At 73.2% G+C, this 57,461-nt stretch carries 52 protein-coding genes (1 of these 52 running past the window's edge); 41 read left to right on the forward strand and 11 right to left on the reverse strand.

Features of this window, described 5'->3' with window-relative positions:
* Window positions 1-53 precede the first annotated feature (53 nt).
* On the reverse strand, window positions 54-1,004 hold the full coding sequence (locus tag ABZ497_RS20555; protein ID WP_329486947.1) for a PAC2 family protein: 951 nt from the start codon (window positions 1,002-1,004) through the stop codon (window positions 54-56).
* A gap of 209 nt (window positions 1,005-1,213) precedes the next feature.
* Complete coding sequence (locus ABZ497_RS20560; protein WP_359807188.1) at window positions 1,214-1,588, reverse strand: hypothetical protein; 375 nt, start codon at window positions 1,586-1,588, stop codon at window positions 1,214-1,216.
* Between the two features lie 108 nt (window positions 1,589-1,696).
* Here ABZ497_RS20560 and ABZ497_RS20565 point away from each other — a divergent pair, with 108 nt between their 5' ends.
* Window positions 1,697-2,215, forward strand: a complete 519-nt coding sequence (locus ABZ497_RS20565) for an SRPBCC family protein (RefSeq protein ID WP_329486945.1) — start codon at window positions 1,697-1,699, stop codon at window positions 2,213-2,215.
* Window positions 2,216-2,225: 10 nt separating this feature from the next.
* On the opposite strand, the gene ABZ497_RS20570 is transcribed toward ABZ497_RS20565, so the two are convergent.
* Entirely contained in the window at window positions 2,226-3,203 is a 978-nt protein-coding gene (locus ABZ497_RS20570; RefSeq protein WP_359807189.1) for a hypothetical protein, read from the reverse strand.
* A gap of 254 nt (window positions 3,204-3,457) precedes the next feature.
* On the opposite strand from ABZ497_RS20570, the gene metH reads away from it, so the two are divergent.
* From metH to ABZ497_RS20585, 3 genes are all read left to right on the forward strand, one after another.
* Window positions 3,458-6,961 carry a methionine synthase gene (gene metH, locus ABZ497_RS20575; RefSeq protein WP_329486943.1) on the forward strand — a complete coding sequence of 1,168 codons (3,504 nt, stop codon included), beginning with the start codon at window positions 3,458-3,460 and terminating at the stop codon, window positions 6,959-6,961.
* Between the two features lie 145 nt (window positions 6,962-7,106).
* A complete protein-coding gene (locus ABZ497_RS20580; protein ID WP_359807191.1) occupies window positions 7,107-7,811 on the forward strand; it encodes an HAD family phosphatase in 705 nt (234 codons plus the stop codon).
* Window positions 7,812-8,167: 356 nt separating this feature from the next.
* Window positions 8,168-9,781 carry an ABC transporter substrate-binding protein gene (locus ABZ497_RS20585; protein WP_329486941.1) on the forward strand — a complete coding sequence of 538 codons (1,614 nt, stop codon included), beginning with the start codon at window positions 8,168-8,170 and terminating at the stop codon, window positions 9,779-9,781.
* Between the two features lie 99 nt (window positions 9,782-9,880).
* Here the strand turns inward: ABZ497_RS20585 and ABZ497_RS20590 are convergent, their stop codons facing one another.
* Together ABZ497_RS20590 and ABZ497_RS20595 are read right to left on the reverse strand one after the other, a co-directional pair.
* Complete coding sequence (locus ABZ497_RS20590; protein ID WP_329486940.1) at window positions 9,881-10,552, reverse strand: response regulator transcription factor; 672 nt, start codon at window positions 10,550-10,552, stop codon at window positions 9,881-9,883.
* Window positions 10,553-11,473, reverse strand: coding sequence for a RecB family exonuclease (locus tag ABZ497_RS20595; protein WP_352290948.1), 921 nt, complete (start codon window positions 11,471-11,473; stop codon window positions 10,553-10,555).
* 172 nt (window positions 11,474-11,645) lie between these two features.
* Between ABZ497_RS20595 and ABZ497_RS20600 the strand changes: the two genes are divergently transcribed.
* The 3 genes from ABZ497_RS20600 to ABZ497_RS20610 all read left to right on the forward strand — a co-directional run bounded on the left by ABZ497_RS20600 (window position 11,646) and on the right by ABZ497_RS20610 (window position 14,621).
* Window positions 11,646-12,866 carry a site-2 protease family protein gene (locus ABZ497_RS20600; RefSeq protein WP_352290949.1) on the forward strand — a complete coding sequence of 407 codons (1,221 nt, stop codon included), beginning with the start codon at window positions 11,646-11,648 and terminating at the stop codon, window positions 12,864-12,866.
* Between the two features lie 45 nt (window positions 12,867-12,911).
* Window positions 12,912-13,874, forward strand: coding sequence for a tRNA (adenine-N1)-methyltransferase (locus ABZ497_RS20605; RefSeq protein WP_352290950.1), 963 nt, complete (start codon window positions 12,912-12,914; stop codon window positions 13,872-13,874).
* Window positions 13,875-14,015: 141 nt separating this feature from the next.
* Window positions 14,016-14,621: a hypothetical protein gene (locus ABZ497_RS20610; protein ID WP_359807194.1), complete on the forward strand. Its 606-nt coding sequence runs from the start codon at window positions 14,016-14,018 to the stop codon at window positions 14,619-14,621.
* 214 nt (window positions 14,622-14,835) lie between these two features.
* Here ABZ497_RS20610 and ABZ497_RS20615 read toward each other — a convergent pair whose 3' ends face one another.
* Window positions 14,836-15,138 (reverse strand): ferredoxin, encoded by a 303-nt coding sequence (locus ABZ497_RS20615; protein ID WP_359807195.1) that lies wholly within the window; start codon window positions 15,136-15,138, stop codon window positions 14,836-14,838.
* A 285-nt stretch (window positions 15,139-15,423) separates the two neighbouring features.
* Here ABZ497_RS20615 and arc point away from each other — a divergent pair, with 285 nt between their 5' ends.
* From arc to ABZ497_RS20740, 25 genes are all read left to right on the forward strand, one after another.
* Window positions 15,424-17,190 (forward strand): proteasome ATPase, encoded by a 1,767-nt coding sequence (gene arc, locus ABZ497_RS20620; protein ID WP_329486934.1) that lies wholly within the window; start codon window positions 15,424-15,426, stop codon window positions 17,188-17,190.
* Window positions 17,191-17,419: 229 nt separating this feature from the next.
* Complete coding sequence (gene dop, locus ABZ497_RS20625) at window positions 17,420-18,931, forward strand: depupylase/deamidase Dop (protein ID WP_359807198.1); 1,512 nt, start codon at window positions 17,420-17,422, stop codon at window positions 18,929-18,931.
* Between the two features lie 173 nt (window positions 18,932-19,104).
* A complete protein-coding gene (locus tag ABZ497_RS20630; protein ID WP_329486932.1) occupies window positions 19,105-19,323 on the forward strand; it encodes a ubiquitin-like protein Pup in 219 nt (72 codons plus the stop codon).
* 161 nt (window positions 19,324-19,484) lie between these two features.
* Complete coding sequence (gene prcB / locus ABZ497_RS20635) at window positions 19,485-20,327, forward strand: proteasome subunit beta (RefSeq protein WP_329486931.1); 843 nt, start codon at window positions 19,485-19,487, stop codon at window positions 20,325-20,327.
* A 30-nt stretch (window positions 20,328-20,357) separates the two neighbouring features.
* Window positions 20,358-21,173: a proteasome subunit alpha gene (gene prcA, locus ABZ497_RS20640; protein ID WP_359807203.1), complete on the forward strand. Its 816-nt coding sequence runs from the start codon at window positions 20,358-20,360 to the stop codon at window positions 21,171-21,173.
* Between the two features lie 273 nt (window positions 21,174-21,446).
* Window positions 21,447-22,808, forward strand: coding sequence for a Pup--protein ligase (gene pafA, locus ABZ497_RS20645; RefSeq protein WP_329486929.1), 1,362 nt, complete (start codon window positions 21,447-21,449; stop codon window positions 22,806-22,808).
* Window positions 22,809-22,934: 126 nt separating this feature from the next.
* Complete coding sequence (locus tag ABZ497_RS20650; RefSeq protein WP_329486928.1) at window positions 22,935-23,921, forward strand: FKBP-type peptidyl-prolyl cis-trans isomerase; 987 nt, start codon at window positions 22,935-22,937, stop codon at window positions 23,919-23,921.
* Between the two features lie 241 nt (window positions 23,922-24,162).
* On the forward strand, window positions 24,163-25,482 hold the full coding sequence (locus tag ABZ497_RS20655) for an FKBP-type peptidyl-prolyl cis-trans isomerase (RefSeq protein WP_329486927.1): 1,320 nt from the start codon (window positions 24,163-24,165) through the stop codon (window positions 25,480-25,482).
* 161 nt (window positions 25,483-25,643) lie between these two features.
* Complete coding sequence (locus tag ABZ497_RS20660; RefSeq protein ID WP_329486926.1) at window positions 25,644-26,018, forward strand: FKBP-type peptidyl-prolyl cis-trans isomerase; 375 nt, start codon at window positions 25,644-25,646, stop codon at window positions 26,016-26,018.
* A gap of 169 nt (window positions 26,019-26,187) precedes the next feature.
* Window positions 26,188-27,204, forward strand: a complete 1,017-nt coding sequence (locus ABZ497_RS20665) for a WYL domain-containing protein (RefSeq protein ID WP_329486925.1) — start codon at window positions 26,188-26,190, stop codon at window positions 27,202-27,204.
* Entirely contained in the window at window positions 27,201-28,157 is a 957-nt protein-coding gene (locus ABZ497_RS20670; RefSeq protein ID WP_359807207.1) for a WYL domain-containing protein, read from the forward strand. Before ABZ497_RS20665 ends, ABZ497_RS20670 begins: the two co-directional genes overlap by 4 nt.
* 3 nt (window positions 28,158-28,160) lie before the next feature.
* Window positions 28,161-28,451 carry a hypothetical protein gene (locus tag ABZ497_RS20675; protein WP_329486923.1) on the forward strand — a complete coding sequence of 97 codons (291 nt, stop codon included), beginning with the start codon at window positions 28,161-28,163 and terminating at the stop codon, window positions 28,449-28,451.
* Window positions 28,452-28,461: 10 nt separating this feature from the next.
* Complete coding sequence (locus ABZ497_RS20680) at window positions 28,462-28,638, forward strand: hypothetical protein (RefSeq protein ID WP_329486922.1); 177 nt, start codon at window positions 28,462-28,464, stop codon at window positions 28,636-28,638.
* A 233-nt stretch (window positions 28,639-28,871) separates the two neighbouring features.
* Window positions 28,872-29,171 carry a Sec-independent protein translocase subunit TatA gene (gene tatA, locus ABZ497_RS20685; RefSeq protein WP_359807212.1) on the forward strand — a complete coding sequence of 100 codons (300 nt, stop codon included), beginning with the start codon at window positions 28,872-28,874 and terminating at the stop codon, window positions 29,169-29,171.
* Window positions 29,172-29,261: 90 nt separating this feature from the next.
* Window positions 29,262-30,203: a twin-arginine translocase subunit TatC gene (tatC, locus tag ABZ497_RS20690; RefSeq protein WP_359807215.1), complete on the forward strand. Its 942-nt coding sequence runs from the start codon at window positions 29,262-29,264 to the stop codon at window positions 30,201-30,203.
* A 195-nt stretch (window positions 30,204-30,398) separates the two neighbouring features.
* Complete coding sequence (locus ABZ497_RS20695) at window positions 30,399-31,562, forward strand: FAD-binding oxidoreductase (RefSeq protein WP_359807217.1); 1,164 nt, start codon at window positions 30,399-30,401, stop codon at window positions 31,560-31,562.
* A 102-nt stretch (window positions 31,563-31,664) separates the two neighbouring features.
* Window positions 31,665-32,009 (forward strand): (2Fe-2S)-binding protein, encoded by a 345-nt coding sequence (locus ABZ497_RS20700; RefSeq protein WP_329486918.1) that lies wholly within the window; start codon window positions 31,665-31,667, stop codon window positions 32,007-32,009.
* Between the two features lie 37 nt (window positions 32,010-32,046).
* Window positions 32,047-33,459: an NAD(P)/FAD-dependent oxidoreductase gene (locus tag ABZ497_RS20705; RefSeq protein WP_359807306.1), complete on the forward strand. Its 1,413-nt coding sequence runs from the start codon at window positions 32,047-32,049 to the stop codon at window positions 33,457-33,459.
* A gap of 72 nt (window positions 33,460-33,531) precedes the next feature.
* Entirely contained in the window at window positions 33,532-34,440 is a 909-nt protein-coding gene (locus ABZ497_RS20710) for a dihydrodipicolinate synthase family protein (protein ID WP_329486916.1), read from the forward strand.
* Window positions 34,441-34,530: 90 nt separating this feature from the next.
* Entirely contained in the window at window positions 34,531-35,535 is a 1,005-nt protein-coding gene (locus ABZ497_RS20715) for a proline racemase family protein (RefSeq protein WP_329486915.1), read from the forward strand.
* A gap of 22 nt (window positions 35,536-35,557) precedes the next feature.
* The gene (locus ABZ497_RS20720; protein WP_329492054.1) at window positions 35,558-36,931 is read left to right on the forward strand and encodes an aldehyde dehydrogenase family protein; all 1,374 of its coding nucleotides are present in this window, start codon (window positions 35,558-35,560) and stop codon (window positions 36,929-36,931) included.
* A complete protein-coding gene (locus ABZ497_RS20725; protein WP_359807222.1) occupies window positions 36,931-37,959 on the forward strand; it encodes a proline racemase family protein in 1,029 nt (342 codons plus the stop codon). Before ABZ497_RS20720 ends, ABZ497_RS20725 begins: the two co-directional genes overlap by 1 nt.
* 167 nt (window positions 37,960-38,126) lie before the next feature.
* Window positions 38,127-38,993 carry an ornithine cyclodeaminase family protein gene (locus tag ABZ497_RS20730; RefSeq protein ID WP_359807309.1) on the forward strand — a complete coding sequence of 289 codons (867 nt, stop codon included), beginning with the start codon at window positions 38,127-38,129 and terminating at the stop codon, window positions 38,991-38,993.
* A gap of 183 nt (window positions 38,994-39,176) precedes the next feature.
* A complete protein-coding gene (locus ABZ497_RS20735) occupies window positions 39,177-39,890 on the forward strand; it encodes a GntR family transcriptional regulator (RefSeq protein WP_352290960.1) in 714 nt (237 codons plus the stop codon).
* Window positions 39,891-39,993: 103 nt separating this feature from the next.
* Window positions 39,994-40,590: a Uma2 family endonuclease gene (locus ABZ497_RS20740; protein WP_359807225.1), complete on the forward strand. Its 597-nt coding sequence runs from the start codon at window positions 39,994-39,996 to the stop codon at window positions 40,588-40,590.
* Window position 40,591: 1 nt separating this feature from the next.
* Here the strand turns inward: ABZ497_RS20740 and ABZ497_RS20745 are convergent, their stop codons facing one another.
* Together ABZ497_RS20745 and ABZ497_RS20750 are read right to left on the reverse strand one after the other, a co-directional pair.
* Window positions 40,592-41,272, reverse strand: coding sequence for an ABC transporter ATP-binding protein (locus ABZ497_RS20745; protein WP_359807228.1), 681 nt, complete (start codon window positions 41,270-41,272; stop codon window positions 40,592-40,594).
* A complete protein-coding gene (locus ABZ497_RS20750; RefSeq protein WP_359807231.1) occupies window positions 41,269-42,345 on the reverse strand; it encodes an ABC transporter permease in 1,077 nt (358 codons plus the stop codon). The genes ABZ497_RS20745 and ABZ497_RS20750 overlap by 4 nt, the downstream gene beginning before the upstream one ends.
* A 185-nt stretch (window positions 42,346-42,530) precedes the next feature.
* On the opposite strand from ABZ497_RS20750, the gene ABZ497_RS20755 reads away from it, so the two are divergent.
* The 4 genes from ABZ497_RS20755 (at window position 42,531) to ABZ497_RS20770 (ending at window position 45,955) form a co-directional block, all read left to right on the forward strand.
* The gene (locus ABZ497_RS20755) at window positions 42,531-43,739 is read left to right on the forward strand and encodes a sensor histidine kinase (RefSeq protein WP_359807234.1); all 1,209 of its coding nucleotides are present in this window, start codon (window positions 42,531-42,533) and stop codon (window positions 43,737-43,739) included.
* Window positions 43,736-44,383 (forward strand): response regulator transcription factor, encoded by a 648-nt coding sequence (locus tag ABZ497_RS20760; protein ID WP_359807237.1) that lies wholly within the window; start codon window positions 43,736-43,738, stop codon window positions 44,381-44,383. Before ABZ497_RS20755 ends, ABZ497_RS20760 begins: the two co-directional genes overlap by 4 nt.
* 61 nt (window positions 44,384-44,444) lie before the next feature.
* Window positions 44,445-45,473: a nitronate monooxygenase gene (locus ABZ497_RS20765; RefSeq protein ID WP_359807240.1), complete on the forward strand. Its 1,029-nt coding sequence runs from the start codon at window positions 44,445-44,447 to the stop codon at window positions 45,471-45,473.
* Window positions 45,474-45,706: 233 nt separating this feature from the next.
* The gene (locus tag ABZ497_RS20770; protein ID WP_359807243.1) at window positions 45,707-45,955 is read left to right on the forward strand and encodes a helix-turn-helix transcriptional regulator; all 249 of its coding nucleotides are present in this window, start codon (window positions 45,707-45,709) and stop codon (window positions 45,953-45,955) included.
* 30 nt (window positions 45,956-45,985) lie between these two features.
* On the opposite strand, the gene ABZ497_RS20775 is transcribed toward ABZ497_RS20770, so the two are convergent.
* Window positions 45,986-47,461 (reverse strand): aminopeptidase P family protein, encoded by a 1,476-nt coding sequence (locus tag ABZ497_RS20775; protein WP_359807246.1) that lies wholly within the window; start codon window positions 47,459-47,461, stop codon window positions 45,986-45,988.
* 214 nt (window positions 47,462-47,675) lie between these two features.
* Between ABZ497_RS20775 and ABZ497_RS20780 the strand changes: the two genes are divergently transcribed.
* Genes ABZ497_RS20780 through ABZ497_RS20800 form a run of 5 tightly spaced genes read left to right on the forward strand, consistent with a single transcriptional unit; the run spans window position 47,676 to window position 53,391 of the window.
* The gene (locus ABZ497_RS20780; protein ID WP_359807249.1) at window positions 47,676-49,427 is read left to right on the forward strand and encodes an ABC transporter substrate-binding protein; all 1,752 of its coding nucleotides are present in this window, start codon (window positions 47,676-47,678) and stop codon (window positions 49,425-49,427) included.
* A 13-nt stretch (window positions 49,428-49,440) separates the two neighbouring features.
* Window positions 49,441-50,400, forward strand: a complete 960-nt coding sequence (locus ABZ497_RS20785; protein WP_329486901.1) for an ABC transporter permease — start codon at window positions 49,441-49,443, stop codon at window positions 50,398-50,400.
* A complete protein-coding gene (locus ABZ497_RS20790; RefSeq protein ID WP_329486900.1) occupies window positions 50,397-51,383 on the forward strand; it encodes an ABC transporter permease in 987 nt (328 codons plus the stop codon). Before ABZ497_RS20785 ends, ABZ497_RS20790 begins: the two co-directional genes overlap by 4 nt.
* Entirely contained in the window at window positions 51,383-52,381 is a 999-nt protein-coding gene (locus ABZ497_RS20795) for an ABC transporter ATP-binding protein (protein ID WP_329486899.1), read from the forward strand. The genes ABZ497_RS20790 and ABZ497_RS20795 overlap by 1 nt, the downstream gene beginning before the upstream one ends.
* A complete protein-coding gene (locus tag ABZ497_RS20800) occupies window positions 52,378-53,391 on the forward strand; it encodes an oligopeptide/dipeptide ABC transporter ATP-binding protein (RefSeq protein WP_329486897.1) in 1,014 nt (337 codons plus the stop codon). Before ABZ497_RS20795 ends, ABZ497_RS20800 begins: the two co-directional genes overlap by 4 nt.
* A gap of 435 nt (window positions 53,392-53,826) precedes the next feature.
* Here ABZ497_RS20800 and ABZ497_RS20805 read toward each other — a convergent pair whose 3' ends face one another.
* Both ABZ497_RS20805 and ABZ497_RS20810 read right to left on the reverse strand, forming a co-directional pair.
* Window positions 53,827-56,199 (reverse strand): immune inhibitor A domain-containing protein, encoded by a 2,373-nt coding sequence (locus tag ABZ497_RS20805; RefSeq protein WP_359807254.1) that lies wholly within the window; start codon window positions 56,197-56,199, stop codon window positions 53,827-53,829.
* A 221-nt stretch (window positions 56,200-56,420) separates the two neighbouring features.
* Window positions 56,421-57,461, reverse strand: partial view of a prolyl oligopeptidase family serine peptidase gene (locus ABZ497_RS20810; protein ID WP_359807256.1) — the 3' portion only. Its footprint extends 1,026 nt past the window's final position; 1,041 of the gene's 2,067 nt are visible here — the last part of the coding sequence; its start codon lies off the right edge, out of view — the gene reads right to left on this strand; its stop codon occupies window positions 56,421-56,423.

Genomic DNA, 57,461 nt, shown 5'->3' on the forward strand with positions numbered 1-57,461 from the left:
GGCGCCGGGACCAGCTGGTCCCGGCGCCCTCCGGCGTTCCCGCTGCCGCGGGGTCAGTCCTCCTCGTTGCCGTCCTGGCTCTCCCGCGCGGCCGGCGGCTCGGGCTCGCTCGGCCGCTCCGCCGTGGCGTGCCCGGCGACCGGCTTCTCACCGGCCGGGCCGACGTTCTCCCGCCGCCGCAGGTAACGCTCGAACTCCCGGGCGATCGCGTCGCCCGAGGCCTCCGGCAGCTCGGCGGTGTCCTGCGCCTCCTCCAGCTGCTGGACGTACTCGGCCACCTCGGTGTCCTCGGCGGCCAGCTGGTCCACGCCGAGCTGCCAGGCCCGGGAGTCCTCACCGAGCTCGCCCGGCGGGATCCGCAGGTCCAGCAGGTCCTCCAGCTTGTTGATCAGCGCCAGCGTGGCCTTGGGGTTCGGCGGCTGCGCGACGTAGTGCGGCACCGCCGCCCAGAGCGTCACGGCGGGCACCCCGGCGTGCGTGCAGGCCTCCTGGAGCACCCCGACGATCCCGGTCGGGCCCTCGTAGCGGCTCTCCTCCAGGTCCAGCCGCTGGGCCAGCTCCGGGTCGGAGGTGACCCCGCTGACCGGGACGGGACGGCTGTGCGGGGTGTCCCCGAGCAGCGCGCCGAGGATCACCACCAGCTCGATGCCCAGCTCGTGCGCGAAGCCGAGCAGCTCGTTGCAGAACGAGCGCCAGCGCATGCTGGGCTCGATGCCGCGCACCAGGACGATGTCCCGGGTCGCGGGCTCCGTCACCCGGACCACCGAGAGCCGGGTCGTCGGCCAGGTGATCCGGCGGATGCCGCCGTCCAGCCAGACCGTGGGGCGGTTGACCTGGAAGTCGTAGTAGTCCTCGGCGTCCAGGGCGGCGAACACCTTGCCGCCCCAGGTGTCGTCCAGATGCGCCAGGGCCGCGGAGGCCGCGTCCCCGGCGTCGTTCCAGCCCTCGAAGGCGCAGACCATGACCGGGTCGATCAACTCGGGAACATCTTCCAGCTCGATCACCCAGCGTCTCCCTCCGGTCGGCGGTCGGACGTGCCCGCCCCGGCCGGCCTGCCGAGGCGCCGGCGGTCCGGCTGCCGACTGTCGAACCTCTCGTCACCCATGGAACGCCTCGCTCCATGGTTCCCTACCTGCCCAGCCTACGGGCTTTGATGCGCCTCCCGGCGGGGCACCGGGACAGTCTGGGGGAGCGGGGCGCCGGGATCCAGCGGTTATCGCCGCGCCGGGCCCCGGGCGCCCCGGAAAGGACCGCGGGGCGGCCGGGCGCCGGGGGGTCGGCGCGGTCCGGTCGCGGCGGTGACGGCCGGCAGGTAGCCGAGGGACTGCCCCTCGGGCATGGGGTGGAAGGACTCCCGGAGCCGGGGGAGCACGATGCCGGTGATCCACTCCCGCCCCGCGCCCGCGCCGACCCCGGCGGCGTAGGAGTCGCCCAGCGCGGCGTAGCGGGGCGGGGCGTCGGCGGGCGCGGCGGCGGCCGGCGCGGCGCAGAGCAGGAGCGGGACGGCGGCCAGGGCGGCGGGGAGCGGGTGGCGCAGCACGGCGGTTCTCGCGGGTCCGGTGGCCGGGTGCGGTCCGCCTCGGCCCATCGGGCACGGATCGTATCGGAGCGGTGACGCAGAGTCGTGGCGCGCCCGCGCGGCGGGGCGGCGCGATGATGGGGGAAGGGGCCGGACAGGGCGTGAGGAGCCGGGCGGATGGACGGACGGTGGTGGATCGGCATCGGCGTGGTGGCGGCCGCCGGGGCCGGCGCGGTGGTGCTGGCGGCCCTGGCGGCGGGCCGGCGCCTGCCGGTGGAGCACGTGACCGAGGGCGGGCTGGAGCTCGACCAGCCGCCGGGTGCGGTGTGGGACGTCGTGACCGACGTCGACCTCTATCCGGCGTGGCGCCCGGGCCTGTCCCACGTCGAGCGGCTGCCGGAGGGCGCGGGCGGCCGGCCGCGCTGGCGCGAGTACGGCCCGCACGGCCACGCCACCTACGAGGTGCTGGAGAGCGAGGCCCCGCACCGGCTGGTGACCGGCGTGGCGGACCCGGACCTGCCCTACGGCGGCACCTGGACGCTCGTGCTGACGCCGGCCGGGCAGGGCTGCAGCCTGACGGTCACCGAGCGCGGCGAGGTCCACCGGCCGCTCCACCGCGCCGTCTCGCACTACGTGCTGGGCGAGGACGCCACCGTCCGGCGCTACCTGGGCGCCCTCGCGCACCGGATGGCGTGACGGCGGCGCCTCAGCGGACCCAGCCGCGCCGGTAGTCGGCCCAGTTCTGCTCGGTGGCGGCGAAGTCCACGTACAGCCCGACGCCGAAGTTCTCCCGCCGCAGGTCGTACCGGCCGAGGCCGAGCCGGATGCCCCGGATGCCGGCGTCCACCGTCTCGGCGTGCCCCCAGTGGCCCCACTTGTCCTCCCAGTAGAACGGCAGGCCCATCAGGAGGTCCACGTCCTCGGGGGTGGCCTCCAGGGCCAGCTCGGTCTGGTAGGCGTTGTAGCCCCCGTAGAGCGACGCGGTCGGCATGCTGGAGTCGTAGGTCATCACCGCGATCTGGTCGACCCGGCGGGCGGTCTCGGCGAAGTACGCCTGGTCCCACCACTTGCCGTGGTCGGTGAGCGCGATGGCGATGTCGTGCTGGAAGGGCAGCGGGTCGATCTGCGGCGCGGCCACCGAGAGCCGGGCGCCGCGGCCGGCGGTCACCGGGCGGACCTGGTCCAGCAGCGCGAGCCAGCCGGCCGAGCCGGGGCGGATCGGCTCCATGTCGAAGTGCACCCCGTCGAAGCCGAGGTCCAGCACCTGGCGGGCGGCGGCGGTGACCCGGTCCCGGGTGGGCGCGTCCTCCAGGTCCAGGGCGTCCTTCTCGGGCTTGACCTCGTCGCCCAGCCAGCCCTGCACCCGGATGCCGGGCAGCGCGCGGTGCGCGGCCTCGGTGAACCACCGGGCCCGGGGGTGGACGGCGGGCGGCAGCGAGCCGTCGTGCTCCAGCGGGCCGGTGTGGACGTAGAGGTCGCGCACGCCCGTCCCGGCGAGCCGCCGGGCGAGGTCGGCGACATCGGCGTCACCCTTTCGGCCGTCCACCCAGGCATGGCCCAGCCAGACCGCGTCCTTGCCGCGGGTCCGGGCCTCGGGGGAGGGCTCACCGGCGTACTGGAGCCGCAGGGCGAGCGCCGCGGAGCCGATCGGCAGCAGCGCGACGGCGAGGACGACCAGCGTCACGGCAAGGGCTCTGCGCCAACGGGACCACCCCCGCCAGCGCGTCCGCAGCGCCCGTGGCGCCGCCCCCAGGGCCCGTCCGAGCCGTCGTACCCGTGCGCTTCGACCCGCCATGCAGTCGCTCCCCCGTCGCGGCGAGTGCTCAGGATACGAAATGGTCACCCGATCCATGCCACCGGCCGGATACCCTGGCGACGTGCGTGCCCGATTCAGCGGGCGTGCAAAGCCGACAGCCGTCGCACCCAGGGAGAAGCCCCATGGCCACTGCAGCCGACCCGTCCGTCACCCAGCAGAGCCGCGCGAACGCGCTGCGTGAGTCGCTCGCCACCAGGGTGGTGGTGGCCGACGGGGCGATGGGAACCATGCTCCAGGCCCAGGACCCGAGCCTGGAGGACTTCCAGAACCTGGAAGGCTGCAACGAGGTCCTCAACATCACCCGGCCCGACATCGTCCGCTCGGTCCACGACGCGTACTTCGCGGTCGGCGTGGACTGCGTGGAGACCAACACCTTCGGCGCCAACTTCTCGGCGCTCGGCGAGTACGACATCCCCGAGCGGATCTTCGAGCTGTCCGAGGCGGGCGCCCGGATCGCCCGGGAAGCCGCCGACTCCTTCACCGACGGCCGCACCCGCTGGGTGCTCGGCTCGATCGGCCCCGGCACCAAGCTGCCCACCCTCGGCCACGCCCCGTACGAGGTGCTGCGCGACGGCTTCCAGCTGAACGCGGCCGGCCTGATCGCCGGCGGCGCCGACGCGCTGCTGGTGGAGACCAGCCAGGACCTGCTGCAGACCAAGGCCGCGATCCTCGGCTCCAAGCGCGCGCTCGCCGAGGCGGGGCTGGACCTGCCGGTCCTGGTCCAGGTGACGGTCGAGACCACCGGCACCATGCTGCTCGGCTCGGAGATCGGCGCGGCGCTGGCCGCGCTGGAGCCGCTGGGCGTCGACTACATCGGCCTGAACTGCGCCACCGGCCCGGCCGAGATGAGCGAGCACCTGCGCTACCTGGCCAAGAACGCGAAGATCGGCCTCTCCTGCATGCCGAACGCGGGCCTGCCGGTGCTGGGCAAGGACGGCGCCCACTACCCGCTGTCCCCGGCCGAGCTGGCCGAGGCGCACGACGTCTTCACCCGGGAGTACGGCCTCTCGCTGGTCGGCGGCTGCTGCGGCACCACGCCCGAGCACCTGCGCCAGGTGGTCGAGCGCGTCCAGGGCCGCCCGGTGGTCGCCCGCACCCCGCGCCCGGAGCCCTCGGCCGCCTCGCTGTACCAGGCGGTGCCGTTCCGCCAGGACACCTCCTACCTGGCGATCGGCGAGCGCACCAACGCCAACGGCTCGAAGAAGTTCCGCGACTCGATGCTGGCCGGTGACTGGCAGGCCTGCGTGGAGATCGCCCGCGAACAGATCCGGGACGGCTCCCACCTGCTGGACCTCTGCGTGGACTACGTCGGCCGCGACGGCGTCGCCGACATGAAGGAGGTGGCCGGCCGGCTGGCCACCGCCTCGACCCTGCCGATCGTGCTGGACTCCACCGAGCCGGAGGTCCTGCGGGCCGGTCTGGAGGCGCTCGGCGGCCGCGCGGTGCTCAACTCGGTCAACTACGAGGACGGCGACGGCCCGGACACCCGGTTCGGCCGGATCGCCTCGCTGGCCCGCGAGCACGGCGCCGGCCTGATCGCCCTCACCATCGACGAGGACGGCCAGGCCCGCACCGCCGAGACCAAGGTCGCCATCGCCGAGCGGCTGATCACCCAGCTCACCACCGAGTACGGCATCGACGAGGGCTCGATCCTGGTCGACTGCCTGGCCTTCACCCTGGGCACCGGCCAGGAGGAGTCCCGCCGGGACGGCATCGAGACCATCGAGGCGATCCGCGAGCTCAAGCGCCGCCACCCGGACGTGCAGACCACCCTGGGCCTGTCCAACATCTCCTTCGGGCTGAGCCCGGCGGCCCGGATGGTGATCAACTCGGTCTTCCTGAACGAGTGCGTCGAGGCGGGCCTGGACTCCGCGATCGTGCACGCCTCGAAGATCCTGCCGATGGCCCGGATCCCGGAGGACCAGCGCGACGTCGCCCTGGACCTGGTCTACGACCGCCGCAGCGAGGGCTACGACCCGCTGCAGAAGCTGCTCCAGCTGTTCGAGGGCGTCTCCTCGACCTCGATGAGGGCGTCCAAGGCGGAGGAGCTGGCGGCGCTGCCGCTGGAGGAGCGCCTGCAGCGCCGGATCATCGACGGCGAGCGCAACGGCCTGGAGGCCGACCTGGACGAGGCGCTGGCGCAGCGCCCGGCGCTGGAGATCGTCAACAGCACGCTGCTGGCCGGCATGAAGGTGGTCGGCGAGCTGTTCGGCTCCGGCCAGATGCAGCTGCCGTTCGTGCTCCAGTCCGCCGAGGTGATGAAGACCGCGGTGGCCCACCTGGAGCCGCACATGGAGAAGTCCGACGACGAGGGCAAGGGCACCATCGTGCTGGCCACCGTCAAGGGCGACGTCCACGACATCGGCAAGAACCTGGTCGACATCATCCTGTCCAACAACGGCTACACCGTGGTCAACCTGGGCATCAAGCAGCCGGTCTCGGCGATCCTGGACGCCGCCCAGGAGCACCGGGCGGACGTCATCGGGATGTCCGGCCTGCTGGTGAAGTCCACCGTGATCATGAAGGAGAACCTGCAGGAGCTGAACCAGCGCAAGCTGGCGGCCGACTACCCGGTGATCCTCGGCGGCGCCGCGCTCACCCGGGCCTACGTCGAGCAGGACCTGCACGAGATCTACGAGGGCGAGGTCCGCTACGCCCGGGACGCCTTCGAGGGCCTGCGGCTGATGGACGCGCTGATCGCGGTCAAGCGCGGCGTGCCCGGGGCGGCCCTGCCGGAGCTCAAGCAGCGCCGGCACGCCCGGGTCGAGGTCGAGGAGCCGGAGGAGGTCAACCTCGGCCAGGTCCGCTCGGACGTCTCGGTCGACAACACCGTGCCGGAGCCGCCGTTCTGGGGCGACCGGATCGTCAAGGGCGTGCCGTTCGCCGACTACGCCTCCTGGCTGGACGAGGACGCGCTGTTCAAGGGCCAGTGGGGCCTGAAGGCCGCGCGCACCGGGGAGGGCCCCTCGTACGAGGAGCTGGTGGAGACCGAGGGCCGGCCGCGGCTGCGGATGTGGCTGGACCGGCTGCAGACCGAGGGCTGGCTGGAGCCGGCCGTGGTCTACGGCTACTACCCGGCCAACTCCAAGGGCGACGACCTGATCGTCCACAACGAGGACGGCACCGAGCGGACCCGCTTCACCTTCCCGCGCCAGCGGCGCGGGCGCCGGCTCTGCCTGGCGGACTTCTTCCGCCCGGAGGAGTCGGGTGAGCGGGACGTGCTGGGCCTCCAGGTCGTCACCATGGGCAACCGGATCTCCGAGGCGGCGAACGAGCTGTTCGCCAACAACTCCTACCGCGACTACCTGGAGCTGCACGGCCTCTCGGTGCAGCTGGCCGAGGCGCTGGCCGAGTTCTGGCACGCCCGGGTCCGCTTCGAGCTGGGCTTCTCCGGCGAGGACCCGCAGGACGTCAAGGACATGTTCGCGCTGAAGTACCGGGGCGCCCGGTTCTCGCTCGGCTACGGGGCCTGCCCGGAGCTGGAGGACCGCGCGAAGATCACCGAGCTGCTGCGGCCCGAGCGGATCGGCGTGGTGCTCTCGGAGGAGTTCCAGCTGCACCCCGAGCAGTCCACGGACGCGATCGTGATCCACCACCCGGAGGCCAAGTACTTCAACGCGCGGTAACCCCCGCGTCGCGCACCGTTCGTTCCTTTCGGCGGAGCGGGGCGTATCCTGGATCATCCTGAACGGGCCGGTCCGCTCACCAGCGGGCCGGCCTGTGCCATCCCCAGGGGCAGCGCCCCGGGGCACGGACGGAAGGACCCGCGCCATGACCACCATCTCCACCGCCACCCGGACCCTCGACCACGGCGACGGCCGGGGCCTCCAGGCGGTGCTGCTGGACATGGACGGGACGCTGGTCGACACCGAGAACCTCTGGTGGCAGGCCGAGGCCTCGCTCTTCGCCGAGCTGGGCTACACGCTCGACGAGAACGACCGCGCCCACGTGGTCGGCGGCCCGATGAGCCGGGTGATCGACTACCTGGTGGCCGCCACCGGCGTGGACCTCGCGCCGGCCGATCTGACCGTCCTGATCAACCAGCGCTTCGTGGACCTGCTGGGCGGCGGCGTGCCACTCATGCCGGGCGCCGAGCGACTGCTCAACACCCTTGCCGCGCACGGCGTTCCGACCGCCCTGGTGTCCGCCTCGCACCGGCACGTGATCGACATCGTGCTGCGGTCGCTGGGCGCCCACCACTTCGCCTTCACGGTCGCCGGGGACGAGGTGCCGCGCACCAAGCCGCACCCGGACCCGTACCTGGAGGCGGCGCGGCGACTGGGGGCGGAGCCGGGCCGCTGCGTGGTGGTGGAGGACGCGCCGACCGGTGTCCGCGCGGCGGAGGCGGCCGGCTGCCCGGTGATCGCGGTGCCGTCGGTGGCGCCGATCGAGCCGGCCCCCGGGCGGCTGGTGCTGCCCTCGCTGGAGGGCGTCGATCTTGAACTGCTCCGCTCGCTCGTCGCCTCGCGAGTGTGATTGTCGTCTCATTGCGGAGACCGCTTACCGCCCGGTACGTGGTCGGCCCCGTCCGCTCACGGCGAGACCCCGGGGAGAAAACGGGCATTGCCTGACAACTCGTCGAATGGTCGCGCCCACACCGTCCCCTCGTGTCCCAACTGTCACCTGTACGGGTATCGGTGGGGTCTGTTCGATATGGCACGCTACTCCAGTTCGTTCCCCACCCCCGAGCCCTGCCATCGCCGCTGACGGGCAACCCCGTCCTGCCCGCGGTCGCACGGCGCCCGGTCCGTGCACGACCTCCACGACCCCGGAGGATCAACCGAGCGCGGGCCGCCGGCCCCCGGCCGGACCGCACCCGAAGGACGCGACCCGTGAAGACTTCAGCTGAACGACTGGCAGTGCTCGGCTGCGCCGGCCTGGTGGCCGTCTCGGTGGCCGGCTGCGGCTCGGTCACCGACGCCGTCAAGGGGGACGGCGACAAGGCGATCACGATGGGGACCACCTCGGTCACCAACACGCTGGACCCCGCCGGCGCGTACGACGCCGGCTCCTGGCTGCTGCTGCGCAACACCTTCCAGTCGCTGCTGTCCTACCCGGCCGCCTCCAGCACCCCCGGCCCGGACGCCGCGCAGTCCTGCGAGTTCACCGCGGGTGACGTCACCCAGTACCACTGCACGCTCAAGGGCGGCCTGAAGTTCTCCAACGGCCACGCGCTGACCGCCGCCGACGTCGCCTTCTCCATCGACCGGACGAAGAAGATCGCCGACCAGAGCGGCCCGGCGGGCCTGCTGGAGTCGATCAAGTCGGTCGAGGCCAAGGGCGACACCGAGGTGGTCTTCCACCTCTCGGCGCCGGACGCGACGCTCCCCGCGAAGCTCGCGGGCCCGGCGGGCGCCATCGTCGACCAGGAGGTCTTCCCGGCCGACAAGCTGCTCGCCAACGACAAGCTGGTCGGTTCCGGCCCGTACAAGATCGACTCGATCGAGACCACGACCATCGAGGGCGGCGCCAAGGTCCCCGGCAAGGTCGCGCTGTCCCCGAACGACAAGTACACCGGCGACGCCAAGCTCCGGAACAAGAAGTTCACCCTCCGGTACTTCGACAAGCCGGCCGAGCTGAAGGCCGCGCTCGACAAGGGCGACATCGACCTCGCCGACAACAGCCTGGAGCCCAACACCGCGGCCCAGGTCCTGTCCGACCAGCAGGGCGGCAAGAGCGACCTGCAGGTCGTCGAGGGCGACAGCAACGACACCCGCTACCTGGTCTTCAACACCAAGGACGCGACCGGCGGCAACGTCGCCGTCCGGCAGGCCGCCGCCCAGCTGATCGACCGCAAGTCGCTCGCCCGCGACGTCTTCGCGCGCACCGTCCAGCCGCTCTACTCGATGGTCCCGGCCGGTGTCGCCGGCCACAACACCGCCTTCTTCGACAAGTACGGCGACCAGGACGTCACCAAGGCCAAGGCGATCCTCACCGCGGCCAAGGTCCCGATGCCGGTCAAGCTGAACCTCACCTGGTCGCGCTCGCGCGCCGAGGGCGCCGAGGCCGACGCGCTGAAGAAGCAGCTGGAGGCCGGCGGCGTCTTCCAGGTGACCGTCCAGCACGAGGCGGACTGGGACGTCTACAAGAAGGGCTGGGTCGAGGGCAAGTACCAGGCCTACACCATCGGTTGGTTCGCCGACTACCCGGACGCCGACAACTACGTCGCGCCGCTGATCGTCGAGGGCGGGGCCTACCACCACGGCTGGGACGACCCGCGGATCAGCCAGAAGCTGGTGCCCGAGAGCCTCAAGCAGGCCGACCGCGCCGCCGCCGCCGCCACCTACGCGCAGATCCAGGGCATCGTCGCCGACAACGCGCCGCTGATCCCGCTGTTCCAGAACAAGGCCTTCTTCGCCTCGCGTTCGAACATCACCGGCGTGGAGTCGACCGTGGACACCACCGGCTTCTTCCGCTTCTGGGAGATCGGCCGGCTCGGCAAGTGACCCGTTCCACCGGGTGACCCTCAGCACGGTGGCCCGTCCACTCCCCCCAGGGTGCAAGGGGAGCGGACGGGCCACCGTCATGTCCGGACCGGTCCGGGCTCAGAGCGCGCCGGGGCGCACCAGCCCGCTCTCGTACGCGTAGACCGCGGCCTGGACCCGGTCCCGCAGCTGGAGCTTGGTCAGCACATGGCCGACGTGCGTCTTCACCGTGGTCTCGCTGACGAACAGCTCCGCCGCGATCTCCGCGTTCGACAGGCCGCGCGCCACCAGCTTCAGCACCTCCAGCTCACGCTCGGTCAGCGCGTTCAGCGCCTGCGGCGGCGCCTCCTCGCCCGAGGGCAGCTTGGTGGCGTACATGTCCAGCAGCCGCCGGGTGATGCTCGGCGCGAGCATCGCCGCGCCGTCCGCGACCACCCGGATCGCCTGCACCAGCTCCTCGGCCGGCACGTCCTTCAGCAGGAAGCCGCTGGCGCCCGCGCGCAGCGCCTCGACCACGTACTCGTCGAGGTCGAAGGTGGTCAGCACCAGGACCTTCGCCGGGCCGTCGCGGCCCGGGCCGGCGATCCGGCGGGTCGCCTCCACGCCGTCCATCCGGGGCATCCGGATGTCCATCAGCACCACGTCGGGCTGCAGTGCCCGGACCTGGTCCAGCGCCTGCTGACCGTCGCCGGCCTCGCCGACCACCACCAGGTCGGCCTCGGCCTCCAGGATCATCCGGAAACCGGTGCGAAGCAGCGGCTGGTCGTCGACCAGCAGCACTCGGATCGTCACCTAGGACTCCTTGCTCATCGGATCCCCCGTGGGATCGTCCTCGTCAGACGTTCGTGCCGTCGGCAGCGCCAGCGGCAGCGGGTACGGCGGGGGAGTGCCGCCGAACTCCGGGCAACTGGCCTGGTGGTCGCACCAGTCGCAGAGCCGGTTGCGGGTCGCGGGGAAGTCGCCGGTGGCCACCGCCTCGCCGATCCGCTCCCAGAGCGCCTGCAGCTTGCGCTCCACCGCGAGCAGGTCGGCCTCGTCCGGGTCGTAGCTGACCACGTCCCCGCCCCCGCCGAGGTAGACCAGCTGCAGCCGCTTGGGGATCACGCCCTTCCACCGCCACACCACCAGCGCGTAGAACTTCATCTGGAACATCGCCTTGCCCTCGAAGTCCCGCGAGGGCGCCCGGCCGGTCTTGTAGTCCACCAGCCGCACCTCACCGGTGGGCGCGACGTCGACCCGGTCGATGTAGCCGCGCAGCAGCAGCCCCGACTCCAGGGCCGTCTCCACGTAGAGCTCCCGCTCCACCGGATGCAGCCGGGTCGGGTCCTCCAGCCGGAACCAGCGCTCGACGAGCTTCTCGGCGTCCGCCAGCCAGCGGGTCAGCGCCGCGCCGTCCGGGTCCTCCGGGAACAGCGAGACCAGCTCCGGGCGCTCGCCCAGCAGCCGCTCCCACTGCGGCCGCAGCAGCCCCAGGGCCCGCTCCGGCGTCCGGTCGGCCGCCGGGCTGTCGAACAGCCGCTCCAGCACCGCGTGCACCAGGGTGCCCCGGGTCGCCGCCGCGCTCGGGGGCTCCGGCAGCTTGTCGATCACCCGGAGCCGGTACAGCAGCGGGCAGGTCAGGAAGTCCCCCGCGCGGGACGGGGACAGGCCGGTCGGCGGCGCCGGTGGACGCGCCGGGGCCACGACGGCGCTGCTGGTGTCGGTCTGCTGCATACCCCGACCCTATTGCCCTGAGCTGTCATCCCGCTGCCACGGTGCTGCCACACCGGCCTCCCAGTGGGTATGAACCCTGCGAGAGGGGCGCGCGACGGTACCCGGCCCTGATCACGTAGCGTGGGCGCACCGGCGCACGGCGCACGACAGTGAACCGACCGAAGGGATCACGGTGAGCGACAGCAGGGGGCGTCAGACCTCCGACCGGCCCCCGCAGGACGGCGACTCCCGGCCCGGTCCCCGGCCGCCCGAGGAGCCGGAGGGCCGCAACGGCATCCTGATGGGCCGGCCCTTCGGCGTACCCGTCTACGTCACCCCCTCCTGGTTCGTCATCGCCGCGCTGATCACCTGGGTCTTCGGCGGCCAGCTGGAGAACGTCCTGCCCGGGCTCGGCGCCAACCGCTACCTGGTCGCGTTCTTCTTCGCGGTGGCGTTCTACGGCTCCGTCCTGATCCACGAGCTCGCCCACACCGTGGTCGCGCTCCGCTACCGGCTCGGGGTCCGCCGCATCCGGCTGCAGTTCCTCGGCGGCGTCTCCGAGATCGAGAAGGAGGCCGAGAGCCCCTGGCGGGAGTTCTGGCTGGCCTTCGTCGGTCCGCTGCTCTCGCTGCTCCTCGGCGGCGTCTTCTACCTCGCCGTCCAGGCCGTCGAGCTCTCCAGCGTCCCCGGGGTGCTGCTCACCGGCCTGATGGTCTCCAACCTCGTCGTCGCCGCCTTCAACCTGCTGCCCGGCCTCCCGCTGGACGGCGGACGGATGCTGCGCGCCGTCGTCTGGGCCGTCACCGGCCGGCCGATGACCGGCACCGTCGCCGCCGCCTGGGCCGGCCGCGTGCTGGCCGTCGCCGTCCTGATCGGCCTGCCGCTGCTCGGCGCCGCCCGCGGCGCCGACCGGACCACCACCGACACCCTGATCGACGCCGTGCTGGCCGCCGTCCTGGCCGTGATCATCTGGAACGGCGCCGGCGCCGGCGTGCAGCAGGCCCGGCTCAAGGAGGTGCTGCCCGACCTGCGGCTGCGCGACCTCGTCCGCCGGGGCGTCGAGGTCAGCGCGGACACCCCGCTGGGCGAGGCGCTGCGCCGGGTCCGCGAGCAGCAGGCCGGCGCCGTCGTCGTGGTCGACGGCCGCGGCGACCCGATCGGCCTGGTCCGCGAGTCCCAGGTCCGCGAGGTCCCCGAGCACCGCCGCCCCTGGATCGCCGTCGGCGCACTGGCCCGCGACCTCGAACCGGGCCTGCGGCTGCCCGTCGAACTCGCCGGCGAGGACCTGCTGCGCGCCCTGCGGGCCCACCCGGCCACCGAGTACCTGGTGGTGGAGGCCGACGGCCGGGTCTACGGCGTCGCCACGCTCAGCGACATCGAGCGGCGGCTGACCGCCGCGATCGCCGGCCGGTGATCATCGTGGTCGGGCGGAGCGCCTGCTTCCCTTAGGATTGTCCGCATGTCCGAACCGACCGGTGCCACCCGCCGACGCGGGCCCTTCCAGGTCGGGGACCAGGTCCAGCTGACCGACCCGAAGGGCCGCCACTACACGTTCACGCTCCAGGCCGGGAACCAGTTCCACACCCACAAGGGTGCGTTCCCGCACGACGAGCTGATCGGCGCCCCCGAGGGCACGGTCGTGCGCACCACGGGGAACGTCCCGTACCTCGCGCTGCGCCCCCTGCTCCCCGACTACGTCCTGTCCATGCCGCGCGGCGCCGCCGTGATCTACCCGAAGGACGCCGGGCAGATCCTCGCCATGGCCGACATCTTCGCCGGCGCCCGCGTGGTCGAGGCCGGCGTCGGCTCCGGCGCGCTCTCCACCTACCTGCTGCGCGCCGTCGGCGACACCGGCATGCTGGCCTCCTACGAGCGCCGGCAGGACTTCGCCGACATCGCCCAGAGCAACGTCGAGCGCTACTTCGGCGGGCCCCACCCGGCGTGGAAGCTCACCGTCGGCGACCTCCAGGACAACCTGGTGGAGTCCGACGTCGACCGCGTCATCCTCGACATGCTGGCCCCCTGGGAGTGCCTGGACGTCGCCTCCAAGGCGCTCGTCCCCGGCGGCCTCATCTGCTGCTACGTGGCCACCACCACGCAGATGTCGAAGACCGTCGAGGCGCTGCGCGAGCACGGCACCTTCACCGAGCCGCAGGCCTGGGAGACCATGGTCCGCACCTGGCACCTGGAGGGCCTGGCCGTCCGCCCGGACCACCGGATGATCGGGCACACCGGCTTCCTGCTCACCTCCCGCCGCCTCGCCGACGGCGTCGAGCCGCCGCTGCGCCGCCGCCGCCCGGCCAAGGGCGCGTACGGCGAGGACTACGACAACGGCTCGGCCGAGCCGAGCCTGCAGGAGCGCGCCGCCGCCCGGGCCGCCGCCCGCACCGGCGACGTCGAGCAGCCGGAGCAGCTCGGCTGACGGTACGTCCACCAGGGGTGGTACCGCGGGTTTCGCGCCCGCGTACCACCCCTTCGTGCTACCCCCGCACCCGCGCCACCCCCCGTCCAGGCCGGTGTGGGACGATGCTCGCTCACACCGACCCACTGGAGGGGACGCCTGGTGGAGACCGCGGTCACGGCGAGGGTTGAGCAGCAGACACCGCAGGCCCGCAGCGGGCCCGGACACGCCCGATCGGCCCCCTGGCACTGGGCCCTCGCGATCGGCGGCTGCGCCGCCGTGGTGGCCACCGTGCTCGCCGCGGATCCGGCCACCGGGACGCCGAAACCGGCCCGCCCCACCGTGAAGGCCCTCCCGGCCGCCGCCGCGCCCGATCCGGCCAAGGCCGAACTCCCGCTGGACTGCGGCCCGTTCCCGGTCAAGATATCCGTCAGTTTCGCCGCCGACCTCGGCGACGGCCGGCCCGGTACCGTCGCCGCCGCGCACTGCGCGGCCGAGAACGGCACCCCGCCGGACGCCGTCTACCTGCTCGGCCCCGGCCCCGACGGCCGGCCCGTCGTGGTGGCCACCCTGCTCTCCGAGCGCGAGAACCTCACCGTCGGAAGGCTCGGCCTGCGCAGCGACGGCACCATCACCGGCCACGCGCAGGGGTACTCCGGCGACGACGTGCCGCGGTTCAGCCCGGACATCTCACTCGACCTCACCTGGACGCGCAAGGACGCCGGCTGGGACCGCTCCCAGACCACCGCTCCACTGGCGCAGGCCTGACTGCCATTCGCCCGCTCGCCTCCGGGGCTGTGTCCTCGCCCGCTCGCCTCCGGGGCGCTTCGGCCCGGTGCCGACGGTCGGCGCTCCAACGCCCCTCGTTCCTCGGGGCGTCCTCGCTTCTCCCTTTCGGCACCGGCGCGCCCCTTCGGCTCGGGGCGGGATCGCGGTCGCCTCGGGGCGGGTGCCCGCCGGGCTCAGGGCCCGCCGGCCGGGGCTACTCGGCGTCCGGGCCGTAGACCTCGGCCCGGTCGGAGACCCGGCGCACGTGGATGCAGTCGCCCGGGCAGTCCTTCACCGAGTCCACCACGTCCTGAAGCAGCGTCAGCGGCACCGGCACGGTCTCGCCGGGCTGCTGGCGCAACTCGTCGTCCGAGCCCTTCACATAGGCGAGGCCGTCGATGTCCAGCTCGAAGACCTCGGGCGCGTACTGCGCGCAGATGCCGTCGCCGGTGCACAGATCCTGGTCGATCCACACCTCCAGCGCTTCGCCGGCCGTCGCCTCTTCGGTCACCGACATGGTCCCCTGCCGTTTCTGTCCCGGGTCGCCCCCAATTGGGAGGCAATCCCGCCATTCGTACAACGATCTGACCGCGACCCTCGGTCGCGATCGGATATCGACTCGTTCGACGATACATCTGGTCGGCTTTGGGTGGTGCGCGCTGGGTATCCCCTAAGCAGAGGGGAAGCACGCGAGGGCGAAGATCGGACACGCCCGTTCCATCTTTCTTGATCTAGGGGTTTACGGACCCCTGGTCCCAGGTAGGGTCTGGAAGCGTCCAGCTCCCCGGAGGAGGTGAGGACCGTGGCAGCCCACGATGACGACTACAACCGCAGCACCGGCCGGCCCGCTCGTGGTTCCGACGAGGCCGCTCAGGTCTCGTACCTTGAGCAGGAAATCGCCGTGCTGCGCCGCAAGCTCGCCGACTCGCCGCGCAATTCGAGAATCCTCGAAGAGCGGATCGTCGAGCTCCAGACCAACCTGGCCGGCGTGTCCGCCCAGAACGAACGGCTCGCCTCCACCCTGCGAGAGGCCCGCGACCAGATCGTGGCCCTCAAGGAGGAAGTGGACCGGCTGGCACAGCCCCCGGCCGGATTCGGCACCTTCCTCAGCCAGAACGAGGACGGCACCGCCGACATCTTCACCGGGGGGCGCAAGCTCCGCGTGAACGTCAGCCCCAACGTCGACCTCGACGAGCTGCGGCGCGGCCAGGAGGTGATGCTCAACGAGGCCCTCAACATCGTGGACGCGATGGCCTTCGAGCGCATCGGCGACATCGTCACCCTCAAGGAGGTCCTGGAGGACGGCGAACGCGCCCTGGTCATCGGCCACACCGACGAGGAGCGGGTGGTGCGCCTCGCCGAACCGCTGCGCGAGCTCACCATCCGGGCGGGGGACGCCCTGCTGCTCGAACCCCGCTCGGGCTACGTCTACGAGGTCGTGCCCAAGTCCGAGGTCGAGGAGCTCGTCCTCGAAGAGGTCCCCGACATCGACTACCGCCAGATCGGCGGCCTCAGCAACCAGATCGAGCAGATCCGCGACGCGGTCGAGCTGCCCTACCTGCACGCCGAGCTCTTCAAGGAGTACGAGCTGCGCCCGCCCAAGGGCGTCCTGCTCTACGGCCCGCCCGGCTGCGGCAAGACGCTGATCGCCAAGGCGGTGGCCAACTCGCTCGCCAAGAAGGTCGCCGAGGTCACCGGCCGGCCCCAGGGCAAGAGCTACTTCCTCAACATCAAGGGTCCCGAGCTCCTCAACAAGTACGTCGGCGAGACCGAGCGGCAGATCCGCCTGGTCTTCCAGCGGGCCCGGGAGAAGGCGAGCGAGGGCACCCCCGTCATCGTCTTCTTCGACGAGATGGAGTCGCTCTTCCGCACCCGCGGTTCGGGCGTCAGCTCGGACGTGGAGAACACCATCGTCCCCCAGCTCCTCGCCGAGATCGACGGCGTGGAGGGCCTGGAGAACGTCATCGTCATCGGCGCCTCGAACCGCGAGGACATGATCGACCCGGCGATCCTGCGGCCCGGCCGCCTGGACGTCAAGATCAAGATCGAGCGCCCGGACGCCGAGGCCGCGAAGGACATCTTCTCCAAGTACCTCAAGGGCTCGCTGCCGTTCCACCCGGACGACCTCAAGGAGCACGACGGCTCCGTCGAGGCCACCGTGGTGGCGATGATCCAGGCGGTCGTCGAGCGGATGTACACCGAGACCGAGGAGAACCGCTTCCTGGAGGTCACCTACGCCAACGGTGACAAGGAGGTCCTGTACTTCAAGGACTTCAACTCCGGCGCGATGATCCAGAACATCGTCGACCGTGCGAAGAAGATGGCCATCAAGGACTTCCTCGACCACGGCCAGCGCGGTCTGCGCGTCTCCCACCTGCTCGCCGCCTGCGTGGACGAGTTCAAGGAGAACGAGGACCTGCCCAACACCACCAACCCGGACGACTGGGCCCGGATCTCCGGCAAGAAGGGCGAGCGGATCGTCTTCATCCGCACGCTCGTCACCGGCAAGCAGGGCGCCGAGTCCGGCCGCTCCATCGACACCGTCGCCAACACCGGGCAGTACCTGTAACCGCACCACTCCGGGCCGCCGGCAGCGGACCCCGGACCAGCACGCACCCCGTCCGGCTGTGGCGCCTCGCGGCCCCGCAGCCGGACGGCGCGTCTCGGGGCCCGCCTGTCGGTGCCGCGTTCTAGGCTCGACCCACCGTTCGCGGGCACACGGCCCGCGTCGGTGTTGTTCAGCGGTACGTCAGCGTGTTCCGCCCGTGGGGGGCGGTACACCGGGCAAGGAGGGCCGCATGACCGTACGGCGCGTGATGGGCATCGAGACCGAGTACGGGATCTCCGTACCCGGGCACCCCAACGCCAACGCCATGCTCACCTCGTCCCAGATCGTCAACGCGTACGCGGCGGCGATGCACCGGGCACGGCGGGCCCGTTGGGACTTCGAGGAGGAGAATCCGCTGCGCGACGCCCGGGGCTTCGACCTCGCGCGCGACGTGGCGGACGCCAGCCAGCTGACCGACGAGGACATCGGCCTCGCGAACATCATCCTCACCAACGGCGCGCGGTTCTACGTGGACCACGCGCACCCCGAGTACAGCTCGCCCGAGGTGACCAACCCGCGCGACGCCGTGCTCTGGGACAAGGCCGGCGAGCGGGTCATGGCGGCCGCCGCCCAGCGCGCCCTGGAACTGCCCAACGGGCAGACGATCCACCTGTACAAGAACAACACCGACAACAAGGGCGCCTCCTACGGCACCCACGAGAACTACCTGATGAAGCGGGCGACGCCGTTCGCCGACATCGTCCGCCACCTCACCCCGTTCTTCGTCTCCCGCCAGGTGGTCACCGGCGCCGGCCGCGTCGGCATCGGCCAGGACGGCTCGGCGAACGGCTTCCAGATCAGCCAGCGCGCCGACTACTTCGAGGTCGAGGTCGGCCTGGAGACGACGCTCAAGCGGCCGATCATCAACACCCGCGACGAACCGCACGCCGACGCCGAGAAGTACCGCCGGCTGCACGTGATCATCGGGGACGCCAACCTCTCCGAGATCTCCACCTACCTCAAGCTCGGGACCACCTCCCTGGTACTGGCGATGATCGAGGACTCCTTCATCGCCGCCGACCTCGCCGTCGACCAGCCGGTGCGCACCCTGCACCGGATCTCCCACGACCCGTCGCTGAAGCACCTCATCACGCTGCGCAACGGGCGCCGGCTCACCGCCGTCCAGCTCCAGCTGGAGTACTTCGAGCTGGCCCGCAAGTACGTCGAGGACCGCTTCGGCACCGACGCCGACGAGCAGACGGTGGACGTCCTGGCGCGCTGGGAGGACGTGCTGGGGCGGCTGGAGCGCGATCCGATGTCGCTCTCCCGGCAGCTGGACTGGATCGCCAAGCGGGAGATCCTGGAGGGCTACCGCAGCCGCGACGCGCTGGAGTGGGACAACTCCCGGCTGCACCTGGTCGACCTGCAGTACAGCGACGTACGGCCCGAGAAGGGCCTCTACAACCGCCTGGTGGCCCGTGGGCGGTTCGAGCGGCTGCTGACCGACGAGGAGGTCGAGCGGGCCGTCTCCAAGCCTCCGGAGGACACCAGGGCCTATTTCCGCGGGCGCTGTCTGGAGCAGTACGCGGACCACGTGGCAGCCGCCTCGTGGGACTCGGTGATCTTCGACCTGCCCGGCCGCGACTCGCTCCAGCGGGTCCCGACGCTGGAGCCGCTGCGCGGCACCCGCAACCACGTCAAGGAGCTGCTGGACCGCTGCCGCACGGCCGAGGACCTGCTCCGGGTGCTGGCCGGCGGGTAACTTTTCGATCACCACGGGTGAACGTCCGCCGAATGGGAATCATCCGGGGTGACAGCGGGTGTTGGACAGGAAGCGCCACGGCAAACCGGAAGCGGTAGCCGCGCCCTGTGTATAGGGTCGGTGCAGCAAGCAGCGACCAAACCGTGCCAGACAGATCGAGCGGGGTGAGGGAAATGGCGAGCAAGGACACCGACGGCGGCCAGCAGCGGGCGAACCGCTCCTCCGAGGAGGTCGAGGAGCAGGCCGCGGAAGCGCAGAATTCCGACGACCTCAAGGAGCGCCAGGAAAAGCTCGGCGACGACGTCGACGCGGTTCTCGACGAAATCGACGAGGTCCTCGAGTCGAATGCCGAGGATTTTGTACGCCAATTCGTGCAAAAGGGCGGCGAGTAGCCCCGTTCGGGCATTCAGGGAATTCACGGTCGCGACCGCCGAGGGCGGACGGGCGGCAACGGCCGCCCGTCCGCCCCGGTCCGGCCCACCACGCATGGACGGTGATCGTCGGCGGGTAGGGTGCGGGCAGCGTGCGCTTCAAGCTACCTGGAAGGAATCGTGTGGAAGCCAACACTCGTGGCACCGGGCGTCTACCGGCTGCCTTCCTGACCCCGGGGTCCTCGTCGTTCCTCGACTTCCTGGCCGACCACCAGCCGGAGCTGATTCCCGGGCGCCGCGAGCTGCCCATGGGAGCGGTCGTCGAGGCCCCGCACGGGACGACGATCGTCGCGGCGGTGTTCGACGGCGGTGTGGTCATCGCCGGTGACCGCCGGGCGACCATGGGCAACGTGATCGCCCAGCGTGACATCGAGAAGGTCTTCCCGGCCGACGAGTACAGCGCGGTGGGCATCGCCGGCACCGCCGGCCTCGCCGTCGAGATGGTCCGGCTGTTCCAGCTGGAGCTGGAGCACTACGAGAAGATCGAGGGCACCGTGCTCTCGCTGGAGGGCAAGGCCAACCGCCTCACCACCATGATCCGGGGCAACCTCGGCATGGCGATGCAGGGCCTCGCGGTCGTCCCGCTCTTCGCCGGTTACGACCTCGACCTCGGTCGCGGCCGGATCTTCACCTACGACGTCACCGGCGGCCGCTCCGAGGAGCGCGGGTTCGCCGCCACCGGCTCCGGCTCGGTGTTCGCCCGCGGCTCGATGAAGAAGCTCTACCGCGCGGACCTGACCGCCGAGCAGGCCGCCACCCTGGTCGTCCAGGCGCTCTACGACGCGGCCGACGACGACTCCGCCACCGGCGGTCCGGACCTCGCCCGGAAGATCTTCCCGATCGTCTCGCTGATCACCGAGGACGGCTTCCGCCGGCTCACCGAGGCCGAGGTCTCCGCGATCGCCGTCTCGATCACCGACGAGCGCCTGATCCGCCCCAACGGCCCGCAGGCCCCGCTGCTCTAGCCACACCTACCAAGGAAGGGACGACCGCCGGTGTCGACACCGTTCTACGTCTCGCCCCAGCAGGCCATGGCGGACCGCGCGGAGTACGCCCGCAAGGGCATCGCGCGTGGTCGCAGCGTGGTCGTGCTCACCTACGCCGACGGCATCGTCTTCGTCGCGGAGAACACCTCGCGGGCGCTCCACAAGGTCTCCGAGATCTACGACAAGATCGCCTTCGCGGCGGTCGGCCGCTACAACGAGTTCGAGAACCTGCGGATCGGCGGCGTCCGCTACGCCGACCTGCGCGGCTACTCCTACGACCGGGCCGACGTCACCGCCCGGGGCCTGGCCAACGTCTACGCCCAGACGCTCGGCACCATCTTCTCCTCGGTCGGCGAGAAGCCGTACGAGGTCGAGCTGATCGTGGCCGAGGTCGGCCGCACCCCGGACGAGGACCAGATCTACCGGCTCACCCCGGACGGCTCGGTCGTCGACGAGAAGAACTACGTGGTGGTCGGCGGCAACGCCGACTCGATCGGCAACTACCTGGGCCAGCGGCACCGCAGCGGGCTGTCCCTGACCGACGCGATCAAGGTCGCGGTGGACTCGCTCGCCCGGGACCCGAACGGCGGCTCCCCGCGGACCATGACCCCCGAGCAGCTGGAGGTGGCGGTCCTGGACCGCCAGCGCTTCCAGCAGCGCAAGTTCAAGCGCATCCTGGGTGGCCAGCTCGCCCGGCTGCTCGACGGAGACGAGTCCGCCGAGGCGGACGAGGACGAGAAGCCGGCGGCCAAGCCGGCGGCCAAGCCGCCGGCCGACCGGGCGGACGCGTCGGACGTGCCGGACGTGCCGGACCAGTCCGACTAGCAGTGCGGAGGAGTCCCGTACGGCGGCCGTCACCCGCCGCCGTACGGGCCCCCTCCGGTGGCCCACGCAGAGAACGGACGCCTCGTGACTCCTCCCCAGCGGTCGAGACCGTGGGGCTCCACGCCGACCTGACGGCCGGCGCCCCCGGACGAGCCCTGCCCGTTGCCGAAGCAGGGGATCGGCCTACAAGGCCAGCTGCGGCCCGAGCCGCAGAGTTCAGGATCCCGATCCGCGCACCGGCCGAAACCGGTGATTCCTTCGAGAGAAGGTGCCATGGACCGTCGAATTTTCGGGCTGGAGAACGAGTACGGCGTCACCTGCACGTTCCGGGGTCAGCGACGGCTGTCACCGGACGAGGTGGCGCGCTACCTCTTCCGCCGCGTTGTCTCCTGGGGCCGCAGCAGCAACGTGTTCCTGCGCAACGGAGCCCGCCTCTACCTCGACGTGGGCTCCCACCCCGAGTACGCCACTCCCGAGTGCGACGACGTCGTCGAGCTGGTGACGCACGACAAGGCGGGCGAGCGCATCCTCGAAGGGCTGCTGGTGGACGCCGAACGGCGGCTGCACGAGGAGGGCATCGCGGGGGACGTCTACCTGTTCAAGAACAACACCGACTCGGCCGGAAACTCCTACGGCTGCCACGAGAACTACCTGGTGGCCCGGCACGGCGAGTTCTCCCGGCTGGCCGACGTACTGATCCCGTTCCTGGTGACCCGCCAGCTGATCTGCGGCGCCGGCAAGGTGCTGCAGACCCCGCGCGGCGCGGTGTTCTGCGTCAGCCAGCGCGCCGAGCACATCTGGGAGGGCGTCAGCTCCGCGACCACCCGCTCCCGCCCGATCATCAACACCCGCGACGAGCCGCACGCCGACGCCGAGCGCTACCGCCGGCTGCACGTCATCGTCGGCGACTCCAACATGTCCGAGACCACCACGCTGCTCAAGGTCGGCGCCACCGACCTGGTGCTCCGGCTGATCGAGGCCGGCGTGGTGATGCGCGACCTCACCCTGGAGAACCCGATCCGGGCGATCCGCGAGGTCAGCCACGACCTCACCGGCACCCACCAGGTCCGGCTCGCCAACGGCCGGGAGGCCAGCGCGCTGGACATCCAGGAGGAGTACTACAGCAAGGCGCTGGAGTTCGCCGACCGCAAGGGCATCAACACCGGCACCATCGCCCTGGTGCTGGACCTCTGGGGCCGCACCCTGGAGGCGATCCGCACCGACCGGCTGGACGGGGTGGCCACCGAGATCGACTGGATCATGAAGTACAAGCTCATCGAGCGCTACCGCGAGAAGCACCAGATGAGCATGTCCAACCCGCGGGTGGCCCAGATCGACCTCGCGTACCACGACATCCACCGTCGGCGCGGCCTGTTCTACCTGCTCCAGGGCAAGGGCCAGGCGAAGCGGATGACCACCGACCTCAAGACCTTCGAGGCCAAGTCCGTGCCGCCGCAGACCACCCGGGCCCGGCTGCGCGGCGACTTCATCCGCCGGGCGCAGGAGCAGCGCCGGGACTTCACGGTCGACTGGGTGCACCTGAAGCTGAACGACCAGGCCCAGCGGACGGTGCTCTGCAAGGACCCGTTCCGTTCGGTGGACGAGCGAGTGGAGAAGCTGATCGCGGGCATGTGAGGGCCCGTCCCGATGTGATCTTTGCGGTGTCCGGCCCCGGTGGTGTCTACCGGGGCCGGACGACGTCGGGGAATACGCTGTCCGTCGAGTCCGGAGAACCGACTTTGACCGACAGTTAGGAACGCCGTGCGCCGCACCGCCGGTTTGCTTCTCACCCTGCCCCTGCTGTTGGCGGTCGCCTGCAGCAGCTCCACCAAGGCGACCAGCCCGGCGACGCCCACGGCGTCCAGCGCGGCCCCCACGGTGCCCGCGCCGGTGAACGAGGCCTCGCCGATGCCGACCCTGTCGGGCGGCGGGTTCGGGAGCAAGGCCACCATCACCATCCCGGACGGCGCGCCGAGCGGTCAGTTCGTGGTGAACACCGTCAGTGAGGGCGACCGCTCCACGGTCAACAAGGGCGACTGGGTGACGGTGAACTACTCGGCGAAGGACTGGACGACGGGCAAGGACCTGCCCAGCTCCTACGACGAGGGCGGCAAGCCGCAGCTGTACCAGGCGGGCAGCGGGCAGCTGGTGCCCGCCTTCGACCAGAGCGTGATCGGCAAGAAGGTCGGCAGCCGGCTGCTGGTGGTGGCCCCGCCGGCCGCGGCGTTCGGCACCCAGGGCAACAACCAGCTCGGGGTGGCGCCGGGCGACACCGTGGTGTTCGTGCTGGACATCATGGAGAGCCTGCCGCAGGACTCCACGCTCTCCGGCACGATGACCCAGCCGCCGGCGAACCTCCCGCAGGTGAAGGACAACGGCAAGGCCGCTGTGACGATCACCATCCCGCCCGGCCAGGCCGCGCCCACCGACCTCCAGCAGGCCGTGCTGATCAAGGGCGAGGGCAAGCCGGTGAAGTCCGGCCAGACCCTGGTCGTGCAGTACACCGGGGTGCTCTGGAGCAACGGCCAGCAGTTCGACTCGTCCTGGAGCCACGGCGGCGCGCAGGCGCTGCAGATCGGCACCGGCAGCGTGATCGAGGGCTGGGACAAGGGGCTGGTCGGCCAGACCGTCGGCAGCCGGGTGGAGCTGGTGGTGCCGCCGGCCCTCGGGTACAAGGACCAGGCGCAGGGCTCCGTCCCGCCGAACTCGACGCTGGTCTTCGTGATCGACATCCTTGAGGCGGTCTGACCGGGCGCCCCGGCCGGCGCTGGGTGCCGGCAGACCCTAGGAAGTGACGGGTGGGGTCCGTACGCTTGGGCGGGCGCTCGCACACGGAAGCGTCCGCCCTCATCCTGACCTGTCATACTGCCCTCGCACTGTGGTAGGCGCCGTCGGCGTCCGGGTCCCGGGCGGCAGTGCGACAGCACTCCGGCGCTCACCACGCCGGCCGAAGACCTCGAAGACCTCGTGGCGAGATGGATGGGGAGTCATGTCTGAGAAAGCGTCGAGCCCGGGCGGGGCCGGCACCGCGAACGGAAACTCCGCCGGTGACCCGGCCGACTCGCGGCCCGGTGGCCCGTTGCCCGGCGACGGTGAGTCGATCGTCGTCCCGCCGTCGATCCTGAAGCACTCGCCCGGCTGGGTGCGGCCGGACGAGGCCCAGGCGAAGCGGGCCGCGGGCGGGACGAAGACCGACGAGGCCCCGCAGATCTTCGCCTCGAACGTGCGCCGCCAGGACACCTCGGAGGCCGGGTACGACGAGAACCCGCCCGGGGTCGGCAGGCTGGGCGTGGTGCTCGGCACCGTGCTGGCCCTGCTGCTGGTCGGCAGCGGCATCACGCTGTACGTGGTGAACCGCGACGGCGGGTCCAAGTCGGACACCACCACGCAGGCCGACGCGGCCAAGTCCGCGCCGCCGACGCCGTCCGCCGAGCCGGTGCCGCCGATCAAGGACACCGCCAAGGTGCTGCCGACCATCACCGGCGAGTTCGGCAAGAAGGCCGGCATCGAGGTGCCCGGCGACCAGGCCGACGGCAGCTTCGTGGTCAAGGTCCTCTCCGAGGGCACCGGCCCCAAGGTCGAGAAGAACTCCTGGACCTCGGTCGACTACACCGCCAAGGACTGGACGACGGGCAAGGACATCCCGAGCTCGTACGACGACGCGGGCAAGCCGCAGATCTTCCAGGCCGGCACCGACGCGCTGATCCCGGCGCTCGACCAGGCCGTGGTCGGCAAGAAGGCCGGCAGCCGGGTGCTCGTGGTGGCCCCGCCGGCCGCCGCGTTCGGCGCGCAGGGCAACCCGAACATGTCGATCGGGGCCAAGGACAACCTGGTCTTCGTCATCGACATCCGCAACAGCAACGCGCCCGACGCGGTGCTCAGCGGCACCGTGACCCCGCCGCCCGCGGACTTCCCGCAGGTGAAGGACAACGGCAAGAAGCCGGCCGACATCACCCCGGTCCCCGGCGCCGCCGACCCGACCGAGCTGAAGTCGCACGTCCTGATCAAGGGCACCGGCCCGAAGGTGGAGAAGGGCGAGAAGGTCGTCGTCCAGTACACCGGCGCGCTGTTCAAGGACGGCAAGGTCTTCGACTCCTCGCTGAGCAAGGGCCAGGCGTTCTCGTTCCCGGTCGGTGGCGGCCAGGTCATCGCGGGCTGGGACCAGGGTCTGGAGGGCCAGACCGTGGGCAGCCGCGTCGAGCTGGTCATCCCCGCCTCGCTGGGTTACAAGGACCAGGCGCAGGGCGACATCCCGGCCAACTCCACCCTGGTGTTCGTCGTCGACATTCTCGATGCGGGTCAGGGCTGATCCACTTTCGGGTGACAATGGTGGGTGTGTGACCTTCGGGACCGGCCGCGTGGCCGAGCCCGCACGGGCGGCGGGCGCCCGTACCGTGGTCCGGGTAACGGACCGGGTACGGGTGCCCGCCGCCTGGTCATGAACCGAACCAACCGCGAGAAGAGGCAGATGTGAGCAACAAGACGAAGCCGGAGATCGACTTCCCGGGCGGCGACGCGCCCACCGAGCTGCAGATCCGCGACATCGAGGTCGGCACCGGCGAGGAGGCCAAGCCGGGCCAGGTCGTCGAGGTGCACTACGTCGGTGTCACGTTCGAGTCCGGTGAGGAGTTCGACGCCAGCTGGAACCGCGGCAGCAGCTTCAAGTTCCCGCTCGGCGCCGGCCGCGTCATCAAGGGCTGGGACCAGGGCGTCGTCGGCATGAAGGTCGGCGGCCGCCGCGAGCTGGTCATCCCGGCGCACCTGGCGTACGGCAACCAGTCGCCGTCCCCGCTCATCCCGGCGGGCTCGACCCTGATCTTCGTCGTCGACCTGCTGGGCGTCTGAGCCGGTCGTGACCGAGGGCCGCACCCCCACCCCGGGGGTGCGGCCCTCGCGCGTTCGCGGACTCGGCTTTTGCAGTGCGTACCGCTACCGGTACGGTCGGTCCCGCCGGGTCGACCACTGCCCGGCGGGCGCACCCCGCGCGCGGCGCGGCACACCGGAAGGGTCAGCGATGGCGATCGCCAAGGCAGAGCGGCTGATGAATCTCGCCCTGTGCCTGATGAACACCAGACGTCCGCTCTCCAAGAAGGAGCTGCGGGAATCCATCGAGGCGTACCGCGAGGCCTGGCAGAACAGCAGCGAGGACGCCTTCAACCGGATGTTCGAGCGGGACAAGGACGACCTGCGCGAACTCGGTCTGGTCATCGACGTCGACGAGAACGCCCTGGACGGCGAGCTCGGCTACCTGGCCCGCGCCGACCGCAACCGGCTCCCGGAGATCGCCCTCGACGCCGAGGAGGCCGCCGCGCTCACCCTCGCCGCCCGGGTCTGGCAGCAGGCCAAGATGTCCGGCGCGGCCAGCGGCGCCCTGCAGAAGCTGCGCGCCGCCGGCGTCCCGTTCACCGAGACCGAGAGCCGCAGCGCCCTCGAACCGCGCATCCCCGCCCGGGAGGCCGCGTTCGAACCGCTGCTCACCGCCGCCCGCGACCGCCGCCCGGTCACCTTCGAGTACCGCAAGGCCGGCGCCGCCGCCGCCGAGCAGCGCACCGTGGAGCCCTGGGCGCTGGAGTGCTGGCGCGGCCACTGGTACCTGGCGGGCTGGGACCGCGACCGCTCCGATGCCCGGGTCTTCCGGCTCAGCCGGATCACCGGCAAGGTCCGCACCCGCTCCGGGGCGTTCCTCGGCACCGTCCCCGAGCACGTCGACGTCCGCGCCACGGTCGCCAAGTTCGCCGGTGAGGGCGCCACCGCGACGGCGGTCGTCAGGGTCCGCCGCGGTGCCGGCTTCCCGCTGCGCACCAAGGCGCTGAGCACCCGGCCGCAGTCCGCGGCCGACGAGGGCTGGGACGAGCTGGAGATCCCGTACGGCAACGGGCTCGGCGCCGACCTCGCCGAGTTCGGGCCGGACGTGCTGGTGATCGGCCCCGAGGAGTTGCGCGCCGACGTGATCGAGCGGCTGCGCGCGGTGGCCGGGGCGGGTGGCGCCGAGGGCGCCGCGGTGGAGAGTGCTGAAGGAGTGCGGGCATGAGCAACGCGATCGACCAGACCCGGCGGATGCTCTCGCTGGTCACCTACCTGCGCGAGCGGCCCGGCGCCGAGGTCGCCGAGGTGGCCCGGGCCTTCGGGATCACCGAGCGCGAGCTGATCGGCGACCTCAACGTGCTGCCGATGTGCGGCACCAGCTTCCGCGGCGGTGACCTGCTCGACATCGACACCGACGGCGAGCGGATCTGGTGGCACAACGTCGACGACGTCGCCCAGCCGCTGCGGCTGGCCGCGGACGAGGCGACCGCGCTGCTGGTCGCCGCCCGCGCGGTGGCGGGCCTGCCCGGTCTGCGGGCCGGTGACCGGGAGGCGCTCACCCGGGCCGTCGCCAAGATCGAGAACGCCGCCGGGGACAGCGCCGAGGGCAGCGCCCGGGTCGGTGTCACCTTCGAGGCGGAGAGCCACGTCTTCGCGGACATCGACCGTGCGCTGAGCGAGGGCCGGCGGCTCTGGCTGCGGTACTACTCGCACGGGCGCGGCGGCATGACCGAGCGCGAGGTCGACCCGATCCGGCTGCTCACCGAGGGCCACACCTACCTGGAGGCCTGGTGCCGGACCTCCGAGGACCACCGGATGTTCCGGCTCGACCGGGTCGCCGAGATCAAGGTGCTGGACATCCCCTCCGACCCGCCCAAGCGGGAGCCGCGCGACCTCTCGGGCGGGCTGGTCAACCCGTCCGCGACCGACCCCGAGGTGGTGGTCGAGGTGTCCTCCGGCGGGCGCTGGGTGGCCGAGTACTACACCCACGACCGGGCCGAGGAACTGCCCGACGGCGGGCTGCGGATCACCCTGCGCAGCGCCGACCCGTCCCAGCTGCGCCCGCTGGCGCTGCGGCTCGGCCGGGACGGGCGGATCGTCTCGCCGCCGGCGCTCGCCGAGCAGGCGCGGTCGGCGGCGCTGGAGGCGCTGGTCGGCTACGGGGAGGGGCAGGTCTGAGCCGTGGAGCCGGGTACCAGATTCAAGGTCTACTGCTCGGAGTGCCGGGAGAAGGTGGAGCTGCCCGCCGAGGAGTTCCGCCTCACGCTGGGCCGGACGCCGGCCCAGGCGCACTACAGCTTCGGCTGCCCGCTCTGCGGCGCCTCGGTCCGTAAGCAGGCGGGGGAGAAGATCGTGTCGGCGCTGACCGGCGCCGGGGTGCGGACGATGCGTCTCGTCCCGGCCGGGGGGCCGGGTGCGGCGGGGGCCGTCCTGCCGTCGGGCGGGACGGGTCGGGCCGAAGCCGGCGGATAGGGTGGGGGCCATGTCCTGGATGCTCGTCGCCGCCGTCCTGCTCGCCACCGCCGGTCTGCTGGTCCTCGGTGTCCTCGCGATCCGGCTCTGGCTGGACGTGCGGACGCTGGCCAAGGGAGTGGACACCGCCTCCCGGGCGCTGGCCGAGGCGGCCGGCGACCTCGCCGCGGCGGTTCCGGGCCGCTGAGCGGCCGACCGGCCCGGGCGGGCGGCCGGTAACGGTTGACCGTCGCGAGGACTTCGGGGGTACGGGGGCTGCTGCCCGGAGGTTCGGGCGGGTTACGCTCTCAGCAGGCTCCTGAAGTGCGACGGGGGCCGCTGTCCTGTTCGGGCGGCCGTCGTCAGGGCGTCACTCGCAGCGGTTACCATCCCCGCAGCGGTGGCCTGCCGGTGTGCCGCCATGACTGAAGGTGGTCGAACATGCGGATCTCGCCGACCGCGATCCTGGTGATCGTGGTTCTTGCCATTCTGCTCTTCGGCGCCAAGCGGCTGCCCGACCTGGCGCGCTCGCTCGGCCAGTCCATGCGGATCCTGAAGAGCGAGACCAAGGCGATGCGTTCGGACGGTGCGGCGGACGAGAGCGCGCCGCCCCAGCCGGCGCCCGCCGTCGCGGCCGACCCCGCGAAGACGATCCAGGCCGCGCCGGGGGCGTCCGGGACGGCCCGGCCGGTGGCCGACCAGCCCACCGGGACGGGAACGGACGGTGGCGGCCCGCGTTGAGCGGTCCGCGGCGCACGTGGTGCACGTGACGCAAGCGACTACTGAGGCCCGTCGACCGGCGGGGCTCGACGCACGAGTTGAGGACCGGGGTTGAGCAAGCTCTCGAAGGCGTCGAAGACGTCCAAGGATCCTGAGGGGCGGATGGCCCTCGCCGACCACCTGCGGGAACTGCGGAACCGGGTGGTCAAGTCGGTCCTGGCGATCGTGGTCATCACGATCGTCGCTGCGATCTACCACAAGCAGCTCGAGGACTTCCTGCTGAAGCCGCTGCCGCACTGCACCGTGGAGACCGCCGACCAGTACCACGGCAAGTGTGCCCAGGTCTCCAACATCGGTCTGACCGCCGGTTTCACCTGGATGCTCAAGGTGTCGCTGACGGCCGGTGTGGTCGCGGCCGTGCCGGTCTGGCTCTACCAGGTCTGGGCCTTCGTCGCGCCGGGTCTGCACCGGCACGAGAAGAAGTACACGATCATCTTCATGGCCTGCGGGGCGCCGCTGTTCCTGGCCGGCGTGACCTGCGCCATCCTGGTGCTGCCGACCACGGTCGACGTACTGATCTCGTTCACCCCGAACAACACCACGCCGATCCTGCCGCCCGAGGACTACCTCGACATCGCGACCCGGATGGTGCTGGTCTTCGGCCTCGCCTTCGAGTTCCCGCTGCTGCTGGTGATGCTGAACATGGTCGGCATGGTCACCGGCAAGCGGCTGCTCGGGTGGTGGCGCGGCATGGTGCTGGGGATCACCGTCTTCGCCGCCTTCGCGACGCCGAGCGCCGAGCCCGTCAGCATGCTGGTGCTGGCCGCGCCGATCTGGGCGCTGTACTTCGTCGCGGTCGCGATCGCCATCGTGAACGACCGGCGCAAGGCCCGTCGCAACCCGGACCTCGGGCTGGACGACGAGGAGGCCTCGCACCTGGACCTCTCGGTGCAGCCGGTGGAGGGCACGGAGGCCGTCGAGGCCTCCGGCGCGCCGGTGATCCCGGCGCCGGTGCCGGCCGCCCGGCACGAGCAGATGGACGACATCACGTGATGGGGTGACCCGCCTCGAAAGACCCCGGCCCCGCCGTTCCCCGGTGGGGCCGGGGTCTTTCGCATGGGCCCCGTCGTCGGGGAAGCCGCCGGTGGGGCCCATGCACGGGGGTTCCGGGGCCGGCCTCTCGGCCCGGAGCCGACCGGTCGGCGGGGCGCTCTTGGCAGGCACGATGGCATGTGACATATTACTGCGGTGTCCACGCCTCAGAGACCTCCCCTGGATGTCGTCGTGGTCGGCGCCGGCGTGGTCGGTGCCGCCTGCGCCTACTACGCCGCCCGCGCCGGGCTCGCCGTCGCCGTCATCGACCGGGGCCCGGTCGCCGGTGGCACCACCGGCGCCGGTGAGGGCAATCTGCTGGTCTCCGACAAGGAGCCCGGGCCGGAACTCGACCTCGCGCTGCTGTCCACCCGGCTCTGGCGCGAGCTCGCCGAGGAGCTCGGCGCCGCCGTCGAGTACGAGCCCAAGGGCGGGCTGGTGGTCGCCGACACCCCGGCCCGCCAGGACGCCCTGCGCGCCTTCGCCGCCGAGCAGGGGACGGTCGGCGTCACCGCCGAGGAGATCCCCGGCGAGCGGCTGCGCGAACTCGAACCGCACCTCGCCCCCGGGCTGGCCGGCGGGTTCCGCTACCCCCAGGACGCCCAGGTCCAGCCCGCCCTGGCCGCCGCGCACCTGCTGCGCGCCGCCCGCCGCGCGGGCGCGGTCCTGCACACCGGCGAGACCGTCCGGGCGGTGACCACCGGGCCGGACGGCGCCGTACGCGGCGTCGTCACCGACCGGCGCCGGCTGGCGGCGCCGGCCGTGATCAACGCCGCCGGCACCTGGGGCGGCGAGCTGGCCGCGCTGGCCGGCGTGCACCTGCCGGTGCTGCCCCGCCGGGGCTTCGTCCTGGTGACCGAGCCGCTGCCGCGGATCGTCCGGCGCAAGGTCTACGCGGCCGACTACGTCGCGGACGTGGCCAGCGGTTCGGCCGCATTGCAGACCTCGGCGGTGGTCGAGGGCACCCCCGGCGGTCCGGTGCTGATCGGCGCCAGCCGGGAGCGGGTCGGCTTCGACCGGACCCTCTCGGTGGAGGTGCTGCACCGGCTCGCCGCGCAGGCCGCCGCGCTCTTCCCGGTGCTCGCCGACGTCAGCGTGGTCCGCGCCTACCGGGGGTTCCGCCCGTACCTGCCGGACCACCTGCCCGCGATCGGCGCCGACCCGAGGGTGCCGGGGCTCCATCACGCCTGCGGCCACGAAGGGGCGGGCATCGGGCTCGCCCCGGCGACCGGGCTGCTGATCAGCGAGCAGCTCACCGGCAAGCGGCCGGAGCTGGACCTCGCGCCGTTCCGGGCGGACCGCTTCCCGGCCGGGGCGTGAGCCCGTCCGCGGACGGACGGGCGCACGGGCTCAGGGATGGACGGGCCGGGTGGGGCGGCCGCGCGGCGCAGGACCGCGCGGGCGGATCAGAGGAACTTCGGAATGGAGAACGCGCGGATGAACCCGCCGATGCGACGCCGGACCCCGGCCGCGCTGGTCGGGGCGGAGCCGGGGCCCGCCCACACCATCGACTTCGACGGCCGGCCGGTGCCGGCCCTGCCCGGCCAGTCGATCGCCGCCGCGCTCTGGGCGGACGGCGTGCTGGCCTGGCGCACCACCCGGGTCGGCGGCAGGCCGCGCGGGGCGTTCTGCGGGATCGGCGCCTGCTTCGACTGCCTGGCCGTCGTGGACGGCCGCCCCAACCAGCGCACCTGTCTGGTGCCGGCCGAGCCCGGTACCGTCGTCACCACCCAGGAGGGCAACGGCCGTGCCGACCTCGCCGTCTGAACCGTCCGAAGCGTCCGAGCCGTCCGAGCCGTCCGGGCTGTCCGCGGCGTCCGGGCCCGCCGAGCGGGGCGGTTACGACCTCGCCGTGATCGGTGCGGGCCCGGCGGGCCTCGCCGCGGCCGTGGCCGCCGCCGACCTCGGCCTGCGCTGCGCCCTGCTCGACGCCGGCCCGCGCACCGGCGGCCAGTACTACCGCCACCCCGCGCCCGGGCTGGGCGCCACCCGGCCCGACCGGCTGCACCACGGCTGGTCCGTCTACACCGGGCTGGCCGACCGGCTCGCGGCGCACCGCCGCACCGGCCGGGTGGACCTCCTGGGCGGTCACCAGGTCTGGGCCCTGGAGCGCCCGGCCGACACCGGCTGGGCGGTGCACGCCACCCTCGGGCCGGCCGCCGGCGAGCGGGCCACCGTCCGGGCCGCCGCCGTCCTGCTGGCCACCGGTGCGTACGAGCGGCAGCTGCCGTTCCCGGGCTGGACGCTGCCCGGGGTGGTCACCGCCGGTGGGGCGCAGGCCATGCTCAAGGCGGGCCTGGTGCTGCCGGGCCGGAGGATCGTGGTGGCCGGCAGCGGGCCGCTGCTGCTCGCGGCGGCGTCCTCGCTGGTCACCGCCGGGGCCGAGGTGCCCGAGGTGGTCGAGGCCACCGGCTATCTCGGTTACGCGCGGCGCCCCGACGTGCTGGCCGCCGTCCCGGCCAAGCTCGTCGAGGGCGCCGGCCACGGCGCCGCGCTGCTGCGCCACGGCGTCCGGCTGCGCCGGCGCAGCGCCGTCGTCGAGGCGCACGGCACCGACCGGGTCACGGCCGTCACCGTCGCCCGGCTGGACGCCGACTGGCGGCCGGTGCCCGGCACCGAGTGCCGGATCGCCTGCGACGCGCTCGCCGTCGGCCACGGGCTGCTGCCGCAGATCGAGCTGGCAACCGAGCTGGGCGCCGCGACCAGGACGACACCCGACGGGGCCGTGGCCCTCGCGGTGGACGCCCGGTTGCGGACCACCCTCCCCGGCCTCTGGGCGGCCGGCGAGACCTGCGGGGTCGGCGGCGCCGACCTGGCGATCGCCGAGGGGGAGCTGGCGGCCAACGCGGTCGCCGGGGCGCCGGCCCCGACGGCGCTGCTGCGCCGCCGTGCCCGGCTGCGCGCCTTCGCCGAGCTGATGGCGGCGGCGCACCGGCCCGGCGCCGGCTGGACGGGGTGGCTGCGCCCGGACACCGACGTCTGCCGCTGCGAGGAGGTGCCGGTGGCCCGGATCACCGAGGCGGTGGAGGAGCTCGGCGCGGGCGACGCGCGGACCGTCAAGCTGCTCACCCGGGCCGGGATGGGCTGGTGCCAGGGCCGGATGTGCGGTCCGGCGGTGGCCTGCCTCTCCGGCGCCGGCGAGTCGCGGGCGGACAGCCGCCCGCTGTCCTGCCCCGTCCCGCTCTCGCAGCTCGCGGCCGGTCCGCCGGCCTCCTGAACACGTGGCGCGGGGCTCTTGTCTCCGCCTGCGACGTCTAATAAAATGTCACACCTCACCAAGGAGTCAGCTGTGTCCCACACCCCGCACGACACCACCCGTCCCTGGCGCGGCATCATGGTCGCCACCACGATCCCGCTGCGCCCGGACCACTCCGTCGACTACGACGCCTACGCCGAGCACGTCCGCTGGCTGATCGACTCGGGCTGCGACGGCGTCGTCCCCAACGGCTCCCTGGGGGAGTACCAGACGCTCACCGCCGAGGAGCGGGCCAAGGTCGTCGAGGTCGCCGTCGAGGCGGCCGGCGACGGCTCCCGGGTGATGCCCGGGGTGGCCGCGTACGGCAGTGCCGAGTCCCGCCGCTGGACCGAGCAGGCCGCCGAGGCGGGCGCCGGCTCCGTCCTGCTGCTGCCGCCGAACGCCTACCGCGCCGACCACGACGCCGTCCGGGCCCACTACGCCGAGGTGGCCAAGGCCGGCCTGCCGGTCGTCGCCTACAACAACCCGTACGACACCAAGGTCGACCTCGTCCCCGCGCTGCTGGCGCGGCTGCACGGCGAGGGCTCGATCGTCGCCGTCAAGGAGTTCAGCGGCGACGTCCGCCGGGCGTACGAGATCGCCGAGCTGGCCCCCGGGCTCGACCTGCTGATCGGCGCCGACGACGTGCTGCTGGAGCTGGCCCTGGCCGGCGCGGTCGGCTGGATCGCCGGGTACCCGAACGCCCTGCCGGCCGCGAGCGTCGCCCTGTACCAGGCCGCCGTCGCCCACGACCTGGACGTCGCGCTGCCGCTCTACAAGGCCCTGCACCCGCTGCTGCGCTGGGACTCCAAGACCGAGTTCGTCCAGGCGATCAAGCTCTCGATGGACATCGTCGGCCGCCCCGGCGGTCCCACCCGCGAGCCGCGGCTGCCGCTCGGCCCGGAGATCGAGGCGGCCGTCCGCGCGGCCACCGAGAAGGCGCTGGCCGAGGGGCTCGGGTAACCGACCCCCGCTGCCACCGGGTGCGGCCGGCTGCTGGGGCAGCCGGCCCGGCCCACCACCCCACCCACCCCCGACGGGAGTCGCCACCAGATGCGCAGCCGCCACGTGTTCCACGCCGTCGACTCGCACACCGAGGGCATGCCGACCCGGGTCGTCACCGGCGGCTTCGGTGTCATCCCCGGTGCCACCATGGCCGAGCGCCGGGTGCACTTCCAGCAGCACCTCGACCACTTCCGGACGCTGCTGATGTACGAGCCGCGCGGCCACGCCGCGATGAGCGGCGCCGTCCTCCAGCCGCCGACCCGCCCGGACGCCGACTTCGGGGTGCTCTACATCGAGGTCTCCGGCCTGCTGCCGATGTGCGGCCACGGCACCATCGGCGTGGCCACCGTCCTGGTCGAGACCGGCATGGTGCCGGTGGTCGAGCCGGTCACCACCGTGCGGCTGGACACCCCGGCCGGGCTGGTGACCGCCGACGTGCGGGTCGAGGACGGCGCCGCCACCGCGGTGACCATCCGCAACGTGCCCTCGTACGCGGTCGCCCTGGACCGCAAGATCGAGGTGCCCGGGTACGGCACGGTCGGCTACGACCTCGCGTACGGCGGCAACTTCTACGCGATCCTGCCGCTCGCCGAGTTCGGGCTGCCGTTCGAGCGCGAGCGCAAGCAGGACATCCTGGACGCCGGACTCGCCCTGATGGAGGCCGTCAACGGCGGCCCGGACCGGCCGGTGCACCCCGAGGACCCGTCGATCCACAGCTGCCACCACGTCCAACTGCTCGCGCCCGGCTCCACCGCCGAGCACTCCCGGCACGCGATGGCCATCCACCCCGGCTGGTTCGACCGCTCGCCGTGCGGCACCGGCACCTCCGCGCGGATGGCCCAGCTGCACGCCCGGGGCGAACTCCCGCTCGGGCGGGACTTCCGCAACGACTCCTTCATCGGGACGACCTTCACCGGCCGCCTGGTCGAGGAGACCGAGGTGGCCGGACGGCCCGCCGTGGTGCCGACCGTCACCGGCCGGGCCTGGATCACCGGCACCGCCCAGTACTTCCTCGACCCGAGCGACCCGTTCCCGGCCGGGTTCCTGCTCTGAACCGCCTGAACACCCCGAAGGGCTGCCTGCTGTGACGATCCTTTCGTACAACCCCGCCGATCCCGAGGACCTCGTGGCCGAGGTCGACGCGCCCGGTGCCGAGGCCGTCCGGGCCGCCGTCGGACGGGCCCGGGCCGCGCAGCCCGGCTGGCTCGCCGCCGGGGCCGCCGCGCGCTCGGCCGCGCTCACCCGGTTCGCCGGGGCGGTCGAGGAGCACGCCGAGGAGCTGACGGCGCTGATCGTCCGCGAGGTCGGCAAGCCGGTGGCCGAGGCGCGCGGCGAGGTCGGCCGCACCGCGGCGATCCTGCGCTACTACGCGCAGGCGCCGTACGCGCCCGCCGGCGCCGTCCACGAGACCGCCGCCGGCGAGGGCCTGCTGCTCACCCGCCGCCGCCCCTACGGGGTGGCCGGGCTGATCACGCCGTGGAACTTCCCGCTGGCGATCCCGGCCTGGAAGGCCGCGCCGGCGCTGGCGGTCGGCAACACCGTGGCGCTCAAGCCCGCGCCGGAGGCCACCGCCTGCGCGCTGCGGCTGGCGGAGCTGGCCTCGGCGGCGGGTCTGCCGGAGGGCGTGTTCACCGTGCTGCCGGGCGGGGCGGAGGAGGGCGCGGCGCTGGTCGACACGGCGGACGTGGTGTCGTTCACCGGCTCGACGGGCGTCGGGCGGGCCGTGGTGCGGGCCGCCACCGAGCGCGGCGTCCCGGTCCAGGCCGAGCTGGGCGGCCTCAACGCGGCCCTGGTGCTGCCGGACGCCGACCCCGAGCAGGCCGCCGCCCACCTGGCGGCCGCCATCGCCGGGTACGCCGGGCAGAAGTGCACCGCCACCAGCCGGGTGATCGCCGTCGGCGCGGCCCACGAGCCGCTGCGCGCCGCCCTGGTGAAGGCGCTCGGCCTGGTCGACGACGCGGCCTGCGGGCCGGTCATCTCGGCCGCCGCCCGGGACCGGCTCACCGGCGCCGTCGAGTCCGCCCGCGCCGCCGGGGCCACCGTGCTCACCGGCGGGGGCGTCCCGGAGCGGCCCGGCTGGTACGTCGAGCCGACCCTGCTCGCCGACGTGCCGGCCGAACACCCGCTGCGGCGCGAGGAGTTCTTCGGACCGGTGGCCGTCCTGCTGGCGGCCGCGGACCTGGACGAGGCGATCGCGCTCGCCAACGACACCCCGCACTCGCTGGCCACCTCGGTGCACAGCCGCAGCCTGGACGTGGCGCTGGCCGCCGCGGACCGGCTGGACGCGGGCATGATCCGGATCAACGCGCCCTCCAGCGGCGTCGACTTCCACCTGCCGTTCGGTGGCGCGAAGGGCGCGAGCCACGGCGAGCGCGAACAGGGCGCGGCCGCGCTCGACTTCTACACCGCGAGCCGTACCGTCAGCGTCCTCCCGGCCGGTGGCGCGTGATGCGGGTCAGCGCCGTGGACTACCACTGCGCCGGCGAGCCGTTCCGGATCGTCGTCGGCGGCGCCCCCGGCGTGCCCGGGGACAGCGTAGCCGAGCGGCGGGCCGTCGCGATCGGCGCGGGCGGCACGGCCACCGCGCCCCGGCCGGGCCCGCTCGACGAGGTGCGGCGACTGCTCGTCCGGGAGCCGCGCGGGCACGCCGGGATGTACGGCGGCTTCCTGGTGCCGCCGGACGACGACGAGGCGCACCTCGGCGTGCTCTTCTGGCACAAGGACGGCTACTCCACCGCCTGCGGCCACGGCACCATCGCGCTCGGCGCCTGGGCGGTGGACTCGGGGCTGGTCCGGGCCCCGGACGACGGGGTGGCCCGGGTGCGGATCGACGTGCCGTCCGGGCGGGTCACCGCCGCCGTGCACCGCGTCGGCGGGCGGACCACCGGGGTGACCTTCCGCAACGTACCGGCCGTCGTCAGCGCGCCGAAGCTGGCGGTGCGGACCTCGCGCGGCACCGTGGAGGTGGCCGTCGCGCACGCGGGCGCCTGCTACGCCAGCGTGCCGGCGGCCGCGCTGGGGCTCGCCGTCGAGCCCGGGCTGCTGCCCGAACTCACCGCCGTCGGGCGGGAGATCCGGGCCGCCCTGGCCGACTCGCCGGCCGTCCGGCACCCGACCGACCCGCGGCTCTCGGGGGTCTACGGGGTGATCCTCCACGACGAGCTGCCCGAGGGCCCGGCCGGGCCCGTCCAGCGCAACGTCACCGTCTTCGCGGACGGCCAGATCGACCGCTCGCCGTGCGGCTCCGGGACGTCGGCGCGCCTCGCCGTGCTCGCCGCCGAGGGGCGGCTGGCCCCGGGCGGGGAACTGCGCCACGAGTCGCTGATCGGGACGGTGTTCACCGGCCGGGTGCTGCCCGGCGGCGACCCGCTCGGCGCCGGTGTGGTCACCGAGGTCACCGGCACCGCCCACCGCACCGGCGAGCACACCTTCCTGCTCGACCCGGCCGACACGCTGGGGACGGGGTTCCTGCTGTGACCGCCCGCCGTCCCGAACCCCTCCTGCTGCCCGGCGCGGCGGCTGAGCCGCTCCAGCGCGTCGCGCCGGGCTCCGACCGGCCGGGCGCGGCCGGGCCGGTTTCCGAAGCTGGGCCCGTTTCCGAGGCCGGACCGGTCCACGTCGTCGGGCCGGGCGCGGTCGGCTCGTTGGGCCCGGCCCGGGCCGCCGAGGCGATCGAGCGGGTGCTGCTGGCCGGCCTCGACCCGGAGGCCGGGCCCGCCCGGTCGGCGGTACCGGTGCCGGCGGGTGAACTGCTGCTGATGCCGGCGGCCACGGCCGAGTACGCCGGGGTGAAGATCGCCGGGGTGGCCCCCGGGAACGCCGCCCTCGGCCTGCCCCGGATCACGGGCAGCTACCTGCTGCTGGACGGCCCGACCCTGCGGCCCGTCGCCCTGCTCGACGGCGCGGCGCTCACCACGCTGCGCACGCCCGCCGTCACCGCCGTCGCGCTGCGGCGCCTCGCCGCGCCGGACGCCGCGCACCTGGTCCTGTTCGGGGCCGGCCCGCAGGCGTACGGGCACCTGGACGCGCTGCTCGCCGTCCGGCCGCTGACCAGGGTCACCGTGGTGGCCCGCAGCGAGGCGCCCGCCGAGGCGCTGGCCGGGTACGCGCGCCGGCTCGGGCTCGCGGCCGCGGTGGGCACGGCCGCCGCGGTGGCCGAGGCGGACCTGGTGGTCTGCTGCACCACCGCGCGCACGCCGCTGTTCGACGGCGCGCTGGTGCCCGACCACGCGGCGGTGGCCGCGGTCGGCTCGCACGAGCCGGACGCGCGGGAGGTGGACGCGGTGCTGGTGGGCCGGGCCGAGCTCTACGTGGAGGCGCGGGCGGCCGCGCTGCGGGAGGCGGGGGACCTGCTGATGGCGGGGGTCACCGGCGCCGGTCCGCTCTGGAACCTGGCCGAACTGGTGCGCGGCGAGGTGCCGGTGCCGAGCGACCGGCCGCGGTTCTTCAAGAGCGTCGGGATGGCCTGGCAGGACCTCGCCGTCGCGGCGGAGGTCCACCGCCGGGGCTGAGCCCGGCGGGGGCGGGGGTCCTCCGGCGGGGTGGCCGCCGACCGTTGCGACGGGCGGCGGCCACTGCCACGATGGGCCCGCCGGGACGCGGCCGCCGCCGGCTGTCCGAATCACGAAATGTTGCACACTCAACGTAACGTGACATTGTACGCTGGTGTTCTGCGACCCATCCGGAGGAACACCATGGCCGACCTCAAAGCCCGCACCCTGATCTCCGTGCAGGAGCGGCTGCGCGACCAGGTCGCCCACGCCCTCCGTGCCGCACTGATCTCCGGCGAGCTGCGCCCCGGCGTGGTGTACTCCGCGCCCGCGCTCGCCGCCGACTTCGGCGTCTCCGCCACCCCCGTCCGCGAGGCGATGCTCGACCTCGCCCGGGAGGGTCTGGTCGAGGCCGTCCGCAACAAGGGCTTCCGGGTCACCGAGCTGACCGAACGCGACCTCGACGACTTCACCGAGATCCGCGCCCTGATCGAGGTCCCGACCGTCGGCCGGGTCACCCGCACCGCCACCGCCGAGCAGCTGGAGGCGCTGCGTCCGCAGGCGGAGGCGATCGTGGCCGCCGCCCGCAAGCACGACCTGATCGGCTACCTGGAGGCGGACCGCCAGTTCCACCTCGACCTGCTCGGCCTGGCCGGCAACGCCCGCCTGGTGGAGGTCGTCGGGGACCTGCGCAAGCGCTCCCGGCTCTACGGCCTGAACCGCCTCGACCAGCGCGGCGAGCTGGTCTCCTCCGCCGAGGAGCACCTGGAGCTGCTCGACCTGATGCTCTCCGGCGACGCGGAGGCCGCCGAGGCCTGCATGTCCCGCCACCTCGGCCACGTCCGCTCGCTCTGGGCGGCCGGCCAGGAGGAGGCGGAGGAGGAGGCCCGCCCGGCCCTGCGGCTGCGGGCCCGGTAAGGGCCCCGGGCCGCTCGTTCGGGTGAACACCGACGATCGGGCGGCGGGCGGGGCAGGCGCTCTACGATGATGTTCTCGACATTCGGCAGTCAGGAGGAACTCCATGTCCGCCGCAACAGTGGAAGAACCCGGTGAGCAGCTGACGCTGCTCGAAGCCGCTGAGCTGATCTCCAATCAGCTGGTGGGGCACCGAGTCGAGATCATCGGGGGTCAGATCACAGTGACGCCGCCGCCCAATGGCCAGCACGGCGATGCCCTGACGAGCATCAGCATTCCGCTCCTCCTGGCGGGCCTTCACGGGGAGACGACCCGCGTCATCCAGGGGATGGGCCTCTGGCTGCCGGACGGTCCGTCTGACTTCGCCATCCCCGATCTGTCTGTGGTCGACGCGGACTACGCCGACCATCTGGTCGATCGCAACAGCTACGACCCCGGGGTCTTCCGGCTCGTGCTGGAGGTCACCTCCTCGAACCTGAGTGACGATCTGAAGAAGAAGCCTTCCGCCTACGCGTCCGCAGGCATCCCCGTCTATGTGATCGTCGACCGGACGAACGGGCGGGTATTGGTGCTGACCGACCCGCGGGACGGCGAGTACCGGGTGCACGCCGTCCACCGTCCCGGGCAGTCGTTCACGCTGCCGGGGTCGATCGGGGCGGCGGTGACCTTCTCGGTGGACGGGATGCTGGGGCCCCAGAAGTAGCTCACACCGCCGCCGGCACCGTGAGCCGGCCGTCATGGACCTCGGCGACGCGGTCGACGGCCGTGAGGTGGGCCCGGTCGTGGGTGACCAGCACGGTGGCGGTGGCGCGGCGGTGGGTGAGTTCGGTGATCAGGTCGATCACGGCGGCGCCGCGCTCGTGGTCCAGCGCGCTGGTGGGCTCGTCGACCAGCAGCACCGTCGGGTCGTTCATCAGGGCGCGGGCGATGTTGACGCGCTGGCGCTGACCGCCGGAGAGCTGGTGCGGTCGGCGCGCCGCCTGGTCGCGCAGTCCGACGGCGGCCAGGAGCTCCAGCGCGCGGGGGAGGGCGCCGCGCGGGGAGCGGCCGTCGAGGTGGGCCATCACCTGGAGCTGTTCGGCGGCGGTGAGCGAGGGCAGCAGGTTGGCCTGCTGGAAGACGACGCCGATCCGGCCGCGACGCAGCGCCGTCAGCTCGGCGCGGTTCAGTCCGGTGGTCTCGACGCCGTCCACCACCACCCGGCCGGTGTCCGGGGCGGTCAGCGTGGCGGCGACCGCCAGCAGGCTGGACTTGCCGGAGCCGGACGGGCCGACCACCGCGGTGATCGAGCCCTTCGGCACGGTCAGCGAGACGTCGTCCAGCGCGGTCAGCCGGCCCTCGCCGTCCGGGTAGGTGAGGGTCACGCGGTCGAGGTGCAGGCTCATCGGGCACTCCCCAGGGCGGTCAGCGGGTCGACGGAGGTGATCCGGCGGATGGACAGGGCCGCGCCGACCGCGCCGAGCGCGATCATCACGACGGCCGGGACGAGGACGGTCGGGGCGTCCAGGACGAACGGCACCGCCGAGCCGAGCAGGGTGCCGGCCCCGACCGCGATCGCGGTGCCGGCGGCCGTGCCCAGCACCAGCAGCAGAACCGCCTGGCCGAGCGCGTCCGTGAGCAGGTAGCGGGTGGAGGCGCCGAGTGCCTTCAGCACCGCGACGTCGCCGCTGCGCTGGATCGTCCAGACGGTGAAGAAGGCGCCGATCACCAGCGCCGAGATGGCGAACAGGAAGCCGCGCATCAGTTGCAGCGAGCCGTTCTCCGAGGTGTAGGAGCCGATCGCGGCGAGCGCGTCCGCCCGGCTCCGGGTCTCGGTGCCGTACCGGGCGTCCGCCGTGCCGAGGTCCGCGCCGGGGGCCGTGGTCAGGGCGATCACCGTGGCGTGCCCGGCGCCGCCCGGGGCGACCGCCTGCCAGTCGGTGAGGCTGGTCCAGACGACCGGGGTGTGGCTGAAGGAGGCGTCGCCGGCCACCGCCGCGACCTGGAGCGGGCGGCCCGCCAGGGTGAAGGCCGCGCCGGGACGCAGACCGCCGAGCTCCTCGGCGGCGGCCTGCGACAGCACGGCCCGGCCGGGGCCGACCGCATCGCCCCGGGGGGCCAGCGGCGAGCCGTCCGGTACGCCGAAGGCGGAGAGCGCGGTGGTGCGCTGCCCGGCGGCGGCCTTGGTGGTGGTGATCCCGAGCGGTTGCGCGGCCGTGACCCCGGGGGCCCGCGCCCAGCCCTGCCACTGCTCGGGGGTGACCTGGGAGTCGGTGAAGGAGAGCCGCTGCCCGTCGGCGGGGACGGCGAAGGCGAGGTGGTCGGCGGGCAGGCCGGTGATCGCCGAGACGTTCTGCCGGCCGAGCCCGGCCGTCAGGCCGGACAGCAGGCCGACCAGTACGGTGATCAGTACGACGACGGTTCCCATCAGGGCGAACCGCCCCTTCGCGAACCGCAGGTCCCTCCAGGCGACGAACACGTCCGGGCTCTCCTCTTCCTCGGGTCCGCCGCGGCTTGCGCAGCGGCGGCGACGCTCACCACCGTCCCGCGGAAGGGGGCCGTGGGGCATCGCGCGCGGGATTGGAACCTCGGCATCGAAGGGGAGAGGCGGAGTTCAACCTTTTGATTGATCCGTCCGGGCGGCACGGACCCTAGGCTGGACGGATGGCGACCGAACGACCTCGAACCACCCCCGTCGCCCGCGTGCTCCAGGTCTGCCTGCACCTGCTGGTGGCGGGCCTGCTCGCACTCGCCGTGGCCCGTGCCGTGGTCGGCCGCGGCGCCGAGCCGGCGGCCGTCGTCGCCGCCGGTACCGCGATGGCCGCGGTGTACGCGGCCGGGCCGCTGGTCGGGGCCGTCCGGCGGTCGCGGTGGTCCACCGTCCTCTGGCTGGCCGTGCTCGGTGTGACCTGGGTGGGAGTGCTGACCACCACCCAGGACGGCGTCTGGCTCGCCTTCCCGCTGTACTTCCTGGAGCTGCACCTGCTCGGCCGCCGGGGCGGGCTGGTGGCCGTCGCCGTCACCGCCGTCACCGCGGTCGTCGCGTGGTCCTGGCACCAGCACACCGTCGGCTTCGCCGCGGCGATCGGGCCCACGCTCGGTGCGGCCGTCGCCGTCGTCACCGTCTTCGGCTACCAGGCGCTCTACCGGGAGAGCGAGGAGCGCCGCCGGCTGATCGACGAGCTCACCGCCGCCCGGGCCGGCCTCGACGCCGCCCACCACACCGCCGGTGTGCTGGCCGAGCGCGAACGGCTGGCCCGGGAGATCCACGACACCCTCGCCCAGAGCCTGTCCAGCATCCAGCTGCTGCTGCGGGCCGCCCAGCGGGCCCTGCCCGACCGGACCGAGGCCGCCGCCGACTACGTCGAACAGGCCCGTCGGGCGGCCCAGGACAACCTCGCCGAGGCCCGCCGCTTCGTCCGCGCGCTGACCCCGCCCGATCTGGAGAGCGGCTCGCTGGCCGGCGCCCTCGAACGGCTCTGCGCCACCACGACCGCGCACGCCGGCCTGCCCGTCCGGCTGCACGTCTCGGGCGACCCGGTGCGGCTGCCGGTGCCGCACGAGGTCGCGCTGCTGCGGATCGCGCAGTCCGCCCTGGGCAACACGGTGCGGCACGCGAAGGCCTCGCACGCCGAGGTGACGCTCAGCTACATGGAGGGCGAGGTCGCGCTGGACGTGTTCGACGACGGGGCGGGTTTCGACCCGGCGCGGGCAGCCGCCGACGCCGGCGGGGACGGCGGCTTCGGCCTGCCGTCCATGCGGGCCAGGGCGCGGGCGCTGGGCGGTACCTTCGCCGTGGAGTCCGCCCCGGGAGAGGGGACGGCGCTCGCCGTACTGCTGCCCGTCGCCCCCGCCACCGAGGACTCCCCGTGACCGACGCCGTGATCCGCCTGCTGCTCGCCGACGACCACCCGGTGGTCCGGGCCGGGCTGCGGGCCGTCCTGGAGAGCGAGCGGGACTTCGTCGTCGTCGCCGAGGCCGCCACCGCCGAACGGGCCGTGCAGCTGGCGGCGGAGGTCGAGGTGGACGTCGTGCTGATGGACCTGCAGTTCGGGCCGGGCTCGGCGATGAACGGCGCCCAGGCCACCGCCGCGATCACGGCCCGGGCGGCGGCGCCCCGGGTGCTGATCGTCACCACCTACGACAGCGACGCGGACACCCTGCCCGCGCTGGAGGCCGGGGCCACCGGGTACCTGCTGAAGGACGCGCCGCCGGAGGAGCTGGCCCGGGCCGTCCGCTCGGCCGCGCAGGGGCGGACGGCGCTGGCGGCGGCGGTGGCGGACCGGCTCCTGGAGCGGATGCGGACGCCGTCGGCGGCGCTGAGCGCGCGGGAGACGGAGGTGCTGGGACTGGTCGCGGACGGGCTGACCAACCAGGGGATCAGCCAGCGGCTGCATCTGAGCCAGGCCACGGTGAAGTCCCACCTGGTGCACGTCTACGCCAAGTTGGGGGTGGACTCGCGGACGGCGGCGGTCCGCGAGGCACGGGCGCGGGGGCTGATCCGCCGGGGGGCCTGAGGGCCGCGGGCGTAGGGTTGGGCGGAGCCCGAAGCCGTCACGCGCAGTGGAGGAACCCGGAATGGCCGTCCGCCTCGACGAACTCGCCGTGCCCGTCATCGCCGCGCCCATGGCGGGCGGGGCGACCACCCCGGAGCTGGTCGCCGCGGTGAACGCGGCCGGGGGGCTGGGGTTCCTCGCCGCCGGGTACCGGAGCGCCACCGCGATGGTCGAACAGATCGACCGGGTCCGCGAGTTGACCGACCGGCCGTTCGGCGTGAACCTCTTCGTGCCCGCCGCGCCCGGCGATCCGCAGGCCGTCGCCGCCTACCGCGCGCGGCTGCTGCCGGAGGCGCGGCGCCTGGATGTCCGCCTGCCGGAGGAGATCGCGCCGGACCGCGACGACTGGGACGCCAAGATCGCCGCACTGCTGGCCGGGACGCCGGCCGTCCCCGTGGTGTCGTACACCTTCGGGCTGCCCTCGCCCGAGGAGGCGCGGGCGCTGCGGGCGGCCGGGATCCACCAGGTCGCCACCGTGACCACGCCGCAGGAGGCGCGGCGCGCCGAGGCGGTCGGGGTGGACGCCCTCTGCGTGCAGGGTCCGGAGGCGGGCGGCCACCGGGCCACGCACGGCGTGGCGGACCGGCCGGGGGACGTCCCGCTGCTCCGACTGCTGCCCGCCGTGGGCGCGGTGACGGCGCTGCCGCTGATCGCGGCGGGCGGGCTGGCCGACGGCCCGGCGGTCGCGGCCGCGCTGCGGGCCGGGGCGGTGGCCGTCCAGGTGGGGACGGCGCTGCTGCGCGCGGACGAGTCCGGGGCGAACGCGGCGCACCGGGCCGCGCTGACCGAACTCCCGGAGACGGTGGTGACGCGCGCGTTCACCGGCCGCCCGGCGCGCGGGCTGCGCAACGCGTTCATCGACCGGTACGAGCCGTACGCCCCGGCCGCCTACCCGGAGGTGCACCACCTCACCCAGCCGCTGCGGGCGGCGGCTGCCGCCCGGGCGGACACCGCGGCGATGCACCTGTGGGCCGGCACCGGCCACCGCGCGGCCCGCGGCGGCCCGGCCGCGGAGATCGTCGGCGAGCTGTGGCGGGCGGCCCGGAGCTGAGGCGGACGGCCACTCGCCCCACCGGGCGCACACCGGGGGCGCGAGGGATCGGCGGTGTCATCCCCCGCGAGGTGGCGGGACGGCGGAGCCGCGCTACGGCCGGGCCGGTGTGGGGGAATGGGCCGGTGAGGGAGCGCGCGCATGAAGGGTCGTAGCTGGACCGAGGTGAGGGCAGAGTCCTGGAGCGGTTCCCCGCGCCGGCGACGCCGGAGGCGGAGGCGGAGCGGGCGCGGATGCGGGCGCGGATGCGGCAGGAGTCGTTGGCGCGGATCCGTGGTCACGAGCTGGCGGAGCTGCGGCGGAAGGTGGGGCTGACGCAGAAGGAGGTGGCGGGGCTGCTCGGGGTGAGCCAGGCGCGGGTGTCGCGGATCGAGCACGGGCAGGTGGACAGCCTGGACGACCTGCGGGCCTACGCGGCGGCGATCGGCGGCGAGGTGGAGGTCACCGTGCGGCAGGGGGACCGGACGATCAAGGTGGCCTGAGCCGGCCCCCTGCCCGTGGCGCGGTGGTGGTCAGGCGAGCAGTTCGGCCATCCAGGCTTCGACGGCGGTGGCGGTGCGGGGGAGTGCGTCGGACATCAGCCGGGCGCCGTCGGCGGTGATGACGAGGTCGTCCTCCAGGCGGATGCCGAGCCCGCGCAGTTCCAGCGGGAGGGTCTCGTCGTCGGGCTGGAGGTAGAGGCCGGGCTCCACGGTGAGGACGTGGCCCTCCTCCAGGACGCCGTCGAGGTAGGTGTCGGCGCGGGCCTTGGCGCAGTCGTGCACGTCCAGGCCGAGCATGTGGCCGCTGCTGCAGAGGGTGTAGCGGCGGTAGAGGCCGCTGTCCTCGGCGAGGGCCTGCTCGGCGGGGATCCGCAGTACGCCCCAGTCGGCGAGGCCCTCGGCGAAGACCCGCATCGCGGCGAGGTGGAAGTCGCGGAACCGCGCGCCGGGGCGCAGCGCTGCGATGCCGGCGTCCTGGGCGGCCAGTACCAGGTCGTAGGCCTGGCGCTGGGCGGGGCTGAAGGTGCCGCTCAGCGGAAGGGTGCGGGTGATGTCGGCGGTGTACAGGGTGTCGGTCTCGACGCCGGCGTCGAGCAGCAGCAGGGCGTTCGGGTCGAGCGCGCCGTCGTTGCGGATCCAGTGCAGGACGCAGGCGTGGGCGCCCGACGCGGCGATGGTGTCGTAGCCGGTGCCGTTGCCCTCGGCGCGGGCGCGCAGGTTGAAGATCCCCTCGATCCAGCGCTCGCCGCGCGGGTGGCGCAGGGCGGCAGGGAGGGCGCGGACGACGTCCTGGAAGCCGAGCACGGTGTGGTCGACGGAGAGCTGGAGCTGTTCGACCTCCCAGGCGTCCTTGACCAGGCGCAGCTCGGACAGCACCGAGGCGAGGGCGGCGTCGTCCGCGCGCCGGGCGGGTGAGCCGGGCCGGTCGGTGGCGGCGTCCAGGGCGGTGTCGACGCCGGCCAGCACGCGGGTGGCGGGCTGCGGTCCGGTGAGCAGCTTGTCGAGGTCGTCGAGGTGCTCGGTGCGCAGGCCGGTGAGGCGGGTGGCCTCGGCGAGGTCGGGGCGGCGGCCGACCCAGAACTCGCCGTAGCGGCGGTCGCGGTAGAACTCGCCGCCGCGGGCGGAGTCGCCGCCGCGCGGTGAGCGGGGGCGCAGGTAGAGGACGGGCTCGTGGCCCTCGGGGCCGGCGGGCTCCAGGACGAGGATGTGGCCGGGCTGGTCCTCGCCGGTGAGGCCGGTGAGCCAGGCGTAGGCGCTGTGCGGGCGGAACCGGTAGTCGTCGTCGTTGCTGCGCACCTTGAGCTCGCCGGCCGGGACGATCAGGCGTTCGCCGGGGAAGGCGGCGGAGAGCCGGGCGCGGCGGCCGGGCATGGCGGCGTACCCGGGGACGCGCCGGTCGTCGGTGAGCGGGGTGGGGGCCCAGGCGGTGGCCATGTAGGCCTCCAGGGCGGGGGAGGTCGGCAGGTCGTGGCTGCTGGTGTTGAGACCGGTCTGACGGAGGGTCACCGGGGGGTCTCCTCTACGGGGCGGCGGGGTGGCACGGACACAGCTCGATAACGGGACGCGTCATCTCTTGTGCAGTGCAATTTCACATTACTATGTTACGGGTCACACCGCGGAGCGGCCAGACCTGTCGAGGCGCCCTCCCGGTCGATCCCCGGATCACCTCCGGGGTCGGACGACGGGCCATCAACGGCGGCCCCCCACTGCGGAGTTGCACATGAACAGGCGCACCCACGCCGCCCTCGCGGCGGCCATCGCGGCGACACTCACCCTCGGCCTCGGGGCCTGCAAGAACGACAAGAGCGACACCGCCGGTGACACCACGGCCGCCGGAACCAAGGGCCCGGGCGCGGCGGCCGGCTCCATCGTCGGCGGCTCCCCGGTCAAGGGCGGCACGCTCACCGTGCTGACCAACCAGGACTTCGCGCACCTCGACCCGGCCCGCAACTGGGTGCTGCCGCACATGGACTTCGGGACCCGGCTGATCTACCGCACGCTGGTCACCTTCAAGTCCGAGCCGGGCAGCGCCGGCAGCGAGATCGTCCCGGACCTCGCCACCGACCTCGGCAAGTCCTCCGACGGGGGCAAGACCTGGACCTTCACCCTGCGCGACGGCCTCAAGTACGAGGACGGCAGCCCGATCAAGTCCGCCGACGTCAAGTACAACGTCGAGCGGTCCTTCGCCCCGGACCTCACCGGTGGCCCCGACTACGCCATCCAGTACCTGGCCGGCGGCGAGAACTACAAGGGCCCGCTGAACGGCGAGCACCTGCCCAGCATCGAGACGCCGGACGACAAGACCATCGTCTTCCACCTGAAGCGCCCGGTCGCCGAGTTCTCGTACACCGCCACCCTGCCGACCTTCTCGCCCGTGCCGCAGTCGCAGGAGAAGGGCCCCCTGTACGACGCGCGGCCGTTCTCCTCCGGCCCGTACAAGATCGCCTCCTACGACCGCGGGAAGCAGCTCGTGCTGGTCCGCAACACCAACTGGGACCAGGCCTCCGACACGGTCCGCAAGGCGTACCCGGACAAGATCGTGGTCACCCAGGGCCTCAAGGGCGGTCAGGCCGACGACCGGGTCATCGCGAGTGACGGCGCCGACGCCTCCACCATCGAGATGCCGTGGATGCAGCACGAGTCCGTCTCGAAGGTGCTGCCCAAGGCGGACGTCAAGGCCCGCATGGTGGCCGAGCAGACCGGCTGCACCGACATGCTGTACCTGAACACCGCCAAGGCGCCCTTCGACGACCCGAAGGTGCGCGAGGCGATGATGTACGCGGTCGACCGCGAGGCCCAGGTCACCGCTTTCGGCGGCCCGGCGATGGCGGACGTCGCGACCTCCTTCCTGCCGCCCTCGCTGACCGCCGGGGCCAAGGCCGATCCGCTGAAGATCCCGGCCGCCGGTGACCCGGAGAAGGCCAAGGACCTGCTCAAGGCGGCGGGCAAGACCGACCTCAAGGTCTCGCTCCTCGTGTCCATCGGTGACAAGAGCCGCGGCGAGGCGCTCCAGCAGTCGCTGGCCAAGGCCGGCGTCCAGGTCACCGTCAACACCGTGGACGCGTCGGCCTTCTCGGACACCGTCGGCGACACCAAGAACGCCCCCGAGCTGACCATCAACGGCTGGTGCCCGGACTACCCGTCCGCCGCGACCTTCCTGCCCTTCCTCTTCGACGGCCGCACCATCAAGGAGAAGGGCAACCAGGGCAACTACAGCCAGTTCCGGGACCAGGCCACGATGGACCGGATGGACCAGATCGCGGCCATGACCGACCTGGCCGAGGCCAACGCCGCCTGGAAGCAGCTGGACGAGGACCTGGTGAAGAAGGCCCCCGCCGTGCCGCTGATGTGGCAGCGCCGCCCGCTGCTGGTCGGCACCAACGTGGCCGGCGCGTTCGGCAACTCCGGCTACGCCGGCATGATCGACATGGCTGTGGTCGGCCTCAAGGACCCCGCGAAGAGCCAGGGCTGAGGGAACGTCAGCGATGAGTACTACCACTGACCCCGCCGCCGTGGAGGACACGGCGGCGGGCCCCGCGAAGGCCGCCGGGCGCGGGCCCTGGCGGCTCGTCGGGGAGCGGCTGTGGGCCCAGGGCTCGGCCCGGTTCGGCCTGATCACCGTCGCCGTGCTGGTCCTGGCGGCGGCCCTGGCCGGCCCGTTGAGCTCGCTCGGCGGCTGGACCCCCGAGGAGTTCGACAAGCGCGCCATCGACCCCTACATGGGCGGCACGCCGATCGGCGCCTTCGGCGGGATCGGCACCCGGCACTGGCTCGGCGTCGAACCCGGCTCGGGCCGCGACCTGTTCGCCCGCGTGCTGCACGGCGGGCAGGTCTCCCTGCTGATCGCGTTCACCGCCACCGCGCTGGTCGTGATCGCCGGCACCCTGGCCGGGATCGTGGCCGGCTACTTCGGCGGCCGCGTCGACGCGGCGCTCTCCCGGCTGATGGACCTCACGATGTCCTTCCCCTCGCTGATCTTCATGATCGCCATGATGTCGGTGGCCAAGGACGTCAACCGGATCCTGCTGATGACCCTGGTGATCGGCCTGTTCGGCTGGCCCGGCATCGCCCGGGTGGTCCGCGGCCAGACCCTCTCGCTCAAGCACCGCGAGTACGTCGAGGCGGCCAAGGTCGGCGGCGCGCGCTCCTGGCGCATCCTCACCCGGGAGATCCTGCCGAACGTCTCCGGCCCGATCATCGCCTACACCACGCTGCTGATCCCCGGCATGATCGCCACCGAGGCCGCCCTCAGCTACCTCGGCGTCGGCGTCCGCCCGCCCACCGCGTCCTGGGGCCAGATGATCGCCGAGAGCATCCTCCACTACGAGACCGATCCGACCTACTTCCTCATCCCGACGGTCTTCCTCTTCATCGCGGTGCTCGCCTTCACCCTGCTCGGTGACGCGCTGCGCGACATCCTCGACCCCCGGGGAGGCCGGTCGTGATCATCTACCTCGGCCGCCGGCTGATCGGCGTCGCGGGCATCATGCTCGCCATCTGCGCCATCACCTTCACCATCTTCTACCTGCTGCCCAACGACCCGGCCGCGGCCGCCTGCGGCAAGACCTGCAGCCCCGAGCGGCTCGCCGCCGTCAAGGCGGCGATGGGCCTGGACGCGCCGGTCTGGGACCAGTTCGGCAGCTACCTGGGCGGCATCTTCGCCGGCCGCGACTACGGCAGCGGCCCCAGTGCCGTGCACTGCGGCTTCCCCTGCCTGGGCTACTCCTACGAGTACGGGCTGCCGGTCTGGGACCTGCTCACCGACCGCCTGCCGGTCTCCGTCTCGCTCGCCTTCGGCGCGGCGGCGCTCTGGCTGGTCCTCGGCCTCGGCGCCGGCATCACCTCGGCCCTGCGCAAGGGCGGCCTCACCGACCGCACCCTGATGGTGCTGTCGGTCGGAACCGCCTCGCTGCCGGTCTACTTCACCTCGATCATGCTGATCTGGGGCGTCGTGCGGACCGCCGGCCTGCTGCCCTACCCGTCCTACCACGCGCTCACCGAGGACCCGTTCGGCTGGGCCTCCAACCTGCTGCTCCCCTGGATCGCGCTGGCCCTGCTCTACGCGGCCATGTACGCCCGGCAGAGCCGCAACTCGATGATCGAGACGATGGCCGAGCCGTACATCCGCACCGCCCGCGCCAAGGGCCTGCCCGCGCTCACCGTGACGGTCAAGCACGGGCTGCGCTCCGGGATGACGCCCATCCTCACCATCTTCGGGATGGACCTCGGCGGACTGCTCGCGGGCGCCGTCATCACGGAGTCGATCTTCGGTCTGCCCGGGGTCGGCCGGCTCTTCTACGACGGGCTGATCCGCTCCGACCAGCCCGTCATCCTCGGCGTCACCCTGCTCGCGGCCTTCTTCATCGTCGCGGCGAACCTGCTGGTCGACCTGCTCTACGCCTACGTCGACCCGAGAGTGAGGTACTGATGGCACTGTTGGAGGTCGAGGATCTCGCCGTCTCCTTCGACACCCCGCGCGGCACCGTCCGGGCCGTCGACGGCATCTCCTTCACCGTCGCGTCCGGGCAGACCCTCGGCCTGGTCGGGGAGTCCGGCAGCGGCAAGTCCGTCACCTCGCTGGCCGTGATGGGCCTGCACCGCGGCGCCGCCGTCACCGGCTCGATCCGGCTGGCCGGACAGGAGCTGAACGGCCTGGGGGAGCGGCAGCTGGGCACCGTCCGGGGGCGGCGGATCGCCATGATCTTCCAGGACCCGCTGTCCAGCCTGCACCCCTTCTACACCGTCGGCGAGCAGATCGCCGAGCACTACCGGGTGCACTTCAGGGCCGACCGCAGGGCCGGCCGCGCCCGGGCCGTGGAGATGCTGGGCGAGGTCGGCATCCCCGAGCCGGCCCGCCGGGTCGACGAGTACCCGCACCAGTTCTCCGGCGGCATGCGCCAGCGCGTGATGATCGCCATGGCGCTCGCCTGCGAACCCGACCTGCTGATCGCCGACGAGCCCACCACCGCCCTGGACGTCACCGTCCAGGCCCAGATCCTCGACCTGATCGCCCGCATCCAACAGGACCGCGGCCTCGGCGTCGTCATGATCACCCACGACCTCGGCGTGGTCGCCCGGGTCGCCCACGAGGTGCTGGTGATGTACGGCGGCCGGGCCGCCGAACAGGCCCCGGTCGACCGGCTGTTCGGCGCCCCCGCGCACCCGTACACCCGCGGGCTGCTCGACTCGCTGCCCCGCCTCGACGACACCGACGACGCCCCGCTGCGGGCCATCCCCGGCAGCCCGCCGTCGCTGATCGCCCCCGCCCCCGGCTGCACCTTCGCCCCGCGCTGCGCCCGCACCAGCGCCGCCACCGCCGAGGAGCACGCCCGCTGCCTGGCCGAGCGCCCCGCGTTCGGCCCGCTCGCCCCCGGCCACCAGGCCGCCTGCCACCTGCCGCTGGTGCCGCTGGGAGCCCGCTCATGAACGACCGACCGCTGACGGCCGACCGGCCGCGCTCCGCCGAGCCGCTGCTGTCCGTCCGGGACCTGGTGAAGACCTTCCCCGGCCGGCGCAGCCGCACCGGCCGGGCCGGCGCCCCGATCCGGGCCGTCGACGGCGTGAGCTTCGACGTCGCCCAGGGCGAGACGCTCGGCCTGGTCGGGGAGTCGGGCTGCGGCAAGTCGACCACCGGGCGGATGATCGTCCGGCTGCTCGACCCCACCGCGGGCACCGTCACCTTCGACGGCACCGAGATCGGCGGCCTGTCGCAGGCCGCGCTGCGCCCGCACCGGCGGCACCTCCAGATGGTGTTCCAGGACCCGTACTCCTCGCTCAACCCCCGCCAGACGGTGGCCCGGATCATCTCCGAGCCGCTGCTGGTCCAGGGCGCCGGCGCGGCCGGGGCGCGCAAGCGGGCCGCCGAGCTGATGGAGCTGGTCGGGCTGATCCCCGAGCACCTGGACCGCTACCCGCACGAGTTCTCCGGCGGCCAGGCCCAGCGGATCGGCATCGCCCGCTCGCTGGCCACCTCGCCCCGGCTGGTCATCGCCGACGAGCCGGTCTCCGCGCTGGACGTCTCCATCCAGGCCCAGGTGGTCAATCTGATGGAGCGGCTCCAGGACGAGCTCGGCCTGGCGTACGTCTTCATCGCGCACGACCTCTCGGTGGTCAAGCGGGTCTGCGACCGGGTCGCCGTGATGTACCTCGGCCGGATCGTCGAGATCGGCGACAAGGCGGAGGTCTACGGCAACGCCGCGCACCCCTACACCCGGGCGTTGCTCTCCGCGGTGCCGCTGCCGGACCCGGCCGCCGAGCGGGCGCGCGAGCGGATCGTGCTGCTCGGCGACCCGCCGAGCCCGGCCAACCCGCCGTCCGGGTGCAGCTTCCACCCGCGGTGCCCGAAGGCCCAGGAGCTCTGCCGGACGGAGCGTCCGCTGCTGCGGATCGCCGGACCGGGCACCCGGCAGGCGGCCTGCCACTTCCCGGAGGCCTGACGCTCCGGCCGCCGGACCACCCCTGCCCGCCTGTGGGCCGGGAGGTCCGGCGGCACCCCGGGGGCCCGTCCGCGGGCCCTCCTCCCGACCCCCGGTCGGGCGCGGCGGGGAACCTCTTGAGGGCCGCGTCCGACCGGGTTCCAACGTCTCGAAGGCCCGTACCCGCTGGTGGGTACGGGCCTTCTGCGGTCGGGGGCCGGGGGTCTCGCGGGCCGGTGGGGAGCGTCGGGGGCCGGCCGGTGGGGGCGGGGCCGGACGCTGTGCCCGGTGCGGACGCGGTGCCCGGCGTGGTCGGTGCGGACCGGGCCGGGCGGCCGGCGGGTCGCGGAGCCCGGCCGCCCCCGCGGTCGCGCCCGGCCCCGGACGACGCGAGGCCGTGGCCCCCGGACGGATCCGGGGGCCACGGCTGTTGTGCGGTGCGTGCGGGGGCGGGTCTCAGGAGGCCGGGCCCACCCGGACGGTGGTGATCCGGCCGTCCTGGGCTTCGCGGACGACCTCGATCTTGGTGTTGGTGTCCGGCACCTTCACGCCGAGCTGCGGCGTGGCGGGGTCGGAGTAGACCCCGGTGCGGTCGTTGAAGGCGGCGACGGCCGGCTCGGCGCCGATCCGCACCGGGACGCCGGCCTTGTGCAGGGTGAAGCCGGTGGTCCGCTTCAGCGAGAAGGTCGCGTCGAAGGTCTGCGCGCGGGCGTTGACCAGCGTGCCGTCGGCGAACCGGATCGGCGTCGGGTGGGCGTCGACCGGCAGGATCAGCCCGCCGCCGGGGTGGTCCTTGGTGTTGTTGTCGCCGTACCCGGTGTCCCAGAGCCAGACCAGCACGCCCTCCTGGTACGGGTAGGTGTCGACGATGTCCTTCTTGCCGTCGACGCCCGTGTACCCGAAGTTGTACGGGCCGGTCTTCAGGAAGGCGCCGTAGCCCGCGTACCGGCGGTTCTCCACCAGGTAGGCGCGCGGGTGCGAGGTGACCGCGGTGCGGCCGGTGACCACCGAGAACCCGGTCGCGGTCCAGCCGTCGGCCCCGTTCTCGGCGCCGTCGGCGAAGAGCTCGGTGGCGCCGGCGGCGACCCGGACGGTGTCGACCAGGACGCCGCGGCCGTGGGTGTTGTTGTCCGAGGTGACGTGGAAGCGCAGCCGGACCTGCTGCCCCGCGTAGCCGTCCAGCGGGACGGACAACTGCCGGTAGGCGCCGGACGTGCCGGTCAGACCGGGGGTGTTGGCGGTGGTGTTGCCGATCGGCGTGCCGTCGACGGTGCCGCCGAGCGCCTTCCAGGTCTTCCCCTCGTCGGTGGAGGCCTCGACCGCGAGGAAGTCGTAGTCCTGCTCGATGTCGTACCAGGTGGCGGCGGTCAGCGTGACCGGTCCGCTCACCGGGCGCAGGTCGACCGTCCGGGCCAGCGAGTTGTCCAGGTTGTCGCCCGTCCCGCTCCACCAGTGCTTGGCGCCCTGGTTCGGGTCGGCCAGGTCGGTGCTGGTGGTGCCGTCGGGCAGGTGCACCAGCACCGCCTGGGCCTGGTCGGTGTTGTAGCCGCTGACGCCGAGCGCGTGGCTGGAGCGGGTGGCGGCCTGCGCCTCGTCGTAGTCGAGCCAGCCGAACTGCAGCTTGCTCCAGGCGTCGAGGTCACCGGGGTAGCCGCCGGTGGTGTTCTTGCCCTTGCCGAGGTACGAGCCGGAGGACATCAGCGACCAGAAGTTGACGCTGTTGTCGCCGCCGGTGGTGCTGTACAGGTCGGGCAGGCCGAGGTTGTGGCCGAACTCGTGGGCGAACAGGCCGACGCCGCTGTTCTCGCCGCCCTGCACGTAGTCGTAGACGTACAGGCCGGTGTCGCCGACCGGGGCTCCGCCGATCCGGTTGCCCACCGGGCCGGTCTGGCCGGCCGGGTCCGGGAAGGCCCAACTGCGGTGCGCCCAGAGGGCGTCGGCGCCCTGCGCCCCGCCGCCCCAGGTCTCGTCGACGCCCGCGTGCACCACGATGACGTTGTCCAGGTAGCCGTCCGGCTGGCTGAACTCGCCGTCCTTGTCGTGGTCGTAGCGGTCGTAGACGTCGTACTGGGCCAGCTCGGCCTTGACGTCCGCGGCGGAGCGGCCCTTGCGGACCTCGCCGTCGTACCAGGCCTTGACCGCGTCCCGGACGAACTCCTGCCCCTGCGTCCAGGCGCCGGACCCCTGGGGGCCCTTGTTGCTGCCGTACCGGGCCTCGTTGTACGGCACGGTGACCCAGTCGCTGACCGTGCCCTCGACGTCGTAGCGGCCGGAGGACTGGGTGCGGTAGTAGTTGCGCATCGAGACCGCGCCGGGCGCGTCGTCGAAGAACAGCTGCTGGTAGTAGTCGCGGTCGAAGTCCTTGGACCAGAGCGTGTGGTTGTCGCTCCTGCCCGGCTTGGGGATCGCGTTGTGCTGCGGGCCGGGCGTGCCGCCGTAGCGGGGCTGCCCGTTGTACTCGGTGGTGTTGTCCACCTGGTCGCCGAACTGGGCGAGGATCACGAAGACCTTGTCCGTGCGCTGCTGCGCGAGCTGGACGTAGTCGTTGCCGATCTTCACCCGGGCGGGCGCCCGCTTCTGCGAAGTCTTGGCCACGGAGCCCTTGTTGACCTGTTCCAGGGCCTTGGTGCGAAGCGACTGGCGCTCGCGTTCCTGGGGGGCGAGCGGGCCGGGCGGGGCCTCGGCGCCACCCTCCTCGGCGCCTTGGGCGGCGGCCGCCGCGGTGAGGGCGGGGGAGGGGGGAGCGGCCTGGGCGGGGGTGCCGAGGAGGGAGGCCGCTATCGCGCTCGTGGTGAGCGCGGCCGCGAGTGCCGCGGACAGTTTGCGCAACTGACCGGTCCTTTCCGGACGGTGGGTGGTCTGGGGAGTCGGTGGAGTCGGGAAACAGTCGGTGGAGCGCAGGTAATATTTCACATGTCATGGGTCACACGGAAGGGATGGGATGGGGGCGACGGGCCGGATGCGCGACCGGCCGCCCCGTGGGAGCGGCCGGTCACGGTCCTGTGGTGGCGGGCGCCGGGGCGTCGACGCCCCGGCGTGCCCCGCCGCCGCTACCCCAGGGCGCCCCGCAGGAAGGCGAGTTCGGCCGCCGTGACCTGCTCGCCCACCCCGTCCGGGGTCATGTGGGTGACGCCCGGCAGCGGCAGCACGCTGTGCGGGCGGCCCGCCCGGGTGAGCGCCCGGGAGAGCAGCAGGGTGTGCGAGGGGTGCACGTTGTCGTCGGCCAGGCCGTGGATCAGCAGCAGTGGCCGGGTGAGCGACGGCGCGTCGTCGATCAGGCAGTCCGCCGCGTAGCCCTCGGGGTTGTGCTGCGGCAGGTCGAGGTAGCGCTCGGTGTACGCGGTGTCGTACCGGCGGAAGTCGGTGGGCGGCGCGCCCGCGCAGGCGGCGTGGAAGACGTCCGGGCGGCGCAGCACGGCGAGAGCGGCGAAGTACCCGCCGTAGGACCAGCCGCGCACGCCCACCCGGCTCAGGTCGAGGTCGGGGTGGTCCGCGGCGAGCGCGTGCAGCGCGGCGACCTGGTCCTCCAGCGCGGCCGCGGAGAAGCGGCGGAAGATCGCCCGGGTGAAGGCGGGGGAGACGAACGGGGTGCCCCGGTTGTCGGTGGTGACCACCGCGAAGCCCTGGTCGGCCCACCACTGGCGGAGCTGCCAGCGGCGCGGTTCGTTGGCCACCGCCTGGTAGCCCGGGCCGCCGTAGACGTCGAGCAGGACGGGCAGCCGTCGGCCGGGCAGATGGCCGCGCGGGTACACCACGGCGGTGGGCAGGCCGTGTTCGGTGACCCGGGCGAGCCGCGGTTCGACCCGGTACGGCAGGGCGGCGGACAGGTCGGTGGGCGCCGCCTCGCCCCAGGGGCCGGTCAGCCGGCGGCGGACGCCGTCGGGGCCGGCCGAGACGAGCAGCAGGGTGTCGGCGGCGGCCAGCGCGGAGTGCACGCCGGGGCCGGAGCTGACCGGCTCGGGGGCGCCGCCGTCCGGGTCGACCAGGTGGACGTACTGGTCGGCGGGGTCGCCCTGGCCGGTCTCGCAGAGCAGCCTGCCGCGCAGCCGCCCGACCACCCGGCGGATCTGCAGGCCGGTGGTGTCCAGTGG

It is taken from the genome of Kitasatospora sp. NPDC005751 (assembly GCF_040630835.1).
Taxonomy (GTDB): Bacteria; Actinomycetota; Actinomycetes; order Streptomycetales; family Streptomycetaceae; genus Kitasatospora.

What these genes read in the sequence shown, in the direction of transcription:
- ABZ497_RS20595 (WP_352290948.1), bottom strand. Translation starts at nt 11,473, where the DNA reads ATGCAGCAGACCGACACCAGCAGCGCCGTCGTGGCCCCGGCGCGTCCA.
- ABZ497_RS20665 (WP_329486925.1), top strand. Translation starts at nt 26,188, where the DNA reads ATGGCGATCGCCAAGGCAGAGCGGCTGATGAATCTCGCCCTGTGCCTG.
- metH (WP_329486943.1), top strand. Translation starts at nt 3,458, where the DNA reads ATGGCCACTGCAGCCGACCCGTCCGTCACCCAGCAGAGCCGCGCGAAC.
- ABZ497_RS20615 (WP_359807195.1), bottom strand. Translation starts at nt 15,138, where the DNA reads ATGTCGGTGACCGAAGAGGCGACGGCCGGCGAAGCGCTGGAGGTGTGG.
- ABZ497_RS20780 (WP_359807249.1), top strand. Translation starts at nt 47,676, where the DNA reads ATGAACAGGCGCACCCACGCCGCCCTCGCGGCGGCCATCGCGGCGACA.
- ABZ497_RS20670 (WP_359807207.1), top strand. Translation starts at nt 27,201, where the DNA reads ATGAGCAACGCGATCGACCAGACCCGGCGGATGCTCTCGCTGGTCACC.
- ABZ497_RS20715 (WP_329486915.1), top strand. Translation starts at nt 34,531, where the DNA reads ATGCGCAGCCGCCACGTGTTCCACGCCGTCGACTCGCACACCGAGGGC.
- ABZ497_RS20755 (WP_359807234.1), top strand. Translation starts at nt 42,531, where the DNA reads ATGGCGACCGAACGACCTCGAACCACCCCCGTCGCCCGCGTGCTCCAG.
- ABZ497_RS20765 (WP_359807240.1), top strand. Translation starts at nt 44,445, where the DNA reads ATGGCCGTCCGCCTCGACGAACTCGCCGTGCCCGTCATCGCCGCGCCC.
- ABZ497_RS20655 (WP_329486927.1), top strand. Translation starts at nt 24,163, where the DNA reads ATGTCTGAGAAAGCGTCGAGCCCGGGCGGGGCCGGCACCGCGAACGGA.
- ABZ497_RS20605 (WP_352290950.1), top strand. Translation starts at nt 12,912, where the DNA reads ATGTCCGAACCGACCGGTGCCACCCGCCGACGCGGGCCCTTCCAGGTC.
- ABZ497_RS20680 (WP_329486922.1), top strand. Translation starts at nt 28,462, where the DNA reads ATGTCCTGGATGCTCGTCGCCGCCGTCCTGCTCGCCACCGCCGGTCTG.
- ABZ497_RS20560 (WP_359807188.1), bottom strand. Translation starts at nt 1,588, where the DNA reads ATGGGCCGAGGCGGACCGCACCCGGCCACCGGACCCGCGAGAACCGCC.
- ABZ497_RS20580 (WP_359807191.1), top strand. Translation starts at nt 7,107, where the DNA reads ATGACCACCATCTCCACCGCCACCCGGACCCTCGACCACGGCGACGGC.
- pafA (WP_329486929.1), top strand. Translation starts at nt 21,447, where the DNA reads ATGGACCGTCGAATTTTCGGGCTGGAGAACGAGTACGGCGTCACCTGC.
- ABZ497_RS20795 (WP_329486899.1), top strand. Translation starts at nt 51,383, where the DNA reads ATGGCACTGTTGGAGGTCGAGGATCTCGCCGTCTCCTTCGACACCCCG.
- ABZ497_RS20700 (WP_329486918.1), top strand. Translation starts at nt 31,665, where the DNA reads ATGGAGAACGCGCGGATGAACCCGCCGATGCGACGCCGGACCCCGGCC.
- ABZ497_RS20785 (WP_329486901.1), top strand. Translation starts at nt 49,441, where the DNA reads ATGAGTACTACCACTGACCCCGCCGCCGTGGAGGACACGGCGGCGGGC.
- dop (WP_359807198.1), top strand. Translation starts at nt 17,420, where the DNA reads ATGACCGTACGGCGCGTGATGGGCATCGAGACCGAGTACGGGATCTCC.
- ABZ497_RS20735 (WP_352290960.1), top strand. Translation starts at nt 39,177, where the DNA reads ATGGCCGACCTCAAAGCCCGCACCCTGATCTCCGTGCAGGAGCGGCTG.
- ABZ497_RS20740 (WP_359807225.1), top strand. Translation starts at nt 39,994, where the DNA reads ATGTCCGCCGCAACAGTGGAAGAACCCGGTGAGCAGCTGACGCTGCTC.
- ABZ497_RS20630 (WP_329486932.1), top strand. Translation starts at nt 19,105, where the DNA reads ATGGCGAGCAAGGACACCGACGGCGGCCAGCAGCGGGCGAACCGCTCC.
- ABZ497_RS20770 (WP_359807243.1), top strand. Translation starts at nt 45,707, where the DNA reads ATGCGGGCGCGGATGCGGCAGGAGTCGTTGGCGCGGATCCGTGGTCAC.
- ABZ497_RS20745 (WP_359807228.1), bottom strand. Translation starts at nt 41,272, where the DNA reads ATGAGCCTGCACCTCGACCGCGTGACCCTCACCTACCCGGACGGCGAG.
- tatA (WP_359807212.1), top strand. Translation starts at nt 28,872, where the DNA reads ATGCGGATCTCGCCGACCGCGATCCTGGTGATCGTGGTTCTTGCCATT.
- ABZ497_RS20800 (WP_329486897.1), top strand. Translation starts at nt 52,378, where the DNA reads ATGAACGACCGACCGCTGACGGCCGACCGGCCGCGCTCCGCCGAGCCG.
- ABZ497_RS20565 (WP_329486945.1), top strand. Translation starts at nt 1,697, where the DNA reads ATGGACGGACGGTGGTGGATCGGCATCGGCGTGGTGGCGGCCGCCGGG.
- ABZ497_RS20725 (WP_359807222.1), top strand. Translation starts at nt 36,931, where the DNA reads ATGCGGGTCAGCGCCGTGGACTACCACTGCGCCGGCGAGCCGTTCCGG.